We start from the raw sequence: 57,395 nt of genomic DNA on the forward strand, positions 1-57,395 counted from the left end.
TTCGACGTAGCCGTCATCGGTACCGCTTACGAGAGTGTTGACGCGGTGCCAGTTGTTCGCATCGTAGGTCGTATCGACGAAGAAGTAGCCTGGGGCGCGAGAATCGTCGTCGTCACTGTCGATACAATAGATTTGTGAGCCTGGATTGCTCGTAGGTGCAGGATTGCCGCGACGTGCCATGGCGCTGTGGGTTGCGCTGAGGACAAGAAGCAGAAAAAATAATCCAGTAACTATACATTTCATAAGCGTTTCCTTTCAGAGTGGAACAATGTCCTCCGGGGGGTTGGGGATACCTACAAATATACGGAAAACAACACAAGACCCGGATAATGAAAACCGCCTCCTACGGGATTTCGTTACTATAAATGTGAATACCACCTACAGCCGTTGGATCGAAGGAAAAAGCAAGCGCGATGAGGATCGCTTGCAAGAACTGGTAAACCTCTTCCATGAACTCCTGCTTCGAACGTCGGGCGATGCAAACGAGGCACTGCAATGGATGCAATACCTGGACGAACAGTATAATATCTTCGGTCCGGAGATGACCTTCGATATGTTCCTCGACGAGCTAAAGCGTCAGGGCATCGTCGAAGACGACGAGAACAACCTCCTGAAGCCTACAAACAAAGCCGTTGGCAACATTAAGCGTTCTGCCCTGCTCGAGATTTTCCGCGGCATGAAGAAATCACCGGGCGGCATGCACGACACGCCGCATTCCGGTGCAGGTGTCGAACGCACCAGCGGGACGAAAGGCTATACGTTCGGCGACCAGTCAACGAACATCGACTTCACCCGTACACTGCAAAATGCGCTCCGGCGTTCGCTCCGTGACGAGAAGAATATTGGCGATTCCCCGCTCGAGAATCTCTCGATGGACGAAGAAGACATCGAAGTCTATGAGACCGAGCATGCAGCAAGTTGCTCGACCGCGCTCTTGATCGATGTTTCTCATTCGATGATCCTCTACGGCGAGGACCGCATCACGCCTGCGAAGAAGGTGGCAATGGCGCTTGCCGAACTCATCCGTACCAAATTTCCGAAAGACCAGCTCTATGTTATTTCCTTCGGCGACGAGGCGGAGCTGATCTCCGATAGCGAGCTCCCGTTTCTCGAGGTTGGCCCATATCATACCAACACCCGCGACGGTCTGCGACTGGCGCGGCGCATGCTGCGTCGCAGCGGCAATGCGAACAAGCAGATCTTCATGGTCACTGATGGCAAACCGTCTGCGATGTTCGATGACAACGGAAAGCTCTATAAGAACTCGTGGGGGCTCGACCCGAAGATCATCAACAAGACGCTCGATGAAGCGGTAGCATTGCGCCGCGAGCACATCCCGATCACCACGTTCATGATCGCGCATGATCCGTACCTCATCGACTTCGTCGAGGAAATGACCAAGGCCAACCACGGCCGCGCCTATTACTCCGGCCTCAACGACCTCGGCCAGTTTGTGCTGGTGGACTACGTACGAAATCGTCGGCGGAAGGTGTAATCGTAGCCGGCCTCGCCGTGCCAGTTCGGAAACAAATCGTTGGCTTGCACGTGTATCGGTAGAAATTCACTTCCATCCATACAGTAGCAATGCGTCGATTCGTACCCGTCATTATTGCAGTCCTGCTTTCTATACCCGTTGTCCTGCTCGCACAGAAACCCGAACGCCAAATTTCGTTCGCCCGTGAAATGCGGCCGCATAGCTATTACGTGCAACAGGCTGAACTGTGGGCTCGAGAGCTTGCAAAAGATTCGACCTCCGAGGATAACTGGTACAACTACTTCCGTGCCTGTCGGAACGCGTATGGATCGGCGAACTGGAAGTCCGATTTCGTCAACGAGTCGCGTGCACTCAAGATGGGGCCGGACATTCTTGCGGTGATGAAGCGGTTCATTCCGAGCTCATTTACATACCACTATCTGCTGTATCTCGATGGTGGCATTATCCCGGACCTTGCTTCGCACCTGCTAACGGCCTATGCAATCAATCCCGACTTCGAAGGAATCTGCTCGAGCATGATCTCCTACGCCGTGACCAGTGGCGACGGGGCGCTGCGTAAAGAAGTGAACAAGCACTGGTACCCGAAAAACGAGATCGCGACCGGGCTCATGACATATGCTTATAATGTTTTGATGTCACTCGATACGAATGCGATCCTGCTGACACAAAGCGATAACGATACCTACCCGCTCTGGATGCTGCAGGATGCACTGGGTATTCGAACGGACGTGCGAGTCATCAATGTGGATTTCATGCTGATCGAGTCTTACCGCGACAGCATCCTTCACAGCCTCGATCTGCCAAACATGCCGAAGATCGTCGCCGACCCAAACGTGTATCAGGAGAACTGGCACGACATCGTTGCCCATTGTCTGAAGCACTATAACGGCAAAGCGCCGCTGTATGTCGGGATGACGCTGTTTCCGTCGCTGATCAAAGATTTTCAGGACCAATTAACGATCTCCGGGCTCGCGTACCGCCTGACACGAACGCCGCTGGACCTCTCGAAGTGGAACGTGCAACTCTATGAGAAGCAGTTTCTGCTCGATAATATCCGGCACCCGCTCATCCGCGAGCAGAACCAGGGGAACGTGGATATGCAGAACCTCAACTATATCGACTTCTTCACTGCGATCTACGCCGACTCGATGAAGCAAAAGAACAAGGCGCGCGCCGACGAGCTCCGCTCCCTATCCATCTCGCTCGTTACCCGCATGGGGCACCCGGAATGGGAAGAACAAGTGGAGGCTGAATTCGACAAAGTCACGCCGCATTAAGCAGGGATTCCATAGGATCTGCTACCCGATGCGAGAACAACGATCGTACGACTACGAGCAGCACGGTGCCCCGTATTCATCGACGCGCCGAAGCGATCCGCGCATCGCGTTGGTCATACACCGTGCGCTCGGCAACGATGCACATACAGTTCTGAACGTTGGCGCAGGAACAGGTTCGTACGAGCCGACCAATCGTATCGTCACTGCCGTCGAGCCATCTGCAACGATGCGCGCACAACGACCTGCACATCTCGCACAAGCCATCGCAGCGTCGGCTGAAGCGTTGCCGTTCGCTGACGACTCGTTCGATGCTTCGATGGCGGTGCTTACGATCCATCACTGGTCCGACCCGCAGGCCGGACTCCGGGAGATGCGACGCGTCACGTGCGGACCGGTCGTCATCGTGACGTTCGACACATCCGAACTGCACAACTTCTGGCTCACACATTATGCACCGGAATTTATCGAAGTCGACAAGCTGCGCTTCCCCACGATCGATGAGGTCGTCAGCACTCTAGGCGGAAAGGCGTCGGTCGAGCCCGTCGCGATCCCTGCCGACTGCATCGATGGCATACAGGAAGCATTTTTCGCGCGACCCGAAGCATTTCTCGATGCGAACGTCCGTGCATCGCAATCGGTATGGGGCTGCCTTGCCGACGGAGTCGAAGAGCGCATCGTCGAAGCATTGCGACGCGACCTCGAGAGCGGCGACTGGGACAAGAGATACGGCCATCTTCGCACACAATCGTCGTTCGAGTCCGCACTGCGCGTGATCGCTGCGCGACCCCACTGAACCTAACCCAATCACTCTTCGTATTTTGTGCTTCAATGAAGAAGCACCTATCATGGACCCCTCTACTTTGCTTGCTCTGTCTGTTCGCCCGCGTGTCGCTTGCGACGGGGAACGAGGACCTGCGACAAGCTATATCGAAGATCGCCGCCGACCTGCACGGTACGCTCGGCGTTGCGACCGAGCTTATCGAGACCGGCGACACGCTGACGCTCAATGGCAGCTATCATTCGCCGATGCAGAGCACATACAAGTTTCCGCTCGCCCTGCATATCCTCCACGCGGTTGACGAAGGACGCCTCTCGCTCGACTCGGTTCTGAAGCTCGGACCGAAGGACTTGGACAATGAAACGTGGAGCCCGATCGTGGACGAGCATCCGAAGCGCCGCGTTTCGCTCACGGTGCGCGACCTGCTGCGCTACATGGTCTCGGGCAGCGACAACAACGCCTGTGATATTCTCTTCAAGATCGGCGGTGGCGTGTCGGCATGTAACAAGTACATTCACTCGCTTGGCGTGAACGAGATCCGGATCGCACGCACCGAACGACAAATGCACGCCGACTGGAATGCACAGTTCAAGAACTGGTGCGAACCACGGGCGATGCTCGCACTCCTGAAGTTGCTCTATCATGGTTCAGTCCTTTCGAAGGCGAGCAACGATCTTCTGCTGAAGTTCATGACCAAGAGCTCCAATAGCCCGAAACGACTCAAAGGCTTGTTGCCTGCAGATGCCGTGGTGGCACACAAGACGGGTTCGTCGGACTATAGCAAACAGCACAAGATCTCGGCGGCAACAAACGACATTGGCATCATCACGTTGCCGAACGGCAAGCACATCGCCATCGTCGTATTTGTTTCGATGGCTGAAGGCGACTACGACACGCTCGAAACGATCATCGCGCGCGTCGGCAAAGCCGCGTGGGACCATTACTCTCAACAATGACACCGATGAAGCATTCACCGCTGACGGCAAAAGATGTAATCGAACTCCTGGAGCTCGAGCCCCTCGAGCCCGAGGGCGGGTATTTCCGCGAGACGTATCGCACGCATGAGACCATTGCGAAGAGCGGACTGCCGGTGCGCTACAAGAGCAACCGCGCGTTTTCGACGGCGATCTATTATCTGCTCACGCCGGATACATTCTCCGCGCTGCATACCGTCGCGAGCGACGAGATCTTTCACTTCTATCTCGGCGATACCGTCGAGATGCTGCAGTTATTGCCGAACGGCTTCGGTCGTATCGTGAAGATCGGCACGGACCTTGCCGCCGGCGAGCGGCCGCAAGTGATCGTCCCGCACGGCACGATGCAAGGCTGCCGGTTGGCCAACGGCGGATCGTTCGCATTGATGGGCTGCACCGTCGCACCGGGCTTCGACTACGAAGACTTCGCACTCGGCAACCGCGACCGACTCATCGAAGCATATCCCGCATTCTCCGCACAGATCGAACGTCTGACCACGTGACACGCACCGAGATCATCGAGCGGCGTCTCGCGGCGCATCTGCTCGTGAGCGAGCGAGGGCGCAGTATCGCCGATGTCGTTGCGTGGTTCGGCGCAACGCAAGCGCAGGACCAGCATCAGGCAAAGTGGGCGCTCGGCGCCAGGGTGCCGGATTCGACGATGGCACTCGTCGAAGAAGCGCAGCACGAGCGGCACTACGTCCGGACCTGGACGATGCGCGGCACGTTGCATCACATGGCGCCGAACGATGTGTCGTGGATCAACGGCTACCTCGGCAAGCGTGTCCTCTCGATCCGCGGTTCGCTCTACCGCGAGTATGGGTTCGATGCGAAAACGCTGGCGAAGATCGAGGCTATCGTACTTGGTGCGCTCGCGAAAGGTCCGCACACCCGCATCGAGCTCAAAGTACTGCTCGAAGCAAGGAAGCAACGAACCGACGGCTTCCGCTTTGCACACATGATGTATCACCTTGCGCTCAGCGGTTACGTCTGCTGCGGCACCCCGAGAGGCAAGCAGGACACCTATGTCTTGCTCAAGGATTGGGTCGGGCAGACTGCAGCTCGCACGAGCGACGAATCGCTTGCTGGGCTTGCCTCGCTCTACTTCCGTTCGCACGGGCCCGCGACGATGCGCGACTTTGCATGGTGGTCCGGCATTCCGCAACGCGATGCGATCCGTGGCATCGAGCTCATTCGTGATGAACTCACGTCTGCGACAAGCGACGCCGCCGAGTACTTCATGATGCGTGCAAGCGAACGCGCGGAGATCCCAAAGGCCCTGCTGCTTTCGGGCTTCGATGAGTACTTGCTCGGATATGGTGACCGTTCGGTGGTGCTCGACGAGCCACGCTCGCGCGAGGTCGTGACGGTCAACGGGCTGTTTCGTCCGACGATCGTCATCGGTGGGCGTGTGGTGGGTATGTGGAGCCGTGAGATCGGTGCTAGGCAAGTAGATGTGACACTCACGCCGTTTCGTGCGTTGAAACCTGCGGAACGTCGGGCCGCCGAATCCGAAGCGGCCCGTGTTGCCGCATTCATTGGAAAAGAATTGACACTGAGTTATGAGTGAAGAACAACGCAGCCGCAAAGAGCTGATCGCGGAGTACAAAGAGCAAAAGCAGCCGATGGGCGTCTATCAGATCCGTAATCTCGTCAACGGCAAGATACTCGTTGCGAGCACACCGAACCTGCGCGCGGCCTGGAACGCCGAGCAGTTCAAGCTCGAGCTCGGCGCACACCTCAACGAATCGCTCCAGCGCGACTGGCGCGAGTACGGCGAGAAGCAATTCGTCTTCGAAGTGTTGCACGAACTCAAGCTCGCCGACGAAGTCACTGATTTCCGAGGCGAACTGAAGGCACTGGAAACCCTGGTGATCGAAGATCTTCAGCCCTACGGCGACCGTGGCTACAACCGCAAGCCGACAGTACGATAATGGTCCGCAGAATTGTCCTCTGGCTCGTGCTGATTCTCGCTGTGTTTGTTGTGCAGCTTATTATTCACCGTCATGAGTTAGGAATATTATAGGAGGAACCGCCGAACCATGTGGTGGATATACGCACTGCTCTCCGCCGTCTTTGCGGCACTCACGGCGATCTTCGCGAAGATCGGCGTGAAGAACGTCAGCTCGGATGTCGCGACGGCGGTGCGAACGGTGGTCATCGTGCTTGTCGCGTGGCTCATTGTCTTCGCGCGCGGCGAAGCGAAAGCGGTCGGTGAGCTCTCGCGCGAGAACTGGATCTTCCTCGTGCTCTCAGGACTGGCGACCGGTTTCTCGTGGATCTTCTACTTCAAAGCACTGCAGGTCGGCGACGTCTCGAAGGTCGCGCCGGTCGACAAGCTCAGCGTTGCCATCGCCATCGTGCTTGCCGTCGTCTTCCTCGGTGAAGCGCTGACGTTCAAGACAGCGCTCGGCGCGCTGCTGATCATTGCAGGGAGTCTCGTTCTGATCTTCTAAACCGAGCGCATCGGCTTGAGCGCCACGGTCCACTTCTTCAGCTCTGCGAACATCCGTGCTGCGCCACGCGAGGTCATCTCGTTCGGTACGAACACTCCGGCCTCGTTGATGAACTGCGTCATCATCGGGATCGGCAGCCCGCCCGAGAGCGGCATCATGTTCAGTGCCGAAAGGACCGGTCGCAGCATCGTCGATGCACGTGTCCCTGCAGAGACCCCTCCGTAGCTAACGATCGCTGCCGGCTTGTAGGCCCATTCCCTATAGAGAAAATCCAGTGCGTTCTTCAGCGGGGCGGGGTATCCGTAGTTATACTCGGCAGTGACGAAGATGAACGCATCTGCTTCGTCGATGGTCGCGCTCCATCTCCTGGAGTGCTCATGTTCATAATTACCCATCATCGCCTGTTTGGGCTCGTCGAGCATCGGGAGGTTGAGCTCGCCGAGATCGATGACCTGTATCTCCCAGTCAGGGTCCTGCATCGCAACATCGGCGATCCATTTGGCGATGATGGGCCCCTTGCGGCCCGGACGAGTAGTAGAAGAAATGATCTTGAGCGTATACATACGTGAGCGAGTCTATATCGTGAAGAATCTGAAAACACAGAACATCTTCAAATCGTCAATGGTACGCGGATGACACGGATCGGACGGATGAGCGCGGATCTACACGTTCCTTTTTTGTGAGCCGATTTTCCCGTTATCGCGTTTAGAGTGCTTTACTTCGCAGCCGTCATGCAGACCGACTCATTCCACTATTCCGTCACCTACCACATCGCCCGCGTGCGTTTTGCACGGCCGCAGACGCTCGGCTCACTGACGTTCAAAGTCTATCGCGATCTCACTGACCTGATGTACCGGCTCCGCTTCGATGACAGCGTGAAGGTCGTCGTAATCGAAGGTGAAGGAAAAGGCTTCTGCTCGGGCGGCGACGTGCACGAGATCATCGGCGAACTGCTCAAGCGAGACACCAAAGGTCTGCTCGAGTTCACACGCATGACGGGCGAGCTCATCATGAACATGCGCCAGCTCGAGAAGCCCATCATCTCGTCGATCAACGGCGTCGCGGCGGGCGCAGGATCGGTCATCGCGCTGGCAAGCGACTTCCGCATCATGGCGAAGGAAGGATATCTCGCGTTCTTGTTTCAGAAGGTCGGCCTCACCGCAGCCGACATGGGCGCAGTGTATCTACTGCCCAAAGTTGTCGGTATGGCGCGTGCGACGGAGTATCTGATGCTCGGCGACAAGATCTTGAGCGATGAATGTCTAAGAGTTGGCCTCGCCAATAACGTTGTCGAGTTGAAAGACCTCGAGTCGGAGACGATGGCACTGGCAAAGCGTTTGGCAGAAAGCGCATCGCTCGCGCTTGGGCTGACGAAGCGCCTGATCAATAACGAGTGGCTCATGGACATCGCTTCTGCTGTTGAACAAGAAGCCACCGCACAAGCACTAATGATGATGACAGAAGATCATCGCGAATTCCACGCATCGTTTGCCGAGAAGCGTAAACCTGTTTTCAAGGGGAAATAAACGTTGAAACAACTCATCGTACTCTCAGCACCGTCAGGTGCCGGCAAAACAACCATCACAAAACGTGTACTTGCCAAGCACGCTGACAAGCTCACGTTCAGCATCAGTGCCACCACACGCGCGATGCGAAACGGCGAGCGTGATGGCGTTGACTATTACTTTCTCTCGAAGGAAGATTTCGTTCATAAGATCAAGAACAACGAGCTCATCGAATACGAAGAGATCTTCGGCAATTACTACGGTACGCTCGTATCGGAGATCGACCGCGCGAAGTCGCAAGGTAAGAGCCTGATCTTTGATATCGATGTGAAGGGCGGCATCTCGATTCGTACCCGTTTCCCCGATGACAGTCTGTTGATCTTTATCGCCCCGCCGTCGCTTGAGGTCCTGCGCGAACGCCTGACCAACCGTGGCACCGAATCCGCCGAAGTCATCGAACGCCGCCTCGCGCGGGCGAAAATGGAGATGGAAATGGCGGAGGTATATGATTTCACGGTAGTTAACGACGATCTCGATACTGCGACCGCTGAAGTGGAGGCGTTGATCTTCGGTAAGTAGTCACTGATCCGCGAACATCCGCCGGATCCGCGTCATCCGCGTACCATTGCGTCAGTCCCCCGAACCAACAAACCCCGTTCGGTGTTATCCACAATCCTAAAAAAGAAGGAATACAACGCATGGCAATTCAACCGACAGATCTCGAAGCAATGGGCACTCGTGGCGAAACGCTCTATCAGGCGATCGTCATCACGGCCAAGCGCGCCCGTCAGATCAACGAGGAGATCAAGACCGAGTATATGGCCCGCATCTCCACGCTCGTCCCGATGGAAGAAGAGGACGACGAGATCGAGACCACCAACTTCGATCAGATGCGTATTTCGCTCGAGATCGAAAAGCGCGGCAAGCCGACCGCCGAAGCCCTCAAGGACTTCATGGGCGATAAACTCACCTGGCGCATGCGCGAGCGCGAAGCAGAGTAACAATATCCGTAGTTTTGCAGTAGAATCCCTTGATGGTAGTCCGTCAAGGGATTTTGCTTTTATAGGGCTTGGCTCTTGACCCGTCCGCGCTCATTCGGTGCGGTACTACTAACTAGACAGGAGAACACTACTGTGTCAGCACTCAAACATCAGGCCGAGAAAGCCTATCTGAACGAATCATTTCTCACCAGCCCCGAAGCCAGACTCCTACGCATTCTGGCAGAATACATGGAGCCCCGCGCCCGCCTTGCCAAAGAAGGCGTGAAGGATACCATCGTCTTCTTCGGCAGCGCCCGCATCAAAAGCCTCGAAGAGGCAGCGGCGGAAAAGCTCAAAGTGGAGCACTCGAACGAACTGATCGAACGTGCCGGCTCGCATTCCGAAGAGATCCATAAAGAGATCGAAGCCGCTCGCAAACGCACTTCTGTACAGGAATTGCTTGCGCATTATTACGAAGATGCCGTCGAGCTTGCACGGCTCTTGACCGAATGGTCGATGCACGTCGCCATCACCGATGCCGAACGCCAGCACCGAAAAGCACACGGCGAGGCGGAACACATTCCGTTCGTGAGCCTCGAAGACGTGCGCAACCTCACATTCAAGCAACGCTACGTGATCTCTTCCGGCGGCGGACCGGGCATCATGGAAGCGGCGAACAAAGGCGCCATGCTCGCCGGCGGCCGAACGATCGGCCTCAACATTGCGCTCCCCTACGAGCAGATGCCGAACTCATATATCTCCGATGCGCTGAACTTCGAATTCCACTACTTCTTCATGCGCAAGTTCTGGTTCGCCTACCTGAGCAAAGCGCTCGTCGTCTTCCCGGGTGGGTTCGGGACGATGGACGAACTCTTCGAGTGCCTCACGCTCGTACAGACCGGAAAGATCAAGAAGAAAATGCCGATTGTCGTCTATGGCTCGGAGTATTGGAAGAAAATCATGAACCTCGATTATCTCAAAGAGATGGGCATGATTGACGCACAGGACCTCGAGCTGTTACATTTTAGCGACACCCCACAAGAAGCATTCCTCTACCTCAAGACCGAGCTCGAACGTCTCGACGAAGGCGAAGAAAGCTTCATGGAGTCGAACGTGCGGTTGTAGGTTGATTGATGAATTGTGAATAGCAAATTGTGATTCGCAGAACGATGATTGTGCACTCGCTATTCACTTGGATTCCTCGGACACTTCCATCCTCCCTCCGGCGTTAGCTTCTTGGCACTATGAAGACAGAACCGGAGATCACCTCACTGTTGTCGCTTCTCGACGATCCGGATACGATCGTCTCTGCAGCTGTCGAGGCTCGCTTGCGTGAGCGCGGCGTGGGTGCGATGGTCCCCTTGCTCGTCTTTGCGACAACCTCCGGCGACGAGCTCGCTCGGTCGCGCGCCAACGCCATCGCTGCCGAACTCAACGAAGAGATTCTGGCCGAGGAATTCAAGCAACTGCGAACGAAGATCGAAGAGCACCGCCGCGGCGCGCTCGAGGACGGCGTGTTCCTCATTGCTCGCTACGGCTATCCGATGCTCGACACCGAGCATTACCGCTCCGAACTCGATGCACTCGCCGGCATGCTGCACGACCGCCTCAAAGGTCTGCACTCGACGATGGACGTGCTCACCGAGACGAATCAGTTCTTCTTCAAGACGCGCGGCTTCGCGGGCAACCACACACAATTTCTCGATCCCGATAACAGCTATATCAACCAAGTGCTCGACCGCAGGCTCGGCATCCCGATCTCGCTTGCAGTCGTGTATCTTCTGGTAGCAGCACATCGGCTCGGTCTGCCGTTCAGCGGCGTGAGCACGCCTGGACACTTCCTGCTTCGCTACGACGGCCTCGCATCGGAGCCGATCTTCGTCGATGCATATAACGGGGGTGTGCTGCTACGCGAAGACGACATCAAACGCTTCTTGCAAAAATCGGGACTTCCGTTCTACGAGACATTCCTGCGCCCTGCTTCGACGCGCACGATCTTGATGCGCATGCTTCGCAATCTCGTCGTCCTCTTCGAAGAAGCCGGCAACACCAGAGCCAAAGCCGCCTTCGAACGCTTCAACGCCGTCCTCCTCGGCAACCCCGTTGCCACCAGCACCGAAGAGTTCGATGAAGAGGAGTAGAACAGAGGGGATACCTCAAACTAACACTGAATTAGCTACCGGTCTGAATCCAAGATTAACGGTAACATTATCAATGACTTAAGCCGATACGAATCTGTGTGGAGGAGATGGACCAGTGGCACCGTCCAAATCTGGATCATCAGGTTAAACCTTTGACCTTGAACGGTCTCTAAACCGGTAGAAACGTTGAAAACGGGTTACGCTGACGACGTGTTTCCCCCGAAGTAGATGAGCTTACGAGACGAATACGCAGGCCTGAGCGATCAGGAGTTGGTGGACCGATTCCGATCGGGCGAACAGCGCGTGAGCTTCACGATGCTCGTCGAACGCTACCAAAAGCGTATCTACTTCGCGGCGCGAAAGATGGTCAACGGCAATCATGACGAAGCCGATGAGATCGCGCAGGAGACGTTCGTCAAAGCGTACGAAGCGCTCGGCAGCTTCCGCGGCGAGTCGCAGTTCTACACCTGGATCTACCGCATCATGATGAATGCGGTGATCTACCGCCAGCGCAAGCGCAAGGCGCATACGATGGTGGAGATCGACGATGTAGCCTCGGAACTCGTATCGGATGATGCCTCACCGCACGATGGCATCGAACGTCAGGAGATAACGTCGCTCATCGAAGCAGCCATCGCAACGCTGCCGCCGAAGCAGCGAGAAGTGTTTTTGATGCGCTTCTATGACGAGATGCCCTACGAGGACATTGCGTCGATCCTCGGCACCAGTGTCGGCGGTCTGAAAGCCAACTACTTTCACGCCGCCAAGAAAGTAACGGAGTACGTCCAGCGCGCAGGTGAACTGAGCGTCGCGACGACTGCAACGAAAGGACGAGCATGAAACAGTTCGATGAATACAACGAAGATGAGCTCCGGCAGATCGAAGAGCAGCTTCGCTCGTTCCCCGAGCCATTCAGCTCCGATGCGCCGGATGACCGCTACTTCGCGAACTTCCGCGTCCGTCTGATGGAGCGTATCGAGGCCGAGCAGCCTGCTGCGAAGCCGTCGGTCTTTGCAGCCCTTCTCGGATGGTTCACCCCGATGCGCACGCTGGCCACAGGCCTTGCCGTGGTTATTGTTGCGCTCGGTTCGGCATGGTTGTTCTCACCGTCGCCTGCGCCGCAGATGGCCTCGCAGGTCGCCCCGACAACGCCGGCAACTCAGAGTGTTGAAGCCACTGCCACGAAGCCGACACAACCCGTATCGACGCCAACAGTAACTCCGGTGCCGCAGGCCCCGAAGCAGGTTGCCGAAGTGAGTAGCCCGAAAGAGCATGGCCGATTGGCCAAGGTCATTACGCCGAAGACGGTATCGGCGAAGGATGTTGCCGATGCGATCTTTGCTGAGGTTGGTCTTGGTGATGTCTCGAACGACATTGCCGCCGACGACAGCCCGATGGATTATGCGTCGCTCTCAAGCGATGAACTACAAGCTGTGCTCGATGGCATCAGCCGATAAACGATTTTGAAAGGAAAGCAGACAATGTTCGAACGCCATACCACCCGCACCGTTGTCACCGCTCTCGTGAGTGGTCTGTTGCTCGTGAGCACCCCTCTCTTTGCGCAGGACCAGAACGCAGCTACACCCGATGCCCCGGCCCAAGGCGGCCGCCTGCAGCAACTGTTGCAGCGCATCGAAGAAGTGAAGCACCAAAAGCTGCGTGAGACGCTCAGTCTCGACGATGAGACGTCCAAGAAGTTCTTCGAGGTCTATACTCCGGCCGAGAAGGATATCATCGGCCTCGTCAAGCAGCGCGACGCCGAAGAACGCAAGTTGGTAAAGCTTACGCAGGGTGACTATAAAGATGCTGATGTCGATCCGACCATCTCGAGCATCAAGTCGCTCAATTCGCAGATCGAGCAGCGTGCCGATAAGCTCAACGATCAACTCAAACCGATCCTCAATCCTCGCCAGCGCGCGAAGCTCGTGATCTTCGAGCATGAGTTCTACAAGCGCGTCCGGCAGAAGGTCCGTGAATGGCGCCAGAATCATCCCGGCCGCTCGAATCCGAACAAGCGCCCGCGTCCGGCAGAGCCGCAAGGCGCACATTAACCGACCGCTGCCGCATCCACATCGAATGACACTCGGGCCGACGATGTTACAAGGCCCGGATGATCTACTTCGATAATAGCGCAACGACCCGCCTCGATGACCGGGTCCGCTCCGCGATGGAGCCGTATCTCGGACCGAAGTTCGGGAATGCGTCGAGCATTCACGCCTTGGGCCGCGAAGCCCGCGTGGCGCTTGAGACAGCCCGCTCGGAAGTTGCCCGCTGCGTCGGTGCCGATCCCGCCGAGATCGTCTTCACTTCCGGCGGTACCGAGTCCGACAATCATGCCGTTTGTGGTTCGGTCTTCGCAGCGCATCTCGGCGGCCGCTCGTTCGCAGATCTGTCGGTGCTGACTTCGCCGCTCGAGCATCAGGCCATACTGAGCGCGGTTGAGTTCGTCGGTCGCCTCGGTGTCCGAACGCATTTGACTGGTGTGACGCATGATGGTCTTGCGGTCGTTGACAACATTCCGACCGATCTGACACTCACCTCCGTGATGCACGTGAACAACGAGGTCGGCTCGGTCAATGATATCAGAAGTATCGTTGCCTCTATCAGAGTCGCATCGCCTACCGCATTGATACATACCGACGCAGTTCAAGCGCTGGGTAAACTTCGCTTCGATGTCCATGAACTCGGCGTCGATCTGATGACGCTTTCAGCACATAAAATCCATGGTCCGAAAGGTATCGGTGCACTCTATATTCGCCGTGGCGTTCAGATCGAGCCCCTTGTTCACGGCGGCTCGCAGGAACGTAACCGTCGCGGCGGCACCGAAGCCGTGGCACTTGCTGTGGGCTTTGCAGAGGCCGCGCGGCTTGCGCATGATGAGTTTGATGATCGTACTTCCCATATTCGCGCGCTGCGTTCACAGCTTCTTGACGGACTCCGAGCAATGCCCGAAGTCGTCTTGAACTCCCCGGATGACGATCGCTGCGTACCAACCATTGTGAATCTGACACTTCGAGACGACCTCCTGCGTCGTCTCGAGCCGGAGACACTGATCGTTCGGCTCGATCTCGACGGCATCGCTGTCTCGAACGGTGCAGCATGCACGTCAGGCTCGTTGCAACCGTCCCATGTTCTGCGCGCGATGGGTCGAAGCGAAGAAGTAGCGACCAAGTCGATTCGGTTGTCGCTCTCGAAAGACAACACGCCGTCGGATATCGAAGCGTTCATTCGTTCACTGAAAGCCATCGTTCATAGCGCATGAAGAAATTAGTGACGATATTCGGACCGAGCGAATGCCAGCAGGGCGATCCGATCTACGATCGTGCTTACTCCCTCGGTTCGCTCCTCGGCGATGCAGGCTTCGCAGTTGTTACTGGTGGCTACGACGGCGTTATGGAAGCTGCGTCGAAAGGCGCACACGATGCGGGCGGCGGGACGGTCGGCGTCACCGCGAACGTCTACTTAAACCGAGGCCGCATCGCCAACGAGTTCGTGAAGAAAGAGCTTCGTGTGTCGAGCGCCGTGGACCGGTTGATGGAGCTTATTTCGCTTGCCGATGCATACGTTGCATGCGGGCTCTCGCCCGGGACGCTGGTCGAAGTTGCGACCGTCTGGGACTATTTCATCAAAGGCTTTATAGAGCATAGACCACTCGTCCTTCTCGGTGCAGAGTGGCGGCTGTTCTATGATTCGCTTGCCTTGCAGCCCGGATACATCGGCAAACTCGGCCATGTGACCATCGTCGATACTCCGCAGCAGGCGCTGGATATCATCCATGCTGCGCTCGGCCCACAAGAGAAGCTGCCCGATCTGACGATCATAGAGAACTGATCACACGCGACCACCCAACATCTATCGCATGAAGAAATCCGTCGTTGCCTCGTGGAGCATGTTCGATTTTGCGAATTCATCGTTCGCGATCATCATGTCCACCTTCGTCTTCCCCCAGTTCTATACCGGCGTGATCGTTAACAATGAGCACAAAGACCTCTACTGGGGTCTGACGCTGTCGTTCTCGATGCTGCTGGTAGCGCTGCTAGCACCCGGTCTCGGTGCGATCGCAGATTCATCCGGGGCGAAGAAAAAATTTCTATTCGCATTTACCCTTGTGAGCGTACTCGGCACTGCCGCAGCGTATTGGCTTGGAGCAGGCATGGTGTTCGTCGGTTCGATTGTGTTCATCCTCGCCAACGCCGGCTTCGAAGGCGGCACGGTGTTCTATGATGCCTTTCTACCGCAGATCGCAAAGCCCGAAGAGGTTGGCCGCGTTTCGGGTATCGGCTTCGCTGTCGGGTATGCCGGTTCGCTTGCAGCACTCGCCGCGACCGTGCCGTTCCTCGTGAAGGAAATGTATAAAGAGACATTCCTTGTCACCGCGGCAATGTTCATGCTCTTCTCGCTGCCGATGTTCCTCTTCGTCCCTGAAGGCGGCAGCGGTTCAGGTCGGATCAGCCTCCGAGCCATCGGCGACGGATTGCGCGAAGTCCGCAAGACGCTCGGCAATATCCGAAAGCACAAAGCGCTTGCGAGGTTTCTGCTTGCGTTCTTCATATACAATGATGCCATCCTGACGGTCATCGGATTTGCAGGTATCTATGCAAAGGACACGCTGCACTTCTCGATGCAGGACCTGATCATTTTGTATGCAATGGTGCAGACCGTTGCAATATTCGGTTCGCTCGTGTTTGGTTACATCACCGACCGCATCGGACCGCAAAAGACGATCATTATTACACTCGTAATCTGGCTTGGAGTTGTACTCGGTGCTTATCTTTCGAGCGATGCGGCAACGTTTTATATCGTCGCGATTTTCGCCGGTATCTCGCTCGGCTCGAGCCAGTCGGCTTCGCGTTCGATGATGGCGCTACTCACGCCGATCGAGCATACCGCTGAGTTCTTCGGTTTCTACGATGGCTTTGCCGGCAAGGCCAGTGCCGTGATCGGCCCGCTTATCTTCGGAGCGCTTTCGACCGGTTTCGGTCAGCGCAATGCGATCATCTCACTGGCGTTGTTCTTCGCCGCAGGGTTGCTGTTAATAAGAACCGTGAAGCCTCAGCCGACTTCGAGATAGCTCTCCTGCTGTCGGTACAGCCGTAGCAGTTCCTGGCGAGTTGCGAGATGTTCTTTGCTTCGTAGTTGCGGGTCGGCTGCGATCAGCGCCGCCGCGTCCTCGGCGGCTTGCGCCAGAATTGCTTCGTCTCTGACGATATCGGCAAGGCGAAGTTTGATGGTACCCGATTGCTGTGTCCCGAGGAAGTCGCCGGGCCCGCGCAATGCCAGATCCGCCTTCGCGATCTCAAAGCCGTTCGTCGTGCGTTCCATCACACGAAGCCGCTCCATCGCTTCGGTGCGATCGGCAATCTCATCGCTCGCAACGGATTCATCGGCTTTCGGCTCAAGTTTTTCGCTCGGCACCAGGATACACTCCGATGCCTTGCCGCCGCGACCGACACGGCCGCGAAGCTGATGCAGCTGCGCCAACCCGAACCGTTCGGCGTTGCCGATGACCATCAGTGTCGCGTTCGCAACATCGATGCCGACCTCGATGACACTCGTCGCGACTAGTATATCGAGCTTCCTTTCGCGGAAGTCTGCCATCACGGCCTGTTTCTCGTCGCTCTTGAGTTTGCCGTGAATCAGACCGACTCCGAGATCCGGGAAGAGCTTATCGCGAAAGACCTCGTGCGCCTTCACGGCCGTTTTGACATCTCGTGTCTCACTTTTCTCAAGCTGGGGATACACGATGTACACCTGCTCACCGCGTGCTACCACTTCGCGAATATGCTTGAAGAGGCTTCGTTGCTCTGACGGCATCACGATGCGAGTCATGATCTGCTTACGGCCGGCCGGCAGTTCGTCGATAGTACTGACGTCAAGGTCTTGATACAATGTCATCGCCAACGTTCTCGGGATCGGCGTCGCGGTCATGATCAGCACATCCGGCGGAGCATCCTTATACTTCTCCATCAGCGCCTTACGCTGCGCGACGCCGAACTTGTGCTGTTCGTCGGCGACGATGAGTCCGAGGTTGTCGAACGTTACAGTATCCTCGAGCAGTGCATGCGTACCGATCACGATGTTCGTCGAACCTTCGGCGAGTTCTCTAAGTACTTCCGACCGTTGCTTCTTCGACTGCCCGCCGACAAGTAGCGAGACATTGATCTTCGAACCGGCAAACAATGTGCTAATCGACTGAAAATGCTGTTTGGCCAGGACTTCCGTCGGCGCCATGAGAGCACTTTGATAACCGTTCTCGATGGCAACGAGCATAGCCAAGAGCGCGACGATCGTCTTACCGCTGCCGACATCACCCTGCACCAGCCGGTGCATTGCCACGCGGCGCTCCGCCTTCTGCATATCCGTTGCGATCTCACCAAGTACGCGACGTTGTGCTCCGGTGAGCTTGAATGGCAGCTTCTCGACCACCCGCTCAATGAGCGAATCGTGGGACTTCGTGTTCTTTGAATCATTAAGTACGCGCTGCAGCGGAGTCGTATCGAACACGATACCCCGTGCGGCGATGGCTGCAGCCTTGCTTCGCTCGACCGCAAAGCGAAGTTGCAAGAAGAACAGCTCTTCATAGATCAGCCGCATCCGTGCTGCGTCGAGCAGCTCCGGAGAATCGGGTGCATGCATCTCACGCATCGCGTGTGTTCGCTCCGGCAGGTGATACTTTGCGAGTAGTTCGGCCGGCAGTACCTCGGTGGTCAAGCGCTTGAAGTCCGGTGTGGCAAGGACCTCCGCGAACATCTTTCGTAGATGCTGCTGGAAGATCTTCCCCTTCTTGAAGGCTTGCAGATTCGGATACACAGGCAGCATCCGGCCTGCCGCAAGTTCTTCCGATTCGCTTACTTTCTCGATGAACTCGGGATGCACGATCTGCGGCTCGCCTCGGTACACGCCGATGTAGCCGATCGCAACGACTTCGTCACCAGGCTTGTACTGTTTCGCGATCCAATCGGCGAAGGTGAAGTAGACAAAATGCAGAACACCCGTATCGTCGGTGATGGTGATCTGCGTTCGGTTCGGCTTGCGGTAGTTGAAGCTCTGCACCCGCATCACCGTGCCACGGACCGTTACCGATTGCCACAAATAGCCCGGCGCATCGGCAAGTCGGATCACCGTTCGCGCATCGATGTAACGGCGCGGGAAGAACTCAATGAGCTCTTCAAGCGACTCGATCCCTGCTTCGGCCAGCGCTTCGGCTCGCTTCGGGCCGACGCCTTTGATCCACTGCAGCGGATACTCCTTTTCGGTAGCGGTATGTTTTTCGGTGCTATCCAAGCAACAAACGATGTTCTTAAACGTAGTATAGGTGCCTATGATACGCCCTCAAATCTACGAAGTTCATACCCAGCACGACGTCGTGCTTCCGGCAGCGCTCGAAGAAGCCTTTACGTCGTTCGTCTCGGCGAGCGGTATGCCGTTCGCGCCTCAGGTCACAGTAAAAGACGAACGGGCGCAGATCCATTTCCTTTTTCTCAACAAGAAGATCGAAGATCTTGTCGATGAGTTCTTGGCAACATTCGAACCGGATGGCTTCCACGCCATCGAGGTCGCCGTGCCGAACGACCGCATCAAGCACGTGATGCGAGTCGGCGAGGAGAGCGACTGGATCCCCTTCATCCGCCATGAAGGCACCGAGCGCAGCCGCATCTGCTTTGTTCGGACCCGCCGCTCGATCACGGCTGCCGATCTCGAAGAGCGCATCGAACTCGTTAGTTAAGAAACTGTTGGATTTACCAACAGCCAGCGTTGCCGTCGTATTTTCGAATTAACCGTTTGCTGTTTTACCCCACGGATGGCACGTACGAAACACCGGAAGTATACCGACACCGACCGATCCGGCTCCCTTGAAGACAGGCTGATGGCCTTGTTCAAGAGCCATGCCGGCGAGCTCTTTAAGACCAACGAGATCTCCAAGATGATCGGCGTTCGTTCGGACGACGATTCATACCAGGAGCTTCGCGAGACCCTTCGCATCCTCGAACAGAAGGGTATAATTTCTCGCGGCAGCAGACGCCGCTTTGGGATTCCATTGTCATTGCCAGCCAAAGCCAGCGGCGTGCTGAAGATCGAGCGAAACGGTCATGGCATCGTCAAACCCGATCCGAACTCCGGCGTCGGTTCTAAGATCTTCATCAATAAGAACGAGCTTCGCGGTGCCCGCACCGGCGACCGTGTCATGGTTAAGATCCATACCGATCGTGGCACCGAACGTCCGACCGGCGCGATTATCGATATTGTCGAGACTCGCCAAATCCCCGCACCGAAGCACCGGGCCGAGATCACACGCGGGATCGATCAAGTCGAACGTCAGACTCGCAGAGCCATCAAAGAAGCTCCGCCGAAGCCCGTTCCCGGCGCAGAACGTATCACCCGATTCACGCGCGAACGCAAGGAGCCAACCTTCCAGGAAATGATGGAGCGGCTCGCGGCCGAGTCCGGACTGCCGGGCGAATTTCCGAAGGACGTCATGCAGGAGGTGGCGAAGCATGCCGAGACTGTCAGCAAGGATGATCTCGTCGGCCGTCTCGACCTCCGAAAGAAAACGATCTTCACCATCGACCCCGAAGACGCCAAAGATTTCGACGACGCCGTTTCCCTCGAGGAGAACGACGACTGGACCCTGACCCTTGGCGTGCACATCGCCGACGTCAGCCACTTCGTCCGCGAAGGCACTGCACTCGATAGCGAAGCCTTGGAGCGCGGCACGTCCGTCTACCTTGCAGGCGGCGTCATCCCGATGCTTCCCGAGGCGCTTTCCAATGAACTGTGCTCCCTCAAGCCGGGCGTCGATCGACTGACCTTCTCCGTCCTGATGACCGTCGACCCCCTGACCGGCAAAGTCAAGCATGCCGAATTTCAGAAGTCCGTCATCCGAAGCGTCATGCGCTTCAGCTATGAAGAGGCCGAGCAACGCATCACCACCCGCAAGGGCAAGTACGCGAAGCTCCTGAAGCAGATGCGCGAACTCTCCGAGCTGATGTACGCTCAGCGCCGCAAGGACGGCTCCATCGACTTCGAGACCGAAGAGGTCCGCTTCAAGTTCGACGACGAACGCAATCCGATCGAGGCCTACAAGAAGGAGCGCCTCGGTTCGATGCGCATGATCGAAGAATTCATGCTGGCCGCGAACCGTGCCGTGGCGCAGTACATCGCCCTCAAGGCCCGCGAGGGCCACGAGAAGCCATTCCTCTACCGCATTCACGCCGACCCCGATACCGAGAAGATCCGCGAGATCGCCCGACTTGCAAAGTCGATGGGTTACTCGTTCGATCCGTCGGACATCACGCCCAAGACCATCCAGAAATTCCTCGACAGCATCAAAGGCAAACCCGAGGAGCATCTGCTCAACAACATGATGCTGCGGGCCATGGCGAAGGCCGTTTATGCCGAGCATAACGTCGGCCACTTCGGACTGGCGTTCATGCACTACACGCACTTCACGTCGCCGATCCGACGTTATCCCGATCTGATCATTCATCGGATGCTTCACGAATACATCCTTCGCATGGATGCGAAGCGCGAGCATCACTACTATCAGATCCTGCCCGACATCGCCGATCATACCAGCGCCATGGAGCGCCGCGCTACCGAAGCCGAACGCGACTCCGCAAAGATCGCCGGACTCTTCGTCATGCGCTCCGAAGTCGGCAACGACTTCGACGGCACGATCACGGGCGTTCAGCACTACGGCTTCTTCGTCGGACTCGCCAACGGTGCCGAAGGCCTCGTGCATATCCGCGAGCTCAAGGGCTTCTATATCTTCGACGAGTCGCAAGTCGCCCTCGTCCCGCAAAAGGGGCTCAACAAAATGCTCCCCCACCAGCGCCGCGCGAAAGTCCGCTCGACAAAATCTTTCCACATCGGCGACGCCGTCCGAGTCAAACTCATCCGCGTCAATTTCGAAAAGCGCGGACTGGATTTCATCCTCGCAGAAGAATGATCCAATCCAGTAGGACGGACTCTTAGTCCGTCCCGCAGCGATGCGAAGCGAGCGAGGCCGCTTTCCGAAACCGCAGACCATCCCCGACCGCCGCCCATGAATGAATTCATGGGCTCATCCATGCTGCGGTCCCTCCGGGACGCTATGGCACTCTTCGGCGGAGCCGCACCGCCCTCCAATAATGTCATTGCGAGGACTGCGCCGCAATACCCCTTCAACCTTCCAAACTTCTCGCGCGCAGTCCGTGGCAATCTAAGAGCTTTCGGACTATAGGCACCTCTTAGATTGCTTCGCCCGCCGCGTACATCGTCAGAAGCCCGAAAACACCCCTCGGGGCAGGCTCGCAATGACATCTTTGTAGCGCATCGATTTTGAAATTATGGGGTCCTAACCCCTTAAAATCAAACAACATAATTGTGCACTCTCCCTCAACCACCCCAAACGAAAACGTCCGCCGAAGCGGACGTTTTAACACTCTGGGCCGATGGCCTGCCGGGACATATTTCATCTCACGAATATACGAAAATATGTCCCTTTTGTCAATAGGCTAAGTGCTTATTTTTGAGATTTAATATTGCGGGCACCCCGCTGCGTACTCGTCCAGAGTTGACTATTGATATTGCCTGTAACCTTTCGATGGGTTGAAGTTTTTCTTACATGTAGGTTGAAAATCATCTTACAAATGCGCTTGCCAATGAAAATGGTCCTTCTGCTTTGCTCGCTTTCAATTGTCAGCGAGAGTATTCGGGCGCAGCCTTCTGGTCTGGGCTACGTCCCTCCACCAGGTTGGGAGTATGTTAAGGACCTAAGTATGATTTCCAGTACGCCCCTATCCGTTTCCGCCTTTCATGACTCAATCGTCGTTCAACTGCACCGAGCTGATTCAAACATCTTTCTATTTCAACTCTCGGTCAATGGCGGAAAGGATTGGCGAGATATTGTTCCACCCTCGCATCACAAGTTGAACCCGATCGGTGCATATCCTCTATCAAATACCGGAATTTTGCTGGCTGTCGGATTTGATGACTCGATTCAGACCTTGGTTGTTTCCACTGACAGGGGATTGACGTGGGCGGATCGGGCTCGGCTTAACGATTTCATTCCCGATCTGCCGCAACTCGTCAACCATACATTCGCAGACCGGACTCAGCCGTACATACTGACAGATCCACACTATCCCTACACTGATTGGTTCGTCAAGTACTCTATGGACAATGATGTCGCAGGTGCAACGTACTCGAATGAACGAATCTACGTGACACAAGACGGCGGCAATTCTTGGAGTAGGCTCAATATTCCGTTACCCTCCAATTATGCAAGAGCAGCAGACCTACACTATGACATTTTCTTCGATTACCGTGATTCAAATAGCTGGTACTTTCGGTCTGTGGGCATAGTCAAACCACATTTTGATCCACCGGACACGACGACGGAGTACTATGTATCGAGGGATCACGGGGCGTCCTTTAAGAGAGTTGACTATGTCGGTGATATGACTGGTGTATTCCAGAAGGGGGAGCAATTTCAGTGGGGCGGATTTCTCAATTCGCGCAGCATCGCATTCAATGTCGCCACGGAATATGTTACCACCGACACTAATGGTAACCAACACACAGACCGGCTGCTCGAGAGGATTATGCCGGGTAAATACCCCCTAGACACGCCCGTGACCTATCCCAACGGCTATGTGATCGGTGCGAAGGCTGAGCACATCCTACCTTCCGACCCGCTGCAGTGTTTCTTCACAGCTCTGGAAGTCTTCTATGATATGCGCAATGACTCGATTTATTTCGACAGTTCCTCCGCCTATTATACGAATGACTGGCAACACTTCCAATTGCTTTGGCAGCGACCGGCGAGGGGGAGAATTGGGTTCACCTACCTCGATCCTATCATGGGAGAAGTCTATCTCGTTTCAATCGATACACCGGTTCAAACCCTCTATAAGAATGGGTGGGAGCGTCAAAGTCTGTGGAAAAGGAAGGTGTTTGCTACAACACCAGACGCGCAAGCGGCAGGGGGTAGTGTGCAAGAACACGGTGCCAAGATGTATTTCTTTTGTAGCATGCCACCCGCCTCGCCAGACCTGTGCGTGTTGACCGAGGTTTCGGGTCCAACGAGTATTGCCGTCTATGATATGCTCGGTAGAAAAGTCAGGGACATCTATTCTGGCTTCCTAGCGTCAGGGTTGCACAAATTCAGGATTGCAGAGAATGCCTCTTTTGTGACCGGCACTTACATCGTAAGATGCGATAATTCTGGTTCTGTGGCTTTCGAAAAGTGTTTCCTTGTCCGATAGGCATAGTGTTGCCCTTCGTGGGCCAAACTGCGGTATTCGGTAGTCGAGGGGTTAATGGAGCGGTCGACTGAGGCAGCAGTATCGTCGGCTCGATTAGTTGACTTACCCTTCAGCTCCCCGCCCTCGTTTCTGTGACGCGCCATGGCGCGTCTCTACACCGTCTTCGAGAGCACCTGATACACCGCTAACGCCGAGGCGACGCTGGCGTTGAGGGATTCGGTCTTGCCGCGCAGGGGGATCTTCACGACGTCGTCGCAGCGCTGATTCTCAATATGCGATGCACGGACGGAGATCAATCAATCCCCTCACACCGGAAACAACCGTTGCAGCAGTTCTTCCTTTGAGATCTGAAAATGATCGGCTACTTCCCGAAGGATCGAATTGAGGGTGCCGACTGGTATTGAGTCATGGATCGGGATAGTCACGAAATGCTCTCCGCTTTGCTCCGTTCGCAACCGTGCATGGCTGCCACGCTGTCGTACCGGTTGGTAACCGAGGAGGGCAAGGCCTTTGATCAGTGCTTTGCCGGAGACGCCTCGCGGAGTCTTAGGACTCATAGACCTCTTCGTGAACGTAATGAAGCCTGATGATCTTCGGAGCCGTCCCTTCGTCAAAGTGGACATCCACTGCTTCGCGAATATTCTTCAGAAGTTCGACTTTGTCCTTGCCAAAGGTAAAGATCGCCTCACCGAGTGCGCGGGCATTCAGACCGCCGTCGACTTCATCTTCCTCAACCAGAAAAATGATCTCGTTCATGTTATCTACAATCACTTGGCTGGGAGGTGCGTTCCCGGGGCCTAAGACGCGCATATGCGCGTCTCTACACCGATTTTGAGAGCACCTGATACACCGCGAGCGCCGAGGCGACGCTGGCGTTGAGGGATTCGGTTTTGCCGCGCAGGGGGATCTTCACGACGTCGTCGCAGCGCTCTTTGACGAGGCGGTGCATGCCTTTTTCTTCGTTGCCGATCACGAGCAGGACGTTGCCGCTCGTGTCGAGCTGGCCGATCTCTTTCTCGCCGTCGCCCGCGAGGCCGAGGCAGAGGAAGTGATGATCTTCTTTGAGGAGTGTGATGGTCTCGGCAAGATTATTGACTTTGACTATGGGCAAATGCAATGCGGCACCAGCGCTCGTCTTGTACACGGCCGGCGAAAGCGCTGCGCCGCGTTTCGGGATGAGCACGCCGTTCGCGCCGAGGGCTTCGGCCGAGCGGATGATGGCACCGATGTTATGCGGGTCCTCAATACCATCGAGCGCGACGAGCACGACTCTGCCCTTCTCTTGTTCGACCGTCACGAGATCATCAAGCTCCCAATAGATCACACCGCCGAGCAGGACGAGCACGCCTTGCGAATCGACACCGTTGGCGACGTTGCGCTCCAACTCGCCGAACTTGCGGCGATCGAGTTCGGAGAACGGGACTTTGTTCACTCGGAGGAAGTGTAGTATCTCGCCGATCTGCGGACCTTGCACACCGTGCGCGATGTACACTTTCTCGATCTTCGTGCGGCGCTCGTCGTCTTTGAGCATTTCGAGCGCAGCGCGGCGGCCTGCCACATATTGTGGCATGAACTCGTCGCTTGGTCGCTTTACCTTTTTCTTTAGCTCCACGGTGGTCGTATCACAAACTCTGTTCGAGCAGGCCGCGACCTTCCTTCTTCATGTCGCCGCTCTTGGTGAGGTCTTCTTTGATCGCGTGCAAGATACCGTTAATGAACTTGCCGCTTTCTTCGGTAGAAAAATCCTTTGCGATCTCGATGAGTTCGTTGATCGTCGCCTTCGGCGGGACTTCGGGAAAATACTTGAACTCGAGGATGCCGATCTGGATAAGGATTCGGTCAACAAGTGCGACACGCGAGACATCCCAGTGCGCCAGATGTCGCGAGATGATCTCGTTGAGCTCGTTCTTATGCTGGTTGTACGCACGCATGAGTTGACGTGCAAACTCGATCCCTTGTTCGGCAAGCAACGGATCGCTCGAGACCATTTCGAAGAATATCTCGTCGGTATCGCGTTCGTTGATGACGTGCGCATAGATCGCCTGCATCACACGTTCGCGTGCGATGCGTCGGCGCGCGAGGTGCTTATCACGCTCCGGGTCGTTCTCGAATACCTCGTCGGTTTCGATCCGCGGAATTGGTGCTTCGTCGCCTTGCGACGATGTATACGTAGACATGGGTACGGTTAATAAAATCCGAATGCGGGTCGTCGGTCGTCGATCTCGGCCCGTGTTGCGCGCTTGGCGATCCAAGCGTCGATCGCTTGCTTGCGTTCGACATCGGTCGTTGCCTTTGGTGCAAGTGTACGCACCAAACCGTCGTACTGGAACTGCAGCCGGTAATAATGCACGACCTGATCACGCAATGAATCGGCAGCCTTCGAGTTTAGAAATTTACTGAGCTCCTGCGGAAAATACTTACCGGTCGAATCGGTGAAGCTCTGTTTGAGCAGCTCAGGGGGATGGGCAATCATACGTTTGATCGTCTCGCCATCCGAAAGTTCGAGTTTCAGCTTCTTGATCTCCTGTTCGATGAGAATGTCGCCAATCATTTTCTCCCACGTCAGGTTCACAAACTTCGTATAGAGCGAGTCCGATACTTTGCCGTTCGGGATCTCGGACATATGGTCTTTCATGGTCCGTTTGAGCTCGCCACGAAAATCGCGGAGCGTAATGAGCGTGCCGTTCACGACGCCGACGGTATCGGTCGGCAGGTGTTTTTTGGATGCGGCAGGAGGAATCGTCTGCGTCTGTGCGCTGACAGACGCGGCAAACACGATCGCGGCGAAAAGAACGAGGGTCTTGAACAAATGCTATGCTCCTAATCGAGCCCTATAACAGTCTCGTCGCAAATAAAGTCAACGACTTTTCGGATGTCTCGCGTCTTTTCCCAGACGTCGAGCTGCCGGTCGGCGCCGCTGCCGTTGGCCAGTATCCAGGCCACGCCTGTCTCGATCTGTGTGCGCGAGCCCAAATCGTCGACAACATCGTCAACAAATTCAAGCAGTTCTTGAATGAGATCGACCTCGTCTCGCTCGGCTTCCTTCCCAAAATCCACGAGTTTTCCATGGATGCCATACCGAGATGCACGCCACTTATTCTCCATGACCAATGCCCGGCGATATTGGCGAAAGCCGAGATTCTTCGAACGAAGTTTATAAAGTTTTGCCGCGATGGCCTGCATGACTGCCGCAAGCGTCACCGACTCCTCGGCACGTAACGGAATGTCGCAGACACGTACTTCGAGCGTCGGATAGATCGGATGCGGACGGATATCCCACCATATCTTTTTGGCCGTATCGATACAACCTGTCTTTATCAGTAGTTTGACAAAGTTATCGAATTCGCTCCAGTCGGTATACGAATCGGGGATGTTCGTGCGCGGGTATCGATCGAATACTTTTGTGCGGAAGCTTTTGAGCCCGGTGTTCGCGCCTAGCCAGAACGGCGAGTTGGTACTGAGCGCAAGCAAATGCGGCAGAAAGTACCGATACTCGTTCATGATCTGTATCTGCAGATCTCGGTCCTCGATCCCGATATGTACATGCAACCCGAAGATGAGATTCGCACGTGCGATCAGCTGCATCTCCTCGATGAGGCGGTCGTAGTGCGCATTCGGAAAGATCTGTTGGTCGCGCCAATCGGCAAACGGATGCGTGCCTGCAGCGGCAATACGAAGGCCCTGCTTTTGCGCGAGCTCGTCGAGGAATCGGCGAAGCGCCTTTACCTCACGGCCGGCTTCTTCCACTGTCTTACAAACACCGGTACCGACTTCGGCGACGGACTGGTGGATCTCGGGCTTGACACGTTCGGCAAGCACCGTCTTATTCCCTTCGAGGATCTGAAGGATATGCGATTTGAGGTCCCGGGTCACCGGATCGATGAGTTGAAATTCCTCTTCGATCCCGATCGTCAGAGCTGGGGCTTTGGGCATAGCGCGTGCTGATTGAAGCCCTAAATTACGACGGAACGGCCCCGAAGATTCGGAATCGGCCGGCAGAATTAATGGGCATCGGCCAGCACGACATCCCCGCGTTTGAATCGCTGCAACAACAACAGCGGCAGTGCAACGAGGCAGAACACACCCGCGATCCAAAACGCATCGCTATAGGTCAGTAGATATGTTTGCTTGATCACACTCCCGTTGATCGATTGCAACGCGATCTGTTTCGCTGCGCTGAGCGTATATCCTTTCGATATGAGCCCATGGGTGATCATGTTTAACCGGTCGGTGGTCTGAGGCGAAGATATCGAAATATGATCGAGCAGATTCGACCGGTGGAATGCATACCGCGATGCGACAAGTGTGGTCATCACTGCAATACCGAATGACCCGCCAAGCTGTCGCATCATATTATTGAGTCCCGTTGCCTGGCCGAGCATCGGCTTCGGTACATCTTGAAGCGCGAGCGTCGTGATCGGGACGAAGAGGATGCTCATGCCGATGCCGCGAATGACCAGAGGCCAGAAGAAATCACCCATCCCCGCCGCGAGCGTCAGATGCGAGAGCATCTGCGTGAAGATGAAAAACATAATCATGCCGAGCGATGACAGCACTTGCGCTGGGAATCGCTTTCGCAGTAAGGTCCCGGTCACCGGCATCATCAGGATCGTCGCTAATCCTCCGGGAATGAGCATCATACCCGTCTGTTGTGCCGTGAAGCCAAGCAGATTTTGACAGAACACGGGTTGCACGAAGGCGGACGAATAGAGCGCAAAGCCGAGCACCAGCGTAGTAAGCATCCCGAGCCGAAAACTTCGGTACTTCAGAATACTAAAATTCACAACGGGGTGATCGGTCGAGAGCTCACGCCAAATGAAGAGCACACCGAAGATCAGACACAGGAACGTGAGCACCGCAATGTACGGGGTCTCGAACCAACTTTCGCTCTGTCCCTTTTCGAGAACGAACTGCAAACAGCCGATCGATGCAGCAAGCAGGCCGATGCCGGCCCAATCGACGGGCGTTTCCTCGCGCGCCACATCATCCTTTCGAATGAATGTCAGCGTGGACATTGCTGCGACCAATCCGACAGGAATGTTCACATAGAAGATCCACGGCCAGTTGAAATGATCGGTGATGTATCCACCGACCGTCGGACCGAGTGTTGGCCCCACAACCGCACCGATCCCGAAGAGCGCCTGTGCCATGCCCATCTGCTCGCGGGGCCAGGTCTCGAGCAGAATTGCCTGACTCGTCGAGAGCAATCCGCCGCCTGCCAACCCTTGGATAATGCGGAAGACCACCAGTTCCGAAAGCGAATGTGCATTACCACACATGAACGAGGCAAGCGTGAAGATGATGATCGACGCAAGAAAGTAGTTCTTGCGGCCGAACCGGCGGCCAAGCCAGCCGGACATCGGCAGAACGATCACATTGGCGACCGCATAGCCCGTCACCACCCAGCCGATGTCTTCGAATGTCGCCCCCAGATTTCCCATAATCTGCGGCAGCGACACGTTGACGATCGTCGTGTCGATCAGCTCCAAGAGCGAGGCCGTGATGACCGTCGCTGTAATAATATATTTTCGTGCGCCGTGTTCGGCCATGATCAGGACTCCTCTCGATCGTTAATCGAGGTGAACTACCGCTTTGACGTTCATTCCCGGTTTGAGCATGTGCCCTCCTTCGGAGTGAGTGATCGCGATCTTTACCGGCACACGCTGCACGACCTTGACGAAGTTACCCGACGCATTATCCGCGGGAAGGAGTGAAAATGCGGATCCCGTGCCGGGCGAAAAGCTTGCGATCGTACCGTGAAACACATGGTCAGGATACGCATCGACATCGATATCGACCGGCAGGCCGACCTTCATGCGCTCAAGCTGTGTCTCTTTAAAATTTGCCGTGACGTAGACGGTCGAATCGCTGATGACGGATACGACCGTTTGTCCGGCTTGGATAAGCTGGCCGGGTTGAACCGTGCGCTTATTGACGACCCCACTCGCCGGCGCAATCAGCGCGGTGTAGGATGTCTGCAAGCGCGCAAACTCGACATCCGCCTTCTTGACCGCAAGTGCGGTCGTTGTGGCGACGACTTGATCTTTCGCAGTTTCGAGTTGCCGTTGCAAGACGACAAGTTGCGCCTGTGCCCCCTGAAGTTGCGCACTCGCAGAGCCACGTTCGGCCATCAGGTCGTCGATTTGCTGTTGCGTAGACGCACCGGAGGTACGCAGCGCTTGGATGCGCTTGAGGTCGTTCTCGGCTTTCATCACCCGGGCTTTCGCCGCGGCGATCGCTGCACGAGCCACATCCAACGATGCCTCTGCCGATGCCACACCGGCCTGGCTTGTGGTAACAGCGGCCTCCGCCGATGCAAGAGCACCCATTGCCTGATCGTTGCGAACTGCCAGTTCGCGACCGTCAATCGTTACAAGTGTATCGCCCGCCGTGACATGCTGGTTATCGGAGAATCGCACCGACGTGACATATCCCGCAACGCGAGCGATCACGGGCGAGATATCCGCATCCACGTGCGCGTCGTCGGTATCTGCATTGTGCGAATAGTACAGATACTCTTTAATCCCGAATGCCGCCCCTCCGGCGATCACGAGTCCGAGAATGATGGGTAAAATCAGTTTCTTCTTCGTATTCGCCGGTGCCGGCGTGGTGGTTTGTTCCATACGTATCGGTTCTGCTACTTCGTGTATCGTATAGTCTGTTCTGGTACGCTCGTTGTTGGTGTCGCCGAAGCAGTCGGCATAAGCAGCATGGAGCGAAGCATGCGTTTGATATGGTTCGCGATGCGCTCCTGCGTTTTCTTGCGTGTGCGCGAGGTCGGGTCGCCATTGAACAGCTTGTTGGCGAACTGGTCCTTATTCATCACAAGGTTTACCAGGCCGATCAGCGTTGCGATCGTGAGATCGACGTCGACATCGGCAAACACCCCTTGGCGCTGTCCATCGAGCAGGATCCGCTGTAATTCTGAACGAAGCTTCCAGAGCGCCTTCGTCAGAAACTCCTGCATGGTCGAACGTTGATCGAGCGAAAGCTCGCGATGCACGATCCGATAAAAATTGCGATTCGTGATCCGTTGTTCGAGATAATGATCGACGTAGAGTTCGAGTCTTGTCATCGGGTCGATCGATTCGTTTCGGTTGAGCGATTCGAGAAATGCGCGCGCTTGTGCGCTGCGCAATTCGATAATGGTCTTAAAGAGCTCTTCCTTTGACCCGAAGTAGTACGAGACCATCGCCACGTTGATCCCGGCCCGTGCCGAAAGCTCGCGCAACGACGTTCCGTCGTAGCCCTTTTCGGCAAAGAGCTGCTCCGCTGCGTCGATGATCGCTTCGCGTTTCACAAATTAAACAATCGTTTGGAAAACTTAAACGGTTGTTTAATAAAAAGGTTTCTCCCAAAACGGACAAAAGCGGCGCTGTGGCCGCTTTTGTATATCAGTCGTGCGATTCGATCGGCTTATGACAAGATCATTTCGCGCCAGGTTTGCCCTTTTTTCGGAGTAGCCTTTTTGCGCGACTTTGTCAGTCGCACCGCTTCCTCGATCAACCATTTGGCCGAATGCTCAAGGATCCATTGGAAATTTTCTTCCCCTACCGACGTCCGCTCGGCATCGGGCGCTGGATTCGTGAAGTCGATCGCGTACGGGATTCCGTCCTTGACCGCAAATTCGACGGTGTTGAAATCATACCCAAGCGTTTCGCATATCGTGATGCACGCAGCCTCCATTTCGGCCGTTAGCTGTTTCGAGGGCGCAAACGCTGCCGCATAGCGCAAATGGTGAGGGTTGCGGGGCTCGTAGGGCATAATATGGATATACTTCTTTCCGAGGCAGTAGCACCGATAATACTCGTCGAACTCGATGGATTCCTGGAGCGTCATTACGAGTTGATCGGTCTCGTCATACGCCTGGAAGAATTCTTCAGGGTTGGTTACCTTGTACACACTTTTCCAGCCGCCCCCTGCATGCGGTTTGAAATACGCCGGAAAACCGACGTGCTGAAACATCTCTTCCCATGAGAGCGGGAAGCGCAGATTGCGAAACGATTTTGCCGTCGTGTCGGGCGGGATATTCTTACTCGGCACGAGCACCGTCTTCGGTACATGCACACCCGCTTTCGCACAGATCGCGTACGAAAAGAATTTTTCGTCGGCGTTCATCCAGAACGGGTTGTTGACGACCTTCGTACCGCTGAGCATCATATTCTTGAGTACAGCACGATAGAATGGCACGTCCTGCGAGATGCGGTCGAGCACCACATCGTAATGCTTGGGTTCGTCGGCGTTCCAGATGTCGATCGAGCAGAACTCGGCTGTGATACCGTCCTTCGCCCCGAGTTCGTTAATCTTCTCGCATAACGCCGGAGGGAAGGTCTCCTCCATACCGAAAAGCAATCCGATAGTGGCCATATTATAATACGAATAGCAGTGAAAAAATTGAGGGTGCGTTGTCTGGAGAATACAGCGCTACAGGGATACAAAAATAGAACATTGATATAAACAGATTATTTTTGGGCGGGGTTCGTAGCGGCTTTCTCATTAGTTGATATAGAATTAGAGACACAGAATCATCGAAATTTCCTCAGAAAGAGCACTTTGTCTGTTGTAACGCGCTATGGTGGCACATTCTTTGCATGTTCAGCCACAGAATTCTCACCATCGCTATTCCCCGAAGAATTCCCTACCGTGTCCCACCACGAGTAGACTTCCCCAAGACGAACACGTCCACCCCACGGACAAATACACCCTTTTTGCAAAAGGCCACGTATGCGTTTACGTCCGTATATTATTGCAGTAATTGTTATCTGTGCCGGTTGGGTTTCGGCTACAGCACAGCCCTTTCTGCGACCGACGATCGGGATTTTGAGTGCGCCGCATGACGACGACGCGATCTGCACGCCGGGTCCGTATAGCACAGATTTCAATTCGACTGGTCTTCATGCCGGCGATCAGGCGTTCGACTTCACTCTTTATGACGAGAATGGAGACTCGACCACTCTCGGCACGATCCTCGCGCTTGGCAAACCCGTATTACTCGTCGCCGGCAGCTATACCTGCCCAGTATTCCGGTATAATGTTGCAACGATCAACGACATCGTCAAACGGTACGGCGACCATGTGAGCACGTATATAATCTATACCGTCGAAGCACATCCGGTTGTCGATAAGAGTCCGTATGGCGACGGAGATGCATACTCCGACGAGCTCAATGTAATGGAAGGCATTCAGTTCACTCAACCAAAGACCTACGGTCAACGCAAGGCGATGCTGCGGACCATGCAAGAGAAGCTTACGATCAACGCACCGATCTTGCTGGATGCGCCATGCAATCAGTACCTTGAAGCGTTCGGCCCTGCTCCGAACAATGCGTATCTGATCGACCAGAACGGAATGGTGCGTTACAAAGAACCATGGTTCAACCTGAATGGAAGCAACGTCTATTCCGACCTCGATGAGCTACTGAACATCGATACGACACAGGCGCAAGCCGATACCGGTCGCATCCACGTCGAATTGGTGACTAACGATACGATCTATGCGACGCCGGGCTCTACGGTGTCTGCAGAGGCACGCTTGATCAACGAAACCGATGTACCTGCCCTGATCCGGATCGATCGCCATAACGGCTCGAAGATGCCTGGTGATTGGAAATCTGCGCTATGCACCAATGTGTGTTTGAGCCCCAATGTGGATACGACGGTCCTGCGTGTGGAAGCACATTCCGAAGAGCATTTGCGAATCTATGTGTACATGGGTGACTCCGTCGGTACCGGCAGAGTATTCGTTCACCTCCATAACGAATATGTGCCTGAGGATACATTCAAGATCCGGCTCGTCTATATAGCAACCGACCAAGCCGGCGTCCGTCCGACCACCGAGACGTCACTCTCGGCACCAGTTCTCATGCCGAACCCGGCAACATCGGCGTGGAGCATCAATACTACTGCCCCGTATGCTTCAATCCGTCTCTACGATGTACTTGGTCGTGTCGTCGCGCAGTACCCGGCATCGGACAGGTATTCCTGCGCATCGCTGCCATACGGGACCTACCGCGTAGAACTCCTCGATACCGAAGGCAAACATATCGGCACGTCGACTCTTGTTCGAGAGTAGGCGAGCTGTAATGAATCAGTGTGAACCGGCGTCAGAGATTGTAATTCTGAGCACATTCGCTTCGCTCAGAATGATGATCTAACGAAGAACATCTATCCAAGCCTGAACTGAGCCGCTACCGGGCAAACACCTCCTCAACCGCGAAAGACACTTGTGGTGTATATTTGCCTTTGGCATTTACTGCACATACATCATCGTCATGAACATCATTCGGCTTCGCTTCTTCCATAGCGTGGCAGCCATTGTATTGTCATTCGTTCTTTCATTCGCACTTACATCCTGTAAGAAACATACCGGTGCAACTGCCGAGGCACATTCGCTCCGAGATTCGATCAGATTGCTGAAAGATAGTTTGATGCATTTGCACAGTGTTGCGGCACAACAAGACGCGCGCGACGTCTTGCCGCTGAAGGAAATGTATAAGTCGCTCAAGCCATCGGTATTCTTGATCTATACCTATGACGAACAGGATACGGCGCAAGGCTCCGGTTTCTTTGTCGACAGTACCGGCATTGCTATCAGCAACTATCATGTGTTCAAGGAAGCAGCCGATGCCGTTGCAGTGCTCGACGACAGCACAAAACTGCCAATCGCACAGATCCTCGATTACGATGAGGATAAAGACTACGTCGTCTTTCGTGTTGCAAGCGGCGGCAGGAAATTTCCATACGTTCACCGCACCCATATCGCTCCTGAGATTGGCGAAGACTGTTTCGCCGTCGGCAACCCCGAAGGGTTTACGCAAACACTCTCCACCGGTATTGTCTCTGGCATCCGTCTTGGCGGCCGAATCATCCAGACCACGACAGCAATTACATTCGGCAGCAGCGGCGGTGCGCTCTTCAACCGCACCGGGGAAGTCATCGGTGTCACGAGCGGCGGCATGGGTGAAGGCAATTTGAACTTTGCCGTCAATATCAATCAAATTCCCTACGAGCGTTTCACGGAAGTCCCCGTCGGCGCGCAAGAGCCTGTACCGATGATCGGACCGGCACAGGTCCGTCACCGGCTGGATCTGTACTTCAAGGCGTACTTCACGCAACACTATGCCGATATGGTCCAATATCTGGATCCGACGCTGGACCGATTCTATACAAAGTTCAACATACGACGTGAGGAGGCCGTCGACGCGCTCGAACGCGATTGGAAAAAGTCGAAGATCATCTCGGGCTCGATCACGCCCGATTGGTCGTCGCTGCACATCGCGCGCACCGCCCGAGGTACCTACGAGATCAAGTTCGACTGTACGTACAACCTGATCCGTGAAGAGAAAGACAAACCGACAGACTTCGCGCTTGCGCTAAGTATCGAAATGGATCAAGACCTCAGCATCCGCAGCATCTACGAGGATGTCTTGAATAAATGGAATGCGAATGAAACGATGCCAGCGCCCACACCGAATGACGAGTGAGCTCAACGCGCATCGGCGTTACTGCACATTCACCTTCAACGGTGCGCTCTTGGCAGCTTCGGCATTGTTGTAGCGCGTCGTGAGTGTGAGCGTCGCTTCGCCTGTTGTGAGGTCGGGCGGACAAATGAAATCAAGCGTCACCCCGTCTTTTGCAATGCCGCACGATTCGACAAAGATATCCCAGTGCTTATCGCCCTGATCGACGGCGAGGAAGTCGCCGGTCGGGATCTGTGCCCAATCGATCGCCATGCGTTTGTTGAGCTCCTTGTATTGATCGGCCGGCGCTAACTTGCTGTACCCAATATTCATATCGAGCGCTTTGATCGGCACCTTCGTATCGAGCTGTTGCGAGGGGAGAATACCTTCGCCGACTACCGTGAACTTCTGCAACGGCTTCAGCGCCGCATCGGTAATCCGGCTCAGTTTGCAGGTCATTTTCGGAGCAATTGTAAACTTATACGGGATGCTCACGTCGTGATCGTTGAGAATATACAACGTCGCATCGCCTGCTTCAAGAGCGACGGGTGCCATGAACGTGGCAATGCATGAGTCGCCCATCGACTGATATGAGCCGAGCGACGTATAGATCTGCTTTCCCTTTTGTTCGATTCGAAGGATCGGCACATCCTGTTTGACCCAGCTATTGAGCTTTTCGGCATCGCATTTGGTGCGTGCGATAACTTGGTCGAAGTTCGGGTTCTCGAAGATGATCACCCCGAGTTGTCCGGCAGCGATCTCCTTCGGAAAGGAATATGCTTTGAGCCGCTTCGCTTCGGAAGCGGTAACAACCATCACGATACAAACCAACGAGTACAGAATAGTACGCATAGAATTTCTCCGGGCAGCGCGGTGAGAATGTGCGCTTGCTTCCGATATTCTAACAGCACAACTCGACAGACCGTTTTCATAAATGAAAAACGGCAGACCCGAGATGGGTCTGCCGTTTGACTAACGATCCGTTCTGACGGATTCGTGAGAAATCTACTTCGCCGGCGTCTGCGGAGCCGGTGCCTGGGTTGGGGCTTGCTGAGTCGGCATCGACTGGATCGGGGCCGCCGGAGCCTGTCCTTCGCGCAACGGGTTCGATGCCGCACCTTCGATGCCAGTCGGCAGGAAGAGGCGGTTGGCCGCGATGCAGAACACGATGAAAATCGCTGCAAGAGCGATCGTCGCCTTCACGAGGAAATCGGCAGCTCGGCGAACGCCGAACATTGTGCCGACGCCCCCCGGAGCGCCAAGTGCACCGGAAAGGCCGTCACCCTTCGGCGACTGCGCCAGAATAAGGGCCGACATCAAAAGGCCGATCACCAGGATCAAAAGTACGAATACTGTAAACATCGTTTTTCCTTAAAATTAGGGCAGTTGAAAACACGAATTGTGGAAAAGAATTCCGCCTGCGCCTTAGGCCGCCACGGCCACCGCCGATGGTTCGAGCACCTTCGATGCGTGGTCCATTAGGTCCTTCATCAACGATTCATCGAACGGCGAACGCATTCCGACCGACTTGAAAATATCGAGCACGCTCATCGTCCCGCCAATACGGCAGAGCTTGAGGTACGCTTCGATCGTCGAATCGTGGTCCTTCGCGTCCATGAGGGCAAGCTGCATGGCTCCGGTTTCAGCCACCGCATAGTCGATGTAATAAAAGGGCGAACCGAAGATGTGGCCCTGTGCATACCAACGCGCTGCTTTATATTGCTCGGCGCCGGTCCAATCCACGCCCGGCTTATAGATATCCCAGATCCGATTCCATGCCGTATCGCGCTCGTCTGCCGAGGCATTCGGGTTTTCATAGACCCAATGCTGGAATTCGTCGACGATCGCAATGTAACAGATGATCTCGACGCCGTCGCGCCAACGGTTACGACGGAATTTCTCGGTGAGTTGCTCGTCGAAGAACTCGTTCATGTGGCGCATCGAGAGGTACTCCATCCCCATCGAATGGACCTCGCATGCATCCGAGGTCGGCCACTGCAGATCGACCGATTCGATCGACTGCGATTCCCAGCCCTGGAATGCGTGACCCATTTCGTGGGTCAATGTTCCGACGTCCTGGCTATCGCCGACGGAATTGCAGAGGATCGCAACACGACCCTCGTCCGGGAACGACGTACAATACGCACCTGCGCGTTTGCCCTTACGATTCTCCAGATCAATGAGGCCTTCCTGCCGCATGCGGCGGAAGTGATTGCCAAGAATCGGCGAAAGTTTATCGAAAATGTTCTGGGCCTTTTCGATCTGCGACTCGACCGGCGCAATTCCGGTCGGAAGCGTGAACGCGGGGTCGTAACCGACATCCCAGGGCTTGAGCGCCGCAACACCAAGTCGCTTTGCACGTTCGGCGTATAACTTCGTCTGCAGCGGCACCACATACTTGCGAATGTTCTCGCGGAATTTCCGGGCTTCTTCGACGCCGTAATCCACGCGCCCCATACACTCGTAGCCAAGCGGAATAAAATTCTTGTGGCCGAGATTGCGGCCCATCTCGTCGCGCAAATGCACCATCTGATCGTAGATGGCAGCGATCTCGCTGCGATGATCGAGGAACCATGAACGAACGGCGACGAATGCCGCTTTGCGAGTCTCGCCATCTTCCGACGACTGTAGCGCACCCGCCTTCGGCAGTGTCAGCGTTTGGCCATTGACGACTACTTCGCCGCCGGCAACGATCTTATCGTATTTCGACTCGAGGTCGCCGACCTTCACACGCAAATCGATATTCACGTTCGCGATCGGCTCGCGCATGACTTCGAGCACACGGAGCAGATGCTCGCCGTAGCGTTCGGCAATCGCCTGTTTATACTTCGAGGCGAGCAGCGCGTACACGAGTTTCTCGTTCGCGGCATCGGCGACAGGTTGGACATGCTCGCGCTGGTATGTCTCGCGGGCTTCGAGTTCTGCATCACTCTTGTCCTTATTTGCGGCATGGGAGATACGGCTTGTCTCGCTATTGACGAGTGAATGCAGTGCATTCCACTCTGCGTAGAGTTCGAGCCATCCGTCCGATGTGGCAGCGGCTTCGGCAGCCGCTATCTTCTCGACGATCTTTTGGTATTCCTGTTTGACAAATTCTTCCGTCAGCGTCCCAGGGCGGGTGGGATAGTGCTTATAAGTCATAGCTCCGATATACGTGAATTTGAGTCCGTAAAATAGTTGTAAGGTAACGATGGAATAATATGGCTGGTTCGTAGCAGGGGGCGCGTTCTGGCAGCCAATGTGGCGAGAGCCTTCGACCGACCGACCACATCTTATTACAAGCAAAAACGTTAGCCTCTCAGGGCACACCCCATTCGCATTTTTGCTCGTTTCTTACCCCGCACGGACCGGGGCCATTACATTCGATCGATGAGTTGTTGTAGCTGCACGTTGATCTCCTCGGGTCCCATGATTACTCGTTCGCCGTGACCGGGGAGAACAGCACGAATATCGTATCTGAGGAGCTTCTGCATCGATCGCCGTTGTTCGCTCCAGGAATACCAGCAGACACTCCGGCCGGCATTGAGCGAGCCGCGGCGACGGCTCCACCACAGGTGATCGCCACTAAAGAGAATGCCATTGTATAGAAGTACACAATGCCCGCGCGTATGCCCCGGCGTCGGGATCACAAGGAAGTCATTGCCGAACGCAACCGGCTCCTCGCCGTCGAGCACGAGTTCAGCCTCTGGCTGTGCACGAAGCTCAGCACGATGGATGATGCGTTTCGCACCAAAGTGCGATGCGTAGCGATCGGCATCGGCGACATCGTCCTGATGCGAAAGAAACACATAGGCGATACCTCCCCACTCGTCGAATCGCTTCACTAAATGCTGCTGATACTTCGGCGAGTCCACAAGCCAGTTGCCGTCGGGATGGCGAATGAAGTAACTCGAAGCGCCGAACGAATCGGGTGATGCGAATCCGTTATAATACACATTCGGCTCGATCTCCAATGGAAGCGTCGCAAAGGCAGACGCAAGGTCAATCTTCTCTGTCGTGCCGATTGACCCTACCGGACAAGCGACGAGCGCACGCGATGCGGCAAGAATATCGTCGGAAGTAACGGGCTGATGCAATACTGCTGACGAACCCGGTGCATCCCCGAAGACCATTGGTGCAAGCTCGCGGCAGGTGTCGCAATCAATACACGTATCGTCGACGAAGAAGAGTCCGTCGATACTCTGGGCTACTTTGCGGCGGAGGTTTGCCATCGCGCATGAATTGTGATCGTCTGTCGCGGTTGGTCACGCCAACCACCGATCACGAAACACCAAACATTAGTATTCTATCAATCGCAGGACTTCTCGCCCGTCCAATGTGTTGCGGCCTTCGAGAAAAGCAAGCTCGATGAGGAATGCGAGCGAGCTGACCTTTCCCCCGAGCTGTTCGACGAGTTGGCACACAGCGCCTGCCGTGCCGCCCGTCGCAAGGACGTCATCAATCACGAGAATGCTATCGCCTTCTTTGATCGAGTCGTGATGCATCTCGATCGTGTTTGCGCCGTATTCGAGTTCATAGGTAACGGAGATCGTCTTGCCAGGGAGTTTGCCACGCTTACGGGCCATCACGAAGCCTGCACCGAGGCGGTCGGCAAGGGGCGCACCGAATAGGAATCCGCGGGATTCGATCCCGACGATCTTATCGAACGAGCGGTCGCCGAGGAGCGCAACGAACGAGTCGATCGCCAATCGGAATGCCAGCGGATCTTCGACAAGCGGGGTAATATCCTTGAACAGAATGCCCGGGCTCGGAAAGTCCGGCACGTCGCGAATGTAGGATTCGAGTAGTGATCTCACAAGCGCAAAGTTACGAAAATCCCGAGCAGCCATAACAGCCCGTCCACCCGTAGGGGCGAGGCATGCCTCGCCCGCTGTTTCGCCCGCCACCAAACAAAACGGTGCAGCTATTCCGAAGCCGCACCGCTTGCGATAGAGGGCACACTGCCGTGTGCCCCTACGGGTTACTCTTGGTGTACGAGCTTCACTGTCTTGACCTCACCGAAACCGGTCGAGATGCGGGCGTAGAGTGTCCCGCTCGGTAAGCTGGCTCCATCAATATCGATCGTATGTGTCCCCGCATCAAGCGAGCGGCCCTTGCCGTCTCCCCAGACCATCCGGCCCAGTTCGTCGTAGATCGCGACGGTCACGTAGGTCATGCGGTTGAGCACGTACGTCAGCTCGGTCTCTTTGGTGAATGGGTTCGGGCTGCCGGTGAACGAAGAAAGGAAACCTGACGAGGAAGTAGCAGAAGGTGTTTTCACGCCTTTTGTTAGCAGGAACCCGAGACCGAGAGAGTCCAACGGTATCAGGTGGCTCGGATCTTGGCCGTGCTGCCATGCGTATAGACTATCCTTAGAGAATTCCGCGTCATCGCCTTGTGTATTACCACATCTCCCGCATTTGCGAATATAGTCCAAGACAGAAAGGTAGCACATGGTTGGGAAGTATCCTCTGTAGTGCAGGTAACTCCCTGCGATGGAAGAAAGGCATGCACAAAAGTAGCGATCTTGGTTCGGGCTCAAGTTGATAACTGATATCAACCAAGCACGATAGCTATTGAAGACATTGGTGTCAGTAGAAAGATGTGCTATGTCTACATCCATTGTGCCAAATGCCATGAATGCAGTTGAGTCACCAGCCGCGCAATGTTCGATGTACTTTCTGAGTGAGTCGTATTGCATCTGTGCTTCCTGGCGACTCGCTGGGTTGCCCACCTTCCATCTTGACAACAATTGGCATTCATCAGAGCCGTTTGGGTTCAACCATTGGTGCACGCTACGACGAACAATGTTCGTAGCTGTGGACCCATCGCTGCGTGAATCGGACCCTTTCCACTCGGGAAGACTATCACAGCGCGAAGCACTATCCATCACCACAGGGACGTGCATTGGCATCGCGGCCAACGAGATCGACAGAAGGGAGCACGACAAACTGATTGTGTTCAGAAGTTGCACCGTCAGCGTCCGGAGGGTAGCCATCTAATGTAACAATACGATGAATGTTTCAAACAGATGAACCCCTACCGATTGGAATAGTTGCGAGCTCAGACCAAACACCATCTCGCAGATACGTTGGCGGCCCCTGCCGAAGCCGCCCCGCTCGTTACTCGAACCTAAAACCCGTAACTACTGCAGATAGGCCCGCAGCATCCAGGCCATTTTTTCGTGTTGTTCCATGAGACCGGTCATGAAGTCGGCGGTGCCGGCATCGTGATATTTGTGCTGAGCGGTCTCAAGGTCGGCGCGCAGACAACGCGCAAGCGTCTCGTGGTCGGCGAGCAGATTCGCTATCATCGCCGTCGCCTCGGGGTTCTTTCCCGGCGCTTCTTTGAGGCGAGTGTTGACGACGAACTCTTTCAGCGTCCCGGTGGCTACCGTGCCCAGTGCACGCGAACGCTCCGCGACTTCATCCATGATGTCATCAAGCGCTTCATATTGCGACTCGAAAAACTTATGGAGTTCGCTGAAGTGCGTACCGGTCACATTCCAATGGAATTTGCGGGTCTTCGTGTACAGCACGAACTCGTCGGCAAGCAAGGTGTCGAGCAAGGCGCAAACCCCTGCGCGCTCTTTGGCGTTGAGGCCGATCTCGATGGTCTTTGCAAGGTCTTTCATAGCATGCGTATTGTTTGTGAATCAATACGAAAGTACGAGTATTTCACGCAGGTTGTTTCCGCAGAATAGGCCCATTGGGGGTGCGGCTCAGAGGTCGAAGCGAAAACCGAACACCATCGTCTGATCAAGCTGACGACGTACGGAAACATTGCGATCATAGAGCACATGCAAGGTATAGTCGATGCTGAGGAATTTATACTGCAGTCCGGCCAGCGTCATCGAACCGATGCGCGAGTTCTTGACATCTTTCGTAAAGTCGTCTTTCGTGAGCATGACGGTGCGGTTACTCGCGCGAAACGTAAGATTCTCGCCGATACGGTTCGAGAACGAGAGTTCGAGAATTGCGCTGTAGCCTTTCTCGACGGTAAACTGGTCCTGCACGTGCCGCAGCGGATTGTTCTCGTCAATGACAAACTGACGGTTCTGTTCGAGCACGAACTTGTTCGTCACGGTTTGCTGATACGCATAACCCGCACCAAGCACAAATTCGAACTCGGTATTTCCGTCGGTAGAAACCGTATGGGTCTTATGACCAAGGAACAGCGTCTCATAGAGAAAGAGCGGGTCGGCAAAGCTTGTCTTGACGCTATCGATCATCCCAGGCCCCATCTGCGTTTCTCCCGTGACTTCAAAGAACAGCCGCAGACCGAGATTACTCGAAAGCGTCATCGACGGCACGACGGAGAGTTGCAGGTTATCCTGCACTTTCTGCGGCGGCGTATCGCGCGTTACAACCGCACCGTATTGTGCGAAGAGGCTGCTATTGAATTGATACGGCTCTCCTTCATACGACAGCTTTGCTTGCAGTTGTGCAAGCCATTGCAAGTTCTCACTTTCGTCGGCATCTTTGCTCGAGCTTTGGAAGGTAAAGCCGATGCTTGGTGTCGCATGAAATGTCACCGGATGATCGGGCTCGTGTGCCGCTTCTTCCACCGGTGTCGCAACGGCAATCGTCGAATCCACAGCGTGAGTCGTCGCAGAGTCCGGTACGGCTCGTGCAGTAACGCTATCCTGCTGCGCGGACGCGCTTCCCGCGCATGCGAGTAGTAGCAGGATTAATTGTGCTGTGTGTTTCAGTCGTGGCACAATGATAAAGACGCTCAGAGTTTCGGCGCTGTGACAACGAACTCGTTGCTCTTGCCCCGGGCGATCGAAAGTGTGTTCCAATCTGCCTTTCTAATCTGCTTTGCAATATACACGATTTGTCCGACATGATACCCATAGTGCGAAACCTGCCGCTGCATCGCCTTGATGACCGTATGAGGTTCACGGCGGATGGTGACGATCTTCATCAGATCGTCCTCGCTCAGCGAATCGAGCGTCGCAAAGAACACGCCATATCCGCGCTCGAGATATTGCCGCAGCGACGCGCCGGTGTCGGCTTCGATCACAAACTCGGAGTCGCGATTGCGGTTCGGTTTCTCGCCGTCGGTCGATAGAAAATCAGTCCAGCGCGAGATCATGTTGCCCGCAAGGTGCTTCATTATGATCGCGATGGAGTTGCTTTCTTCATCCGGTTGCCAAAACAGCTCCGCGTCAGATACCTGCGCGAGCGTCTTGTCGAGCATCGTCTTCTGCGAATGAAAGATGCCGCGAAGTTCGGCCAGCAGTTCGGTTGCGATCGTGCGTTCAGTGCCAGTCATACGTTTCCTTTATTTCTACAATGCGAATACCATATTCAGCGTACCATTCGAGTCTGCCACGTTCTTGTGCTTCACGGTGCAGCGCTTCGTCCTTCCAACGCTTGATGTCGTCGATGCTCTTCCAGTAACAGACCGTGATGCCATTGCCATTTGGTTCGCGAACCGATTCGAGCCCGAGAAATCCCGGCTGCTCGTTAACCATCGCTTCGATCTCGTCCGACATCGACTCATATCCCCCGTCGCCCGCTTTGCGTACCGAGGGGAAGATGGTTGCGAAGCACGGCAGTGTCAGTCCTTTGAGTACGAACATCGGATCCTCCTTGTGTTCAGGTCTTCTTCCCAAAACTCTTCGCTCGAACGGAGCGTGCACTGCGTTTCGAACCGCTTCATCTCCTCGTCGGTGATCGGCCACGGTGGGCCGTTCTCGAGGCCCTCGCCTCGCCAGCCGCGAGCAACAACCAGCAGCTCACCCTTCGGCGCAAGGAATCGGCACACCGCATCGATCGCCTCATCACGCACGTCGCGCGGCAGCGCTTGCACGGTGTAGCATTCGAAAATGAAGTCGAACTTCCCGGCTTGTTCGTTCGAGAACGAGAACAGGTCTGCAACTTGGTAGTTAACGCTCGTCTTCGGGAAGCGCTCTTTCGCCCATGCGATCGCAGACGGAGCGATGTCAAATGCGGTCACCGCAAAGCCCCGTGCAGCAAGCGCTTCGGCGTCGTCGCCCAGTCCGCAGCCGATCACAAGTGCTGTGCGGCCAGTGCCGACAATCTTGTGTTCGTCGAGCCACGAAACGAGATACGGATTGGGTTTGCTGTCGGCCCACGGAATGGATGCGGCCGTGCGGCCGGCCGTCTTATACACTTCTTCGAACCACCCAGTACGGTCTCCGGTGGCGAGGTGTTGCTGCGCTATCGGGTGCGTACGTTCGCGCGCTTTGTTTTTTCTTTCGAGTTCGTTTTCCACGGCGACGATGAAATTAGTTTTCGCATCGGTGTACGCAACACGGTCGTTGCGGTAACGCTCGGCGAGTTCTTTTTTCAGATCGGCATATTGCGCGGCGAGCTCGCGGTCGCTGCGCAGCCTGTCACGAAAATACACATGCCGTTCCCAAAATGGAGAGCCTGCCTCGACCAAATGTATGTGGTGCGTATGGATGCCATCCGCCCTGAGCTTCTTGAAATATCGCCGCTCGGGCATCTCGGCTTCGTACTCGGGGATATATTGATAGCCGAGCGAAACGATCGGGGCAATCATGGTGGCAGCATCATCGAGCGAGTGTACGCCGATCATGATATCAACGATCGGCTTCGCCGCGAGACCTTCGACGGCCGTGCTGCCGATATGGATGATCGTCGGCGCGTCACCAAGTACGGTGCGAAGCGCGGCGGCTTCCGCTTCGAAGCGAAGCGGCCACGCGGGATCGTAGGCTTCAACGACGACGGGCGGCTTCATGGTCGGAGCGGATGATTGAGTACATGGACATATCTCGCGGAGCACCTTTGAGAAGTTTGAACTGCCGCAGCGTGCCTTCGTAGGTCATTCCCGCTTTCTGCATCACACGCCCGCTCGGCACGTGCTCCGCGACGTGCATCGCCGCGATGCGGTTGATGTCGGACTGCCCGAACACTGCAGCGATCACCCCTTCGAGCGCTTCCGCCGTATAGCCCTTCCCCCAATGATCGGGATGAATGATATAACCTGCCTCGACCGAGCCGACGTCGAGTTCGACGTTATGAATCCCTATCGTCCCGATCATCCGGTGACCCTCGAGCAGTTCGATCGCCCACACTAATCCGAAGCCCGTCCCGGCCTGCGAGGTCGCCACTCGGATGAATTCGGCCGAATCTTCGACGCTGCGATGCGTGTGAAAGAGCACATACTTCGTCGCCTCCTCGAGCGACGCATACGCGAACATCGCCTCGGCATCCGCCTCGCGCAGCGGGCGAAGCAAGAGGCGGGATGTAACAATTTCGGGTTGTTCGTCGAAGAATTGTATTCCGGACATAGTCTTGAACGTACCGAGGGCTCACATACGGGCCCAGATGGCGGACGATTATGCCCGCTCCACTGTTACTGAATGCTCTATGATCTCACGACGCCGAATCGCTGCCGCCGTGCTGGCTATCTTGTGCTCGATCGCCTGTTTGGGCCAGTCGGCGCACGCCCAACACAGCAAGAAGCGGCTGAAGAAACAACCAACGGCCGAGGCCAAGGATTCAAGCCGCGCGGCGATCACGTCATTGATGACGAAGGACTCGCTCGTCGTCACCGAGGTCAAACTTCCGCTCGCCGATTCTGCCGACGACCGGCCGATGTTCAGCCTTGACGGCAGCATTATGGTCTTCGGCTCGCGCCGGCCGCCAATGCCAGGGGAGACCTGGCGACAACGCCAGCAAGCCCCATACTTTTGGGATGGCGATATCTACTACCGCGTCTATACCGATACCGGCTGGTCGATCCCGATCAATGCCGGCCCGCAGATCAACAACTCCGGCGACCAGAATAACCCGACCATCAGCCCGGGTGGCGATGAGATCGTGTACGTCAACAACGGAACGATCATGCGGTCGAAGTTTATCGGTGGCTCCCTGCAACAGCCGGAGGTAATTCCGGGAGACATCCAGAATATCTACGGTCAGCTACAGATTGCCCATTTCAATTATGCAAACTCGCTTCGCGCGAAAGTACTGGCCGAACTGAATGCCGATTCGGAACATGCCGACCTATTTCGTCGTGCGCCCGATACAAAAGAGGTGTATTTCAAAGAGAAGCTCATTAATGCACTTAAAGACGATGGTGGGGTGAAGTTCTTTCAGGGCACCACCCGCTTCGAGAGTGCATTCTCGCCGGACGGGCACTATGTGATCTTCAGCGAGAACTTCGGCAAAAAGGGTGAGTATGGCTTCGATGGCGAAGGCGATGACGATCTATGGGCGCTTACGATCAGCCCCAACGGCCGTTGGGATACTGTCCGAAGCATCAATGGCAAGATAAATTCTCGGCTCTCCGAAAGCTACCCGTTCATGGCTGCAGATGGGCTCACGCTGTACTTCACCAGTAACAGGCCGTGTGCAACATGCCCGCAGAACACTCAAGGGTATGACGACATCTATATGTCGAAGCTTACCGATACCGGTTTCACGAAGCCGGTTGCGCTTCCCTATCCGATCAACGACCCGAGTGCGGGTGATTATGGGCTGACGATCACGGCCGACGGCTCGACGGCGTACTTCGTCTCGAACCGCAGCGGCAAATCGAAGTTCTATCAAGTCCGGCTTCGTTCGCAGGATTCGACATTCATGCCGACGCCGGTGGTGCTCGTCAGTGGCACGCTGCGCGATCAGCAAACGCATGCGCCGCTGAAGGGACAAGTCTTCGTCGACGAGCTCACAGAGGGCAAAGCATCGTTTAGTGTGTATACGAACGATAGCGGCGTATATATTCTCGCGGTTCGTCGCGGTCACCGGTTCGGTCTGCAAGCTGTCGCAGACAAGCATCTGCCGAAATCGGAGCGCTTCACCTATCCGAAAAGCGGCGCCTTCAACCGTAGCAAGCTCGATTTCGATCTCGCACCGATCGAGGTCGGGGCCAGCACCGAATTCAAGAACGTGTACTTCGAGACTGCCAAATCGGACCTACTGCCCGAAAGCAAACCGGAGCTCGATCGCGTGGCGGAATTTCTACACCGAAGCCGTACAGCGTCAATCGAGATCGACGGACATACCGATGACGTCGGCAACGAAGCCTATAACGAGAAGCTCAGTCTCGACCGTGCAACGAGTGTTATGAATTATCTCATCTCGAAAGGTATCGCGAAAGAACGCCTCGAAGCAAAAGGCTTCGGCAAGAGAAAACCGCTCAAGCACGGAACGGACGAAGCGTCGCGCGCAATGAACCGACGCGTCGAGATGGTTGTCACGTCGTATTCAAAATAAGATGGAGCGCATCGACGTTCGAGGGATACACATCGCTGCAGATATTGCTCGTGCAAGCGGCGAGCTCATCGTATTCATCCATGGTGTTGGTGCGGACCGCACGTCGTGGAAGTACCAACTGCCGTATTTCCATCAGTTGGGGTATAGCGTCGCCGCAATCGACCTTCGCGGCTCCGGCGATTCGGACGCTCGCGACGCTTACGGTACACTCCTGAAGATCGACCGTACCGAATACGCACTGGACGTCGACGCATTCATTCACACACTCGGATACGAACGGGCCCACTGGGTGGGTAACTCGCTCGGAGGCGTAGTGATCCAGGAGGCAGAACGTCTCGGTCTTACGTCGCTCGATCGCATTGTGCTTTGCGACACCTTTGCGTATTATCCCGATCACGCAACGACTCTGCCGCGCGCGGCGGCAGCACTGGCCATTAAGCCGATGCAGCAATTTGCCACCGAGCGAATTCCGCTTGTGCTGCGCTCAGACATCGATCGCGAGACGCTCGACGAGGCAATCTATGCGATGGCGCGTAAAGATCCGGAAGCTTACCTTGCTTCGTGGCAAACGACGTGGAGCCCCGATTTTCGCTCGATCATCTCCGGTATTCGTCATCGGACGTTAGTTGTTTGTGGGACGGACGATGCTATCACGCCGATGGCGCTCTCCGAGGAATTGGCCGGCGTTATCATCGGCGCACGGCTGGAGAAGATCGCAGGAGCGGGTCATATCTCGAATCTTGACCGGCCGAACGAATTCAATGCGATCCTTGAAAAATTTCTGAAGGAAAAATAATCGAAATCGCCGATCGTGAAACTATTCGGTTTGTCAGCGCGTAGTTCTTATTAGAATTTGAACGAAACGTTCGAAGCACAACGAAGCCAGCTTAATGCCCGCAATAGAGTACCGTACCGGCTCCATTGCGGGCGTTATGCGTCATAGCACTCCCTGAACGTCCACATCGACCGTGACGCTGACCGATCGTGTCGCGAATCGCTCTTGATAGAGCTCCAATGCCCCGGCCAGCATCCGACGAATCTTCTCGCCGCCCGGATCGAACGCGCGGATATCCTTGATGAGCAGATGCTGTCTGAATTCGCCACGCAGCCGTGCGATCGGCGGTGGGACGGGGCCGAGCAACTGGTAGTAATTCGATTGCGCAGGAACGAGCGAGGTGAACGCCCGCGCTTTCTCGGCAACGGTCTGCGCATTCTCGCCGCGAAACTCAACCAAGATCAAGCGCACATACGGCGGGTAGAGCGGTTCGTGCCGCTGAATGTGCTCATGCGCATAGAAGCCTTCGTAGTCGTGTTTGGCCGCAAAGAGGACCGCCGGATGTTCCGGTTGAAACGTCTGGACGATCACCTCGCCCGCGAGTTCTTCGCTGCGGCCCGCGCGGCCGGATACCTGTGTCAGGAGTTGGAACGTCCGTTCGGCCGATCGAAAGTCGGGCAGCGACAGACTGGTGTCGGCATTGATCACGCCCACGAGCGTGACGCGCGGGAAGTCGAGGCCTTTGGCGACCATCTGCGTACCGAGCAGCACATCGGCATCGCCATTACCGAACGATCGTAGTAACTGCTCGTATGCACCGCGTCGAGAGGTCGTATCAAGATCCATTCGGGCGATGCGTATCTCGGGGAAATGCGTTCGAAGTTCGTCCTCGACCCGCTCGGTACCGACGCCGCCAAGATACATCTTTTCCGAACCGCACGTCGGGCACACTTGCGAGCGCTTCTGCAAGAAACCGCAATAATGGCATTGCATCCGGTTGCCGCTTTGATGCCAGGTCATCGTGACGGCACAGTTCGGGCACATCACCACCTCGCCGCAGCTCGAGCAACCAAGGAAGGTAGAGAATCCGCGACGGTTTTGCAAGAGCACGACACCCTGCTTTCGTGCAAGTCGAAGCGCGATCGCTTCTTTGAGCTCTGGCGAAATGCTCGATGCCTTCGCCTGCTCTGCCGCGCGGCGAAGCGGTTGCCGCATATCGACGATCCGCACCGGCGGAAGCTTCGCATCCTGTGCGCGCTTGGTCAGTTGCAGCAGGGTGTATTTCTTCTGTTCAGCGTTATAGAAACTCTCGAGCGACGGCGTCGCGCTGCCGAGCACTGCTACGCCGCCGAGCAGATGCGCACGCATGACTGCGGCGTCGCGGGCGTGATAGCGCGGCGATGAATCGTATTGCTTGTAGGTAACCTCGTGCTCTTCATCGACGATGATAAGCTTCAGATTCCTGATCGGTGCAAAAACGGCGCTACGCGCACCGATGGCGATCTTTGTATCCCCTCGCGCCAAGGCCTGCCATGAGGCAAGGCGTTCCGTGTTCGACATGCGCGAATGCAGAACGGAAATATTGGCGTGCAGACGACGCTTGAAGCGGTCGATGAGCTGTGGTGTGAGCGAGATCTCCGGCACCAGCACCAGCACGCCGCCGCCCGAAGCGATCACCTTGCGTGCAAGTGTGATATACACCTCCGTCTTGCCGGAGCCGGTGATGCCATGGATCAGAAACGTCTTGCTCTCGGCGGCATCAAGTGAAGTATTCACTGCATCGACGGCGATCTGTTGGTCGCTTGTGAGCGCAAGGTTCTCGATCGCATCTTCATGATTCGGCAACGGACCGCTTGGTCCGGTGGACCGCACTTCGCGCTGTTCGATGCGAACATAGTTCTTCTTGACGAGCGCTTGAATGACAGCAGGCGTTGCTTCGGCTTCGGCGCTCAAGAGCTTCACCGCCAGAGGTTCATCAGGCGAGAGCTGCCGCTGCTGCATGAGCTTCATCAGGACTCGCGCCTGCTTCGGGGCGTTCTCGAGCTCGAGCAATGCTCTTGTGAGCTTCGCCCCATCCTCTAATTCTTCGGTGAGCACAGCGACGCGTTCGGTCTTGGGCTTCGCTGCGGGTCGTTCGGCATCAACGATGCGGATGAAGCCGTCGCGCTCAAGCGCGGCAAGATGCGCGTAGAGTCCGCCGATCTTCGATCGCTTTGCCAGGTGCGAAGCGAACACACCGTTCGGATAAGTCGCGATGAGCCGCAGTACTTCTGCTCGACGCATCGATCGCTTTTCTAACTCCGCGGCTTCTCGGGCGATGTCGGTCGAGACGGGAATGACCTTGCTTTTGGTCTCGCTTCGGAGTCCCTGCGGCAGTGCAGCTTCGAGTACTTCGCCCCACGACGAGAGGTAGTAGCCGGCGATCCACTTCGTCCAGGCGAGGAAGTGTTCGTCGAAGACCGGTTGGGTATCGAGGATGTCTTCGATCGCACGGATGGAGCGAATATTCTTCGGCGCTTCGTCCGAACGTGCGACGATGACACCCGTCGTCAGCCGCTTGCCGAGCGGGACGACGACGCGCGTGCCGACCTGTGCCGACTCTGCGAGCTCCTCGGGGATGGAATAGGTCAGACCGTCGAATCCGCCGCTATGATACTTGAATGTCAGTGGCAGTGCCACTGTGGCATAGCGGGGCGTGGGCATGGGGCCTCTACTGCTTCGGTGCGTTCTCGGCGTTCATCGCTTGCTCTTGTTGCTTGGCAACGTGCTCCATGATGAGCTGCTTCATCTTCTCTTCGACCTGCTGATGGGCCGTGCCGTTGACGATCAGTTCGAGCTGTGGGCAGAAGGCAGCATACACGTTCTCGCCGCGACGGCGAACCAGGATTTCATACTCTTTTCCGTTGATCTCCATACTATCCTTTCCGAATAGCTATCAAACAGAGAAACGGGTGCGAGTGTTCGACGAAGCGAACACCAGTGAGTCCAAGCTATTCCTTCACCAATCGCACGACTGAGTCACCGATAGACACAGTGTAGATACCGGGTGCACACCGCGTGAGATCAAGCTCCGACGAGTTCACACCGGCGGGAAGACTCGCTCGTTCGACACAACGCCCAAGCGCATCAATGACCCTCAGCGAGCTCGCCGTTCGCGCCGGTATGTTCGATACCGTAACATGATCGGTCGCTGGGTTCGGATAGATGGTCATCGCGGTCTGGACCGATTCCTCGCGTGTGCCATCGGTAGCCTGCGGGTCATACACTTCAACGTCGTTCGTCGGGCCATGCGGCCGGTAGCCACCGAGGGCGTAGAGTTTGTTGTTTAGAGCCCCGGTCGAAAGCATAGTTCTGGCAGAGAATAGTCCTGGGTAGTACGGCCGGCTCCAGGTGTTCGTAGAGGGATCGAAGATCTCGACTTCGGCAGATGTATCTTTTTCACCGCCCCAATAGAGCGGAAACGCAGCGCTTCCGCCGCCAACAATATAGATCTTCGAGTTCAGGATTTCCGCTCCGTGAAACGCGCGAGCCGTGAATGCACCGTTCGTTGAAAGTATACTCCACGTATTCCTAGCGGGATCGAACTTACGCAGTTTGTCGCTGGGTGAGTGATCAGGATTCAGACCGCCTATCAAAAAGATCTTTCCGTTCATGACTGTTGCCGACATGCCGACGCCAGGATCGAACGGACCGCTTGGATGCACGATCGTGAAGGTGTTGGTCTGGGGATCGAACACTTCCATGGTGTCAATGATGTGATCGGTTTCTCCACCGATCAAATAGATCTTGTTGCCGACAACACTCGCGGTAAGCCCTACGCGCGCGGAAAATACTCCGGAAGTGACGGGACGATAGACCATCTGCACGGCCGGATCAATGACCCGAAGGGTGTCATAGATGCCGCGCGCCTGATTCCATCCTCCGAATACATAGATGTTACTACCGAGAACACATGCGGCAGCTTCCGTCGTGAACATCCCCTCCCCGGTCAACACGGGTGTATTCCAGGTATGAGTCTCCGGATCAAAATACTGCACCGGGATCTGTGGGTCCTCGCTGCCGCCGATCAGATAGATCCGGTTATCGATCACGGCTGACGCCGCAGAGTATCGTGGGACGAAGGCAGTGGACGTATCGGTCGTCCAAACACCCTGAGCATATCCTGCACAGGCACAACAGAACATCAGCACTAGCGCTGTCATGAGAGACCGTAGAGTGATCATGGCCATAGTTGGATCATTGGTACACCATATTCAGTCCACGAATATATGCACAGATCGGGATAAGTGAATCTGGCAATTCGATGAATTCGATTTCACGCTCTCAGGCTACTTGCCAACGGCATCGAGATATGACTTCGGAGGCCGGACCGGTCTGCCTGTCTGTTTGTCGGTGAAGACGAGCGTTGTGGAGCCTTCGGCGATCAGCGCATCATCCGAGGCACGCCGAATGGTGTAGGTGATAGGAAGACGTGGCGAGTTCTGGGGCTCGAGGCTGGCAGTAACGAGCAGATCGTCGTCGTAGGTCGCACCTTTGAAGTATTTCACACTTGCATCGGCGACGGGGAGCATATACCCCGATTCCTCCAGCGAGCGGTACGGCAACCCCATCATGCGCAAGAACTCGGTGCGTGCGACCTCGAAATACTCAAGGTACTTCGCGTAATACACGATACCCATCTGATCGGTATCGGCGTAACGAACGCGAATGGTGGTCGTATGTGAGAGCATAGGAATATCTTCGTGTCATTGTGGGGATGTCGCGCAGCGACAACGACGCAATCTAAGAACTCAAATGTCTGGCTACGCTCGCAATGATATGCCGGTTGAACATATCGTAAACTACCCTTCTTGCCAGAACCCCATCTTCGAGAACTTCTTGACTCGTCTGGCGAGTGACGCACCGCCGCCGAAGGATTCGTTCTTGCGAAGGTTTGTGATCTCTTCGACCAACACCGAACGCATCGTCGCATACATCGTATCCGGATCGCGATGAGCGCCGCCAAGCGGTTCGGGCACCACTCGGTCGATGACCCCGACCGAAAGCAGATCGGGTGCGGTAAGCTTCAGAGCTTCGGCAGCTTGTTCTTTATAACCCCAACTGCGCCAGAGGATCGACGAGCACGACTCGGGCGAAATTACTGAGTACCATGCATTCTCGAGCATCAGCACGCGGTCGCCAACGCCAATACCGAGTGCGCCGCCGGAGGCGCCTTCGCCGATGACGACGATCACGATCGGCACTTCGAGCTTCGACATCTCAAGGAGGTTTCGTGCGATAGCCTCCGCTTGGCCACGTTCTTCCGCTTCTAACCCCGGAAATGCACCCGGTGTATCGAGGAGGCACACGATCGGTTTCGAGAACTTCTCGGCAAGTTTGAATAAGCGCAATGCCTTGCGATATCCTTCCGGGTTCGGCATCCCGAAGTTACGATAGACGTTCTGCTTCGTATCGCGTCCTTTCTGATGACCCACGAAGAGTACCGAGCCAACGCCGTCGAGCGTTCCGAATCCGCCGACGATCGCCGGATCATCACGAACGCCCCGGTCGCCGTGCAGTTCGATGAAATCGGATGTCAGCGCATTGATATAGTCGAGTGTGTACGGCCGCTCCGGATGACGAGCGAGCTGTACACGTTGCCATCGTGAAAGATGTTCGAAGATCTCCTTCCGGAGTTCTTCTACCTTCAGCTCCATCGATACGATCTCTTCGGAGAGATCGACGTCGAGCGAGCGCATTTCGCTGATCTTCGATTCGAGCTCGACGATCGGCTTTTCAAAATCCAGTGTAACTGATGCCATAGATGCGGCCTTTGCAGGTGCTTACTGAACTGAAAACGTTACTTTGAGGGTAGCAGACTTTCTGACTTTCTGAGGATTCAGCCCCGAGACGATTACGCCCCGATGCTCCTCTTCCTCTTCGCGGCCCATGCCGCCGCCCGAAGCAGCACCCTCGGCAGCAGCGTCGCCGATCGAGAGGATCGCTCCCAGCTTGCCACCCATTTGCTCGGCCAAACGCTCGGCCTTCTCGCGGGCTTCGGCTAATGCCTTCTTGCCCGCTGATTCCTCCAACTCATCTTTATTCGAACTTCCGTAGCTTGCGATCGACACGTTGCTCGCACCGGCAAGCGTACCTGCATCGATGATCTTCGGCACATTTGCAAGGGTACGAACGCGGATCTGATAGGTCACCATCAGATGATATCCGGCCAAATGCGGCGTTGCCCCACCGCCGCCAGAGTAATCGTAGCTCGGGCTCAATGCCGTTCCCTGCTGTTCGATATCGGAAGATGCTACGCCTGCGTCGGCAATCGCTTTACGCAAGCGCATGCCAGCATCGTCGCAACGGGAGAATACTCCCTGCGCGGTTTGGTCCTGTGCAGAGACCATCATCGTTACAAGCGCATAATCCGGTTTCGCTTCGACGCTGCCGTCACCGATGACCGTGATCGTCCGTTGTGCAACGGCCGAAAGCGGCAGGAGTGCCGCTGCAAGAACCAGTAGTATCGTTCGTACTTTCATAGTGATATACGAGTATTTCGTGAAGTACAAAACACGTGTCAGACCGATTTGTTCGAGAACAATTTCCGCAGCAGAATCTCCAAATCCATCCCCACCGAGTGGTGCCGCGCATAATAGAGATTCATCTGCTCGATATCCTCGGTCCGCAGCAACCCCGAAACGGGTCCGCCGGCTACGTCACAGAGACTCACCACACCTGTCTTGGCAAGTGGCAGTTGCCCTGAGCCAACCGCTTTAATGCCAACAAGCGATCGTTTCCCACGCAAGACCTCGCCAAGTTCCGACGCCAGGTGTTTTGCGCCCTCGGTGCGCGCTACCGCGGCACTTGCGAGAACGAACGGATACGCAACCGTTGCTCCGATAATATCCATAAGACGCTTTGCGAAGCGGTGGCTCATCTTTTGAATATTATACTCGAGCGGCATCAGTGTTAATGCTTCCGGACTTTCCGGCGGACGGATGAGCTCGATCTTCGAACGCGATAACAGGACGTCACTTGCCTGTGGTACAACATTAAAACTTACCTCGAACGTAAGGTCTTCACCTGAGATTGAGTGCATCGCCGCGAGCATCTCGGAATAGGAGATGCCTTCTGCCGGGAAGATTACCTGCGAGATGCGTTCGTCACGCACGATGCGAGCGAGCATACCGAGATCGCCTTTGATCGGGATGCCCGTCATCACTTCGGTACCGATGCGCGAGAGATCGCGGTCAATGAACCCAAGCAGACGGTAACGTCGTGCAAAGCCCGACGAAAGCAGCAAGCCTGCGATCCGCTCGGATTCGACTCCCGTCCCGACGATCACGGTATTGCGCAAGGCCGGACGTGCCGAGCCTTCGCCGCCGAAACGGATGCGGTCGGCCCATCGCATCAGCGATCGGAACACGATCATGAGCACGCCGCCTGCGGCAGTCGTCAGTAACACGAGCGAACGGCTCGATGGGATCTCTTTGAAGAAGTACGTCAGTGACGACAGGACGATCAGCACCGCCGGCATTGCCAGCAGCACAGGCCTTGATCGGCGGCGCTCGCCCGTTGCATACGCTCCCACCATCGAGAGCACGATTGCAGTGACTACCGCCGGTACAATCACCGCCCACGGATAGTCGATGCGTGGCAAGCCGAAAATCGAACCGAGCAAGTATCGGGTGACAAGCAGCACCGAGATCATCGTCAGGGCAATATCCCCGCCGAGCATAAACAGCGCACCGCGATACTTCTTTGCGAACGCGATCAACGTGCGCGCACTGATACCCAAGCGCAGCAGTATCGTGAAGAGCACGTTCGAGCCGTAGTGCTTCCTGACGAAGATGTGCATTGCTTCGTAGAAGACCTTCACTTCGTTAATCACACTTCGGCGTGTCGATTCACCCTGGAAGTGAACGGTGGACGTCGAATGGACATAGTACACTTTGTGCCCGGTCTCTTTGACCCGATAGCAGAGATCGAGATCCTCGCCGTACATGAAGAATGCCTCGTCGAATCCCTGCGTAGCCTCGTATGCGTTGCGCGAAAGCACCATGAACGCGCCGCTGATGGCATCGACCTCGTAGGTATCGTCGATGCTTTTATAGGTGAGATTATATTGTGCGAACCACGGTGACTTCGGAAAAAACGTCGAGAACCCGAACAACTTTGTGAAGCTGGCCCATGGTGTCGGGAATCCGCGGCGGCAGGAGATCTGAAACGAACCGTCGGCATTGAGCAGCTTGCAGCCGGCAAGGCCGGCATCGGGATGGCTGCGCATGAAATCCACCATCGTGCGTAGCGTGTCTTCGCCGAGAATCGTATCGGGATTGAGGAGCAACAGGTAGTCACCGGTCGCCCCCTTCATGGCCAGATTGTTGGCCTTACCGAATCCGAGATTTTGATCGGACGCGAAGAGAGTAACGTCAGGATATGCCGAGCGGACCATTTCCGCGCTGCCGTCGCGCGATGCGTTATCGACGACAAAGATCTCACCGCTCAGTCCGCCTGCCACAAGCGAGCGCTTGACGCTATCGAGCGCCCCGCGCAAGAACTCGCGCACATTATAGCTGACGATGACGATCGAAATATCCATCGAGACGCATAAATACTCAGAGTTCGCCGGAAAGCGATTTGAGTTTGAGCTTCCAGACAAGCGTCATCGCTTCGCGGACGATCGACTTATTCATTTTGCTCGTACCGGCACGGCGATCGACGAAAACAATGGGGATTTCTTTGATGCGAAACTTCTTGCGCCACGCGCGAAAATTCATTTCGATCTGGAAGGCATAGCCGTTCGAGTGAATGCTGTCGAGATCGATAGCTTCGAGTACGGCGCGTCGAAAACACTTGAATCCGCCGGTCGTATCGTATACCCTGATGCCGGTCACAATACGGGCATACTTGTTCGCATAATACGATAGCAGCAGTCGGCGCAGCGGCCAGTTCGCAACGTTCGCACCGCTGATGTAGCGCGAGCCGAGCACGAGATCGTAGTCGTTGATTTCGCGCAAAAAATTCGGGACTTCGTCGGGGTCATGCGAAAAGTCGGCGTCCATCTCGAAGAGATAATCGAACCCCTGCTTCAGACCGTACTTGAAGCCGTCGACATACGCTGTACCAAGT

60 protein-coding genes (2 of these 60 cut by a window edge) are annotated in these 57,395 nt (G+C 55.6%); 26 read left to right on the forward strand and 34 right to left on the reverse strand.

Translation table 11 applies throughout. From position 1 onward, the window contains the following. Positions 1-180 carry the 5' end (the start) of a T9SS type A sorting domain-containing protein gene (locus tag JSS75_13580; GenBank protein MBS1904731.1) on the reverse strand. The gene continues 2,988 nt to the left of window position 1, outside the view, so the window shows 180 of its 3,168 coding nt (coding positions 1-180); its start codon is at positions 178-180; the stop codon falls past the left edge of the window. An 88-nt stretch (positions 181-268) separates the two neighbouring features. Between JSS75_13580 and JSS75_13585 the strand changes: the two genes are divergently transcribed. The 8 genes from JSS75_13585 to JSS75_13620 all read left to right on the forward strand — a co-directional run bounded on the left by JSS75_13585 (position 269) and on the right by JSS75_13620 (position 6,980). Beyond that, the gene (locus tag JSS75_13585; protein MBS1904732.1) at positions 269-1,495 is read left to right on the forward strand and encodes a VWA domain-containing protein; all 1,227 of its coding nucleotides are present in this window, start codon (positions 269-271) and stop codon (positions 1,493-1,495) included. A gap of 89 nt (positions 1,496-1,584) precedes the next feature. Then, the gene (locus tag JSS75_13590) at positions 1,585-2,772 is read left to right on the forward strand and encodes a hypothetical protein (GenBank protein ID MBS1904733.1); all 1,188 of its coding nucleotides are present in this window, start codon (positions 1,585-1,587) and stop codon (positions 2,770-2,772) included. A 28-nt stretch (positions 2,773-2,800) separates the two neighbouring features. Further along, positions 2,801-3,565: a class I SAM-dependent methyltransferase gene (locus JSS75_13595; GenBank protein ID MBS1904734.1), complete on the forward strand. Its 765-nt coding sequence runs from the start codon at positions 2,801-2,803 to the stop codon at positions 3,563-3,565. A 35-nt stretch (positions 3,566-3,600) separates the two neighbouring features. Next, positions 3,601-4,506, forward strand: coding sequence for a class A beta-lactamase (gene bla / locus JSS75_13600; GenBank protein MBS1904735.1), 906 nt, complete (start codon positions 3,601-3,603; stop codon positions 4,504-4,506). Positions 4,507-4,511: 5 nt separating this feature from the next. Beyond that, complete coding sequence (locus tag JSS75_13605; protein ID MBS1904736.1) at positions 4,512-5,027, forward strand: cupin domain-containing protein; 516 nt, start codon at positions 4,512-4,514, stop codon at positions 5,025-5,027. Then, complete coding sequence (locus JSS75_13610; GenBank protein ID MBS1904737.1) at positions 5,024-6,094, forward strand: AlkZ family DNA glycosylase; 1,071 nt, start codon at positions 5,024-5,026, stop codon at positions 6,092-6,094. The genes JSS75_13605 and JSS75_13610 overlap by 4 nt, the downstream gene beginning before the upstream one ends. Beyond that, the gene (locus tag JSS75_13615; protein ID MBS1904738.1) at positions 6,087-6,458 is read left to right on the forward strand and encodes a GIY-YIG nuclease family protein; all 372 of its coding nucleotides are present in this window, start codon (positions 6,087-6,089) and stop codon (positions 6,456-6,458) included. The genes JSS75_13610 and JSS75_13615 overlap by 8 nt, the downstream gene beginning before the upstream one ends. Before the next feature lie 108 nt (positions 6,459-6,566). After that, positions 6,567-6,980 (forward strand): EamA family transporter, encoded by a 414-nt coding sequence (locus tag JSS75_13620; protein MBS1904739.1) that lies wholly within the window; start codon positions 6,567-6,569, stop codon positions 6,978-6,980. On the opposite strand, the gene JSS75_13625 is transcribed toward JSS75_13620, so the two are convergent. After that, complete coding sequence (locus tag JSS75_13625; GenBank protein MBS1904740.1) at positions 6,977-7,543, reverse strand: NAD(P)H-dependent oxidoreductase; 567 nt, start codon at positions 7,541-7,543, stop codon at positions 6,977-6,979. The two genes, JSS75_13620 and JSS75_13625, sit on opposite strands and share 4 nt — an antisense overlap. Positions 7,544-7,711: 168 nt before the next feature. On the opposite strand from JSS75_13625, the gene JSS75_13630 reads away from it, so the two are divergent. The 11 genes from JSS75_13630 to JSS75_13680 all read left to right on the forward strand — a co-directional run bounded on the left by JSS75_13630 (position 7,712) and on the right by JSS75_13680 (position 16,677). Continuing rightward, the gene (locus JSS75_13630; GenBank protein MBS1904741.1) at positions 7,712-8,506 is read left to right on the forward strand and encodes an enoyl-CoA hydratase family protein; all 795 of its coding nucleotides are present in this window, start codon (positions 7,712-7,714) and stop codon (positions 8,504-8,506) included. Positions 8,507-8,509: 3 nt separating this feature from the next. Further along, positions 8,510-9,064: a guanylate kinase gene (gene gmk / locus JSS75_13635; protein MBS1904742.1), complete on the forward strand. Its 555-nt coding sequence runs from the start codon at positions 8,510-8,512 to the stop codon at positions 9,062-9,064. Positions 9,065-9,183: 119 nt separating this feature from the next. Beyond that, entirely contained in the window at positions 9,184-9,486 is a 303-nt protein-coding gene (locus JSS75_13640; GenBank protein MBS1904743.1) for a DNA-directed RNA polymerase subunit omega, read from the forward strand. Positions 9,487-9,714: 228 nt separating this feature from the next. Beyond that, complete coding sequence (locus JSS75_13645; protein ID MBS1904744.1) at positions 9,715-10,590, forward strand: TIGR00730 family Rossman fold protein; 876 nt, start codon at positions 9,715-9,717, stop codon at positions 10,588-10,590. Between the two features lie 119 nt (positions 10,591-10,709). After that, a complete protein-coding gene (locus tag JSS75_13650; GenBank protein ID MBS1904745.1) occupies positions 10,710-11,606 on the forward strand; it encodes a transglutaminase family protein in 897 nt (298 codons plus the stop codon). A gap of 228 nt (positions 11,607-11,834) precedes the next feature. Further along, entirely contained in the window at positions 11,835-12,446 is a 612-nt protein-coding gene (locus JSS75_13655; GenBank protein MBS1904746.1) for a sigma-70 family RNA polymerase sigma factor, read from the forward strand. Continuing rightward, positions 12,443-13,063 (forward strand): hypothetical protein, encoded by a 621-nt coding sequence (locus tag JSS75_13660; GenBank protein ID MBS1904747.1) that lies wholly within the window; start codon positions 12,443-12,445, stop codon positions 13,061-13,063. Before JSS75_13655 ends, JSS75_13660 begins: the two co-directional genes overlap by 4 nt. Positions 13,064-13,069: 6 nt before the next feature. Continuing rightward, positions 13,070-13,657, forward strand: coding sequence for a hypothetical protein (locus JSS75_13665; GenBank protein MBS1904748.1), 588 nt, complete (start codon positions 13,070-13,072; stop codon positions 13,655-13,657). Positions 13,658-13,716: 59 nt separating this feature from the next. Beyond that, a complete protein-coding gene (locus JSS75_13670; GenBank protein MBS1904749.1) occupies positions 13,717-14,868 on the forward strand; it encodes a cysteine desulfurase in 1,152 nt (383 codons plus the stop codon). Then, on the forward strand, positions 14,865-15,437 hold the full coding sequence (locus JSS75_13675) for an LOG family protein (protein MBS1904750.1): 573 nt from the start codon (positions 14,865-14,867) through the stop codon (positions 15,435-15,437). Before JSS75_13670 ends, JSS75_13675 begins: the two co-directional genes overlap by 4 nt. A gap of 28 nt (positions 15,438-15,465) precedes the next feature. Beyond that, positions 15,466-16,677, forward strand: a complete 1,212-nt coding sequence (locus tag JSS75_13680; GenBank protein ID MBS1904751.1) for an MFS transporter — start codon at positions 15,466-15,468, stop codon at positions 16,675-16,677. Here the strand turns inward: JSS75_13680 and recG are convergent. Next, positions 16,659-18,890: an ATP-dependent DNA helicase RecG gene (gene recG, locus JSS75_13685; protein MBS1904752.1), complete on the reverse strand. Its 2,232-nt coding sequence runs from the start codon at positions 18,888-18,890 to the stop codon at positions 16,659-16,661. The genes JSS75_13680 and recG overlap by 19 nt on opposite strands. A gap of 37 nt (positions 18,891-18,927) precedes the next feature. On the opposite strand from recG, the gene JSS75_13690 reads away from it, so the two are divergent. From JSS75_13690 to JSS75_13700, 3 genes are all read left to right on the forward strand, one after another. Next, on the forward strand, positions 18,928-19,332 hold the full coding sequence (locus tag JSS75_13690; GenBank protein MBS1904753.1) for a hypothetical protein: 405 nt from the start codon (positions 18,928-18,930) through the stop codon (positions 19,330-19,332). A 75-nt stretch (positions 19,333-19,407) separates the two neighbouring features. Then, positions 19,408-21,555 (forward strand): VacB/RNase II family 3'-5' exoribonuclease, encoded by a 2,148-nt coding sequence (locus JSS75_13695; GenBank protein ID MBS1904754.1) that lies wholly within the window; start codon positions 19,408-19,410, stop codon positions 21,553-21,555. 811 nt (positions 21,556-22,366) lie between these two features. Further along, complete coding sequence (locus JSS75_13700; protein MBS1904755.1) at positions 22,367-23,854, forward strand: hypothetical protein; 1,488 nt, start codon at positions 22,367-22,369, stop codon at positions 23,852-23,854. Between the two features lie 152 nt (positions 23,855-24,006). Here the strand turns inward: JSS75_13700 and JSS75_13705 are convergent, their stop codons facing one another. The 11 genes from JSS75_13705 to JSS75_13755 all read right to left on the reverse strand — a co-directional run bounded on the left by JSS75_13705 (position 24,007) and on the right by JSS75_13755 (position 32,221). Beyond that, positions 24,007-24,150: a hypothetical protein gene (locus JSS75_13705; protein ID MBS1904756.1), complete on the reverse strand. Its 144-nt coding sequence runs from the start codon at positions 24,148-24,150 to the stop codon at positions 24,007-24,009. A gap of 9 nt (positions 24,151-24,159) precedes the next feature. Further along, positions 24,160-24,411 (reverse strand): type II toxin-antitoxin system HicA family toxin, encoded by a 252-nt coding sequence (locus JSS75_13710; GenBank protein MBS1904757.1) that lies wholly within the window; start codon positions 24,409-24,411, stop codon positions 24,160-24,162. Then, positions 24,401-24,610, reverse strand: a complete 210-nt coding sequence (locus JSS75_13715) for a 2-oxoisovalerate dehydrogenase (GenBank protein MBS1904758.1) — start codon at positions 24,608-24,610, stop codon at positions 24,401-24,403. The genes JSS75_13710 and JSS75_13715 overlap by 11 nt, the downstream gene beginning before the upstream one ends. A 64-nt stretch (positions 24,611-24,674) precedes the next feature. Then, positions 24,675-25,466, reverse strand: coding sequence for a 23S rRNA (guanosine(2251)-2'-O)-methyltransferase RlmB (gene rlmB / locus JSS75_13720; GenBank protein MBS1904759.1), 792 nt, complete (start codon positions 25,464-25,466; stop codon positions 24,675-24,677). Between the two features lie 10 nt (positions 25,467-25,476). Next, positions 25,477-26,031, reverse strand: a complete 555-nt coding sequence (gene nusB / locus JSS75_13725) for a transcription antitermination factor NusB (GenBank protein ID MBS1904760.1) — start codon at positions 26,029-26,031, stop codon at positions 25,477-25,479. Positions 26,032-26,039: 8 nt separating this feature from the next. Continuing rightward, positions 26,040-26,663, reverse strand: coding sequence for a SurA N-terminal domain-containing protein (locus JSS75_13730; GenBank protein MBS1904761.1), 624 nt, complete (start codon positions 26,661-26,663; stop codon positions 26,040-26,042). Between the two features lie 11 nt (positions 26,664-26,674). Next, positions 26,675-27,787 (reverse strand): carboxylate-amine ligase, encoded by a 1,113-nt coding sequence (locus JSS75_13735; GenBank protein ID MBS1904762.1) that lies wholly within the window; start codon positions 27,785-27,787, stop codon positions 26,675-26,677. A 68-nt stretch (positions 27,788-27,855) separates the two neighbouring features. Continuing rightward, positions 27,856-29,403, reverse strand: coding sequence for a DHA2 family efflux MFS transporter permease subunit (locus JSS75_13740; protein MBS1904763.1), 1,548 nt, complete (start codon positions 29,401-29,403; stop codon positions 27,856-27,858). Between the two features lie 21 nt (positions 29,404-29,424). Then, complete coding sequence (locus JSS75_13745; protein MBS1904764.1) at positions 29,425-30,477, reverse strand: HlyD family secretion protein; 1,053 nt, start codon at positions 30,475-30,477, stop codon at positions 29,425-29,427. A gap of 14 nt (positions 30,478-30,491) precedes the next feature. Then, positions 30,492-31,154 (reverse strand): TetR/AcrR family transcriptional regulator, encoded by a 663-nt coding sequence (locus tag JSS75_13750; GenBank protein MBS1904765.1) that lies wholly within the window; start codon positions 31,152-31,154, stop codon positions 30,492-30,494. Between the two features lie 116 nt (positions 31,155-31,270). Next, a complete protein-coding gene (locus tag JSS75_13755; GenBank protein ID MBS1904766.1) occupies positions 31,271-32,221 on the reverse strand; it encodes a hypothetical protein in 951 nt (316 codons plus the stop codon). Between the two features lie 357 nt (positions 32,222-32,578). Here JSS75_13755 and JSS75_13760 point away from each other — a divergent pair, with 357 nt between their 5' ends. Further along, positions 32,579-33,925: a hypothetical protein gene (locus JSS75_13760; GenBank protein MBS1904767.1), complete on the forward strand. Its 1,347-nt coding sequence runs from the start codon at positions 32,579-32,581 to the stop codon at positions 33,923-33,925. A gap of 199 nt (positions 33,926-34,124) precedes the next feature. After that, on the forward strand, positions 34,125-35,336 hold the full coding sequence (locus JSS75_13765; protein MBS1904768.1) for a trypsin-like peptidase domain-containing protein: 1,212 nt from the start codon (positions 34,125-34,127) through the stop codon (positions 35,334-35,336). Positions 35,337-35,354: 18 nt separating this feature from the next. Here JSS75_13765 and JSS75_13770 read toward each other — a convergent pair whose 3' ends face one another. The 12 genes from JSS75_13770 to JSS75_13825 all read right to left on the reverse strand — a co-directional run bounded on the left by JSS75_13770 (position 35,355) and on the right by JSS75_13825 (position 45,576). Then, positions 35,355-36,164: a hypothetical protein gene (locus JSS75_13770; GenBank protein ID MBS1904769.1), complete on the reverse strand. Its 810-nt coding sequence runs from the start codon at positions 36,162-36,164 to the stop codon at positions 35,355-35,357. Positions 36,165-36,317: 153 nt separating this feature from the next. Continuing rightward, on the reverse strand, positions 36,318-36,674 hold the full coding sequence (gene secG, locus JSS75_13775; GenBank protein MBS1904770.1) for a preprotein translocase subunit SecG: 357 nt from the start codon (positions 36,672-36,674) through the stop codon (positions 36,318-36,320). A 63-nt stretch (positions 36,675-36,737) separates the two neighbouring features. Next, positions 36,738-38,453, reverse strand: a complete 1,716-nt coding sequence (locus JSS75_13780) for a M3 family oligoendopeptidase (GenBank protein MBS1904771.1) — start codon at positions 38,451-38,453, stop codon at positions 36,738-36,740. Between the two features lie 215 nt (positions 38,454-38,668). Continuing rightward, positions 38,669-39,523, reverse strand: coding sequence for an MBL fold metallo-hydrolase (locus JSS75_13785; protein MBS1904772.1), 855 nt, complete (start codon positions 39,521-39,523; stop codon positions 38,669-38,671). 66 nt (positions 39,524-39,589) lie between these two features. Next, positions 39,590-40,141: an adenine phosphoribosyltransferase gene (locus JSS75_13790; protein MBS1904773.1), complete on the reverse strand. Its 552-nt coding sequence runs from the start codon at positions 40,139-40,141 to the stop codon at positions 39,590-39,592. 131 nt (positions 40,142-40,272) lie between these two features. Continuing rightward, positions 40,273-40,572, reverse strand: a complete 300-nt coding sequence (locus tag JSS75_13795; protein MBS1904774.1) for a T9SS type A sorting domain-containing protein — start codon at positions 40,570-40,572, stop codon at positions 40,273-40,275. An 864-nt stretch (positions 40,573-41,436) separates the two neighbouring features. Continuing rightward, positions 41,437-41,925, reverse strand: coding sequence for a DNA starvation/stationary phase protection protein (locus JSS75_13800; GenBank protein ID MBS1904775.1), 489 nt, complete (start codon positions 41,923-41,925; stop codon positions 41,437-41,439). Positions 41,926-42,012: 87 nt separating this feature from the next. Continuing rightward, positions 42,013-43,011, reverse strand: a complete 999-nt coding sequence (locus JSS75_13805; protein MBS1904776.1) for a hypothetical protein — start codon at positions 43,009-43,011, stop codon at positions 42,013-42,015. 14 nt (positions 43,012-43,025) lie between these two features. After that, the gene (locus tag JSS75_13810; protein ID MBS1904777.1) at positions 43,026-43,568 is read right to left on the reverse strand and encodes a DUF1572 family protein; all 543 of its coding nucleotides are present in this window, start codon (positions 43,566-43,568) and stop codon (positions 43,026-43,028) included. Then, positions 43,555-43,878, reverse strand: a complete 324-nt coding sequence (locus JSS75_13815) for an antibiotic biosynthesis monooxygenase (GenBank protein ID MBS1904778.1) — start codon at positions 43,876-43,878, stop codon at positions 43,555-43,557. Before JSS75_13815 ends, JSS75_13810 begins: the two co-directional genes overlap by 14 nt. Then, positions 43,857-45,023 carry a GrpB family protein gene (locus JSS75_13820; GenBank protein ID MBS1904779.1) on the reverse strand — a complete coding sequence of 389 codons (1,167 nt, stop codon included), beginning with the start codon at positions 45,021-45,023 and terminating at the stop codon, positions 43,857-43,859. Before JSS75_13820 ends, JSS75_13815 begins: the two co-directional genes overlap by 22 nt. Continuing rightward, a complete protein-coding gene (locus tag JSS75_13825) occupies positions 45,001-45,576 on the reverse strand; it encodes a GNAT family N-acetyltransferase (protein ID MBS1904780.1) in 576 nt (191 codons plus the stop codon). The genes JSS75_13820 and JSS75_13825 overlap by 23 nt, the downstream gene beginning before the upstream one ends. A 79-nt stretch (positions 45,577-45,655) precedes the next feature. Here JSS75_13825 and JSS75_13830 point away from each other — a divergent pair, with 79 nt between their 5' ends. Then, positions 45,656-47,506: an OmpA family protein gene (locus JSS75_13830; protein MBS1904781.1), complete on the forward strand. Its 1,851-nt coding sequence runs from the start codon at positions 45,656-45,658 to the stop codon at positions 47,504-47,506. 1 nt (position 47,507) lies between these two features. Then, complete coding sequence (locus JSS75_13835) at positions 47,508-48,302, forward strand: alpha/beta fold hydrolase (GenBank protein ID MBS1904782.1); 795 nt, start codon at positions 47,508-47,510, stop codon at positions 48,300-48,302. A gap of 141 nt (positions 48,303-48,443) precedes the next feature. On the opposite strand, the gene priA is transcribed toward JSS75_13835, so the two are convergent. The 8 genes from priA to JSS75_13875 all read right to left on the reverse strand — a co-directional run. Next, positions 48,444-50,960, reverse strand: coding sequence for a primosomal protein N' (priA, locus tag JSS75_13840; GenBank protein MBS1904783.1), 2,517 nt, complete (start codon positions 50,958-50,960; stop codon positions 48,444-48,446). Between the two features lie 31 nt (positions 50,961-50,991). After that, the gene (locus tag JSS75_13845; GenBank protein MBS1904784.1) at positions 50,992-51,195 is read right to left on the reverse strand and encodes a hypothetical protein; all 204 of its coding nucleotides are present in this window, start codon (positions 51,193-51,195) and stop codon (positions 50,992-50,994) included. Positions 51,196-51,271: 76 nt separating this feature from the next. Continuing rightward, positions 51,272-52,504, reverse strand: a complete 1,233-nt coding sequence (locus tag JSS75_13850; GenBank protein MBS1904785.1) for a T9SS type A sorting domain-containing protein — start codon at positions 52,502-52,504, stop codon at positions 51,272-51,274. 105 nt (positions 52,505-52,609) lie between these two features. After that, complete coding sequence (locus JSS75_13855; GenBank protein ID MBS1904786.1) at positions 52,610-53,011, reverse strand: acyl-CoA thioesterase; 402 nt, start codon at positions 53,009-53,011, stop codon at positions 52,610-52,612. Between the two features lie 111 nt (positions 53,012-53,122). Further along, a complete protein-coding gene (locus JSS75_13860) occupies positions 53,123-54,082 on the reverse strand; it encodes an acetyl-CoA carboxylase carboxyltransferase subunit alpha (GenBank protein ID MBS1904787.1) in 960 nt (319 codons plus the stop codon). Between the two features lie 21 nt (positions 54,083-54,103). Further along, positions 54,104-54,802, reverse strand: coding sequence for an SIMPL domain-containing protein (locus tag JSS75_13865; GenBank protein MBS1904788.1), 699 nt, complete (start codon positions 54,800-54,802; stop codon positions 54,104-54,106). 38 nt (positions 54,803-54,840) lie between these two features. Continuing rightward, positions 54,841-56,865 carry a glycosyltransferase gene (locus JSS75_13870; GenBank protein ID MBS1904789.1) on the reverse strand — a complete coding sequence of 675 codons (2,025 nt, stop codon included), beginning with the start codon at positions 56,863-56,865 and terminating at the stop codon, positions 54,841-54,843. A gap of 16 nt (positions 56,866-56,881) precedes the next feature. Beyond that, positions 56,882-57,395, reverse strand: the 3' portion of a protein-coding gene (locus JSS75_13875) for a polyprenol monophosphomannose synthase (GenBank protein ID MBS1904790.1). Its footprint extends 230 nt past the window's final position; the window shows 514 of its 744 coding nt (coding positions 231-744); the start codon falls outside the window, past its right edge — the gene reads right to left on this strand; it ends in the stop codon at positions 56,882-56,884.

The organism is Bacteroidota bacterium (assembly GCA_018266755.1).
Taxonomy (GTDB): domain Bacteria; phylum Bacteroidota; class Ignavibacteria; order Palsa-1295; family Palsa-1295; genus JAFDZW01.

Excerpts from the sequence above, each read along its gene's own strand:
- JSS75_13850 (MBS1904785.1), bottom strand. The coding sequence starts at position 52,504 with ATGATCACTCTACGGTCTCTCATGACAGCGCTAGTGCTGATGTTCTGT.
- JSS75_13740 (MBS1904763.1), bottom strand. The coding sequence starts at position 29,403 with ATGGCCGAACACGGCGCACGAAAATATATTATTACAGCGACGGTCATC.
- JSS75_13855 (MBS1904786.1), bottom strand. The coding sequence starts at position 53,011 with ATGCTCTCACATACGACCACCATTCGCGTTCGTTACGCCGATACCGAT.
- JSS75_13595 (MBS1904734.1), top strand. The coding sequence starts at position 2,801 with ATGCGAGAACAACGATCGTACGACTACGAGCAGCACGGTGCCCCGTAT.
- JSS75_13790 (MBS1904773.1), bottom strand. The coding sequence starts at position 40,141 with ATGGCTGCTCGGGATTTTCGTAACTTTGCGCTTGTGAGATCACTACTC.
- JSS75_13605 (MBS1904736.1), top strand. The coding sequence starts at position 4,512 with ATGAAGCATTCACCGCTGACGGCAAAAGATGTAATCGAACTCCTGGAG.
- nusB (MBS1904760.1), bottom strand. The coding sequence starts at position 26,031 with ATGTCTACGTATACATCGTCGCAAGGCGACGAAGCACCAATTCCGCGG.
- JSS75_13675 (MBS1904750.1), top strand. The coding sequence starts at position 14,865 with ATGAAGAAATTAGTGACGATATTCGGACCGAGCGAATGCCAGCAGGGC.
- JSS75_13755 (MBS1904766.1), bottom strand. The coding sequence starts at position 32,221 with ATGGCCACTATCGGATTGCTTTTCGGTATGGAGGAGACCTTCCCTCCG.
- JSS75_13640 (MBS1904743.1), top strand. The coding sequence starts at position 9,184 with ATGGCAATTCAACCGACAGATCTCGAAGCAATGGGCACTCGTGGCGAA.
- JSS75_13700 (MBS1904755.1), top strand. The coding sequence starts at position 22,367 with ATGATTTCCAGTACGCCCCTATCCGTTTCCGCCTTTCATGACTCAATC.
- JSS75_13655 (MBS1904746.1), top strand. The coding sequence starts at position 11,835 with ATGAGCTTACGAGACGAATACGCAGGCCTGAGCGATCAGGAGTTGGTG.
- JSS75_13825 (MBS1904780.1), bottom strand. The coding sequence starts at position 45,576 with ATGTCCGGAATACAATTCTTCGACGAACAACCCGAAATTGTTACATCC.
- JSS75_13735 (MBS1904762.1), bottom strand. The coding sequence starts at position 27,787 with ATGCCCAAAGCCCCAGCTCTGACGATCGGGATCGAAGAGGAATTTCAA.
- JSS75_13690 (MBS1904753.1), top strand. The coding sequence starts at position 18,928 with ATGATACGCCCTCAAATCTACGAAGTTCATACCCAGCACGACGTCGTG.
- JSS75_13630 (MBS1904741.1), top strand. The coding sequence starts at position 7,712 with ATGCAGACCGACTCATTCCACTATTCCGTCACCTACCACATCGCCCGC.
- secG (MBS1904770.1), bottom strand. The coding sequence starts at position 36,674 with ATGTTTACAGTATTCGTACTTTTGATCCTGGTGATCGGCCTTTTGATG.
- JSS75_13650 (MBS1904745.1), top strand. The coding sequence starts at position 10,710 with ATGAAGACAGAACCGGAGATCACCTCACTGTTGTCGCTTCTCGACGAT.
- JSS75_13845 (MBS1904784.1), bottom strand. The coding sequence starts at position 51,195 with ATGGAGATCAACGGAAAAGAGTATGAAATCCTGGTTCGCCGTCGCGGC.
- JSS75_13590 (MBS1904733.1), top strand. The coding sequence starts at position 1,585 with ATGCGTCGATTCGTACCCGTCATTATTGCAGTCCTGCTTTCTATACCC.
- JSS75_13800 (MBS1904775.1), bottom strand. The coding sequence starts at position 41,925 with ATGAAAGACCTTGCAAAGACCATCGAGATCGGCCTCAACGCCAAAGAG.
- JSS75_13680 (MBS1904751.1), top strand. The coding sequence starts at position 15,466 with ATGAAGAAATCCGTCGTTGCCTCGTGGAGCATGTTCGATTTTGCGAAT.
- JSS75_13780 (MBS1904771.1), bottom strand. The coding sequence starts at position 38,453 with ATGACTTATAAGCACTATCCCACCCGCCCTGGGACGCTGACGGAAGAA.
- JSS75_13710 (MBS1904757.1), bottom strand. The coding sequence starts at position 24,411 with ATGAGTCCTAAGACTCCGCGAGGCGTCTCCGGCAAAGCACTGATCAAA.
- JSS75_13620 (MBS1904739.1), top strand. The coding sequence starts at position 6,567 with ATGTGGTGGATATACGCACTGCTCTCCGCCGTCTTTGCGGCACTCACG.
- JSS75_13615 (MBS1904738.1), top strand. The coding sequence starts at position 6,087 with ATGAGTGAAGAACAACGCAGCCGCAAAGAGCTGATCGCGGAGTACAAA.
- JSS75_13810 (MBS1904777.1), bottom strand. The coding sequence starts at position 43,568 with ATGACTGGCACTGAACGCACGATCGCAACCGAACTGCTGGCCGAACTT.
- JSS75_13670 (MBS1904749.1), top strand. The coding sequence starts at position 13,717 with ATGATCTACTTCGATAATAGCGCAACGACCCGCCTCGATGACCGGGTC.
- JSS75_13625 (MBS1904740.1), bottom strand. The coding sequence starts at position 7,543 with ATGTATACGCTCAAGATCATTTCTTCTACTACTCGTCCGGGCCGCAAG.
- JSS75_13785 (MBS1904772.1), bottom strand. The coding sequence starts at position 39,523 with ATGGCAAACCTCCGCCGCAAAGTAGCCCAGAGTATCGACGGACTCTTC.
- JSS75_13760 (MBS1904767.1), top strand. The coding sequence starts at position 32,579 with ATGCGTTTACGTCCGTATATTATTGCAGTAATTGTTATCTGTGCCGGT.
- JSS75_13870 (MBS1904789.1), bottom strand. The coding sequence starts at position 56,865 with ATGGATATTTCGATCGTCATCGTCAGCTATAATGTGCGCGAGTTCTTG.
- JSS75_13830 (MBS1904781.1), top strand. The coding sequence starts at position 45,656 with ATGATCTCACGACGCCGAATCGCTGCCGCCGTGCTGGCTATCTTGTGC.
- JSS75_13745 (MBS1904764.1), bottom strand. The coding sequence starts at position 30,477 with ATGGAACAAACCACCACGCCGGCACCGGCGAATACGAAGAAGAAACTG.
- JSS75_13770 (MBS1904769.1), bottom strand. The coding sequence starts at position 36,164 with ATGCGTACTATTCTGTACTCGTTGGTTTGTATCGTGATGGTTGTTACC.
- JSS75_13765 (MBS1904768.1), top strand. The coding sequence starts at position 34,125 with ATGAACATCATTCGGCTTCGCTTCTTCCATAGCGTGGCAGCCATTGTA.
- JSS75_13715 (MBS1904758.1), bottom strand. The coding sequence starts at position 24,610 with ATGAACGAGATCATTTTTCTGGTTGAGGAAGATGAAGTCGACGGCGGT.
- JSS75_13695 (MBS1904754.1), top strand. The coding sequence starts at position 19,408 with ATGGCACGTACGAAACACCGGAAGTATACCGACACCGACCGATCCGGC.
- JSS75_13865 (MBS1904788.1), bottom strand. The coding sequence starts at position 54,802 with ATGAAAGTACGAACGATACTACTGGTTCTTGCAGCGGCACTCCTGCCG.
- JSS75_13820 (MBS1904779.1), bottom strand. The coding sequence starts at position 45,023 with ATGAAGCCGCCCGTCGTCGTTGAAGCCTACGATCCCGCGTGGCCGCTT.
- JSS75_13645 (MBS1904744.1), top strand. The coding sequence starts at position 9,715 with ATGGAGCCCCGCGCCCGCCTTGCCAAAGAAGGCGTGAAGGATACCATC.
- JSS75_13860 (MBS1904787.1), bottom strand. The coding sequence starts at position 54,082 with ATGGCATCAGTTACACTGGATTTTGAAAAGCCGATCGTCGAGCTCGAA.
- JSS75_13585 (MBS1904732.1), top strand. The coding sequence starts at position 269 with ATGTCCTCCGGGGGGTTGGGGATACCTACAAATATACGGAAAACAACA.
- JSS75_13660 (MBS1904747.1), top strand. The coding sequence starts at position 12,443 with ATGAAACAGTTCGATGAATACAACGAAGATGAGCTCCGGCAGATCGAA.
- JSS75_13835 (MBS1904782.1), top strand. The coding sequence starts at position 47,508 with ATGGAGCGCATCGACGTTCGAGGGATACACATCGCTGCAGATATTGCT.
- bla (MBS1904735.1), top strand. The coding sequence starts at position 3,601 with ATGAAGAAGCACCTATCATGGACCCCTCTACTTTGCTTGCTCTGTCTG.
- JSS75_13815 (MBS1904778.1), bottom strand. The coding sequence starts at position 43,878 with ATGTTCGTACTCAAAGGACTGACACTGCCGTGCTTCGCAACCATCTTC.